Source organism: Bradyrhizobium sp. SZCCHNRI3052 (assembly GCF_032484895.1).
In the GTDB taxonomy this organism is placed as follows: domain Bacteria; phylum Pseudomonadota; class Alphaproteobacteria; order Rhizobiales; family Xanthobacteraceae; genus Bradyrhizobium.
In genome coordinates, this window is record NZ_JAUETW010000006.1 from 172,206 (window position 1) to 229,368 (window position 57,163).

Genomic DNA, 57,163 nt, shown 5'->3' on the forward strand with positions numbered 1-57,163 from the left:
CGCGGCCGCCATCTCCTCGATCGCGCGGCGCTGCGAGTGCGAGTTGGAGACCGCCGTGATCTTCGCACGCGGGAACTGCCGGGCCATGAACAGCGACAGCGAGCCCCAGCCGCAGCCGAGCTCCAGAATGGTCTGGCCATCCTGGAGATCGGCATTGGCGACGGTCTGGCGCAGCGCCTCCTCCTCCGCCTCCCGCAGGGTCGAGACCGGCTCCTTGTAGAAGCAGCAGGAGTATTTGCGGTTCGGCCCGAGCACGCGGGCGAAGAACGCCGCCGGCACCTCATAGTGCTGGCTGTTCGCCGCGTCGGTATGCTCGGCGATCGGCCGCGTCGTCAGCAGGCGGGCGAACTCCGCGTCACCCATCGCATCGGCCCCGCCGAGCCGCGCCGCCGTGCGCGCGCACAATTCGGAGATCGCGGAGCGGATGACGGCATCGGGCAGCGGCACGCGCTCGGCGGCGCCGATGATGGTCGAGATGAAGCTCATGCGGTGGCTCCGTTACTTCGTAAAAGGATTTGGCGGCAGGGGAAAGAATGCGCTGGTGCGCGCCTGATAGGCCCGGTAGCGATCGCCGCGCGAGCGCAGCATCTGCTGTTCCAGCGGCGGGATGCCCGTGACGTGGACCAGGATCCAGTACATGAACAATGGCGCGAGCAGGCTGGCGAGGCCCCACGGATGGTCGAACGACAGCGCGATGACCGGATAGGACAGCCAGCACACCCACTCGAAGAAATAGTTGGGATGGCGCGACCAGCGCCACAGGCCGACGTCGCACACCTTGCCCTTGTTGGCGGGATCGGCGCGAAACGCCTTGAGCTGAGCGTCGGCGACGCCCTCGCCGGCGATGCCTGCGAACAGCACGAGGATGCCGAGATAGTCCTGCAGCCGAAGCTCGGCGGCCGGCGCATGGGCGGCGACGAACATCGCGAACACCAGCGGGATCGAGCCCCAGGCCTGCTGCTGCAGGAACAGGAACATCTTTCGCGGTGCGGCCGCGCCCCATTGCCGGGCAAACTCCGCGTAGCGCGGGTCGTCGGAGATGCCGCGGCTGCGCGCTGCGACATGGCCGCCGAGCCGCAGCGACCAGACCGCCACCAGCACCGCGACCAGCCACTGCCGCGCGTTGGGGGCGACGCCGCCGGCGGGCCAGATCGCGCCGGCGGCGCCGACCAGCCCGACGGAAAATGTCCAGATCGTGTCGACCCAGCCGGAGTTGCCGGTGCGCTGCTGCACGACCCAGGCGAGCCCCATCAGCACCGACATCGCCACGGCCATCGCCAGCAGCGCCTGCAGATATTCAACGACGGTCATGACAAAGCCAGGGCGTTCCCGTTAGATATGAGCCACGGGACTAACTACGCCGCGGATGCCCGCCGGTTTCAGCCATAGTTCCGCGCAGGGACGGGATTGCGCTGATCGCGGCTTTTTTCCCGCCGCTGCTGTGCCATAGTGGATTTCAGGGACCGGTCCCCGCAACGGATGTCATCGACAATGCCTCAAGGCTCCCCTTCCCGCTCCGCGATGGATCTCGAACCGACCAAGCTGTCCACGCCCCGGATCTTCCTGGTGCGGATGCTGGTCTTCCTGGTGCTGTGCGCCCTGGTCGGTGTCGTGCTGTACAAGCAGATCATCCTGGCGTTCTTCGCCAATCCCGGCCTGAACGCGCTGATCGGGGCGGTACTGTTGATCGGCGTCATCCTGGCGTTCCGCCAGGTGGTCCGGCTCTATCCGGAAGTGTCCTGGGTCAACAATTTCCGCATCGCCGATCCCGGCCTGGCGGTGCCTCGCCACCCGGTCCTGCTGGCGCCGATGGCCGCGATCCTCGGCCGCGAGCGCTCGGGGCGAATGTCGATCTCGCAGCAGACCATGCGCCACCTGCTCGACTCGATCGCCACCCGGCTCGACGAGGCCCGCGACATCTCGCGCTACATGACCGGCCTCCTGGTGTTCCTGGGCCTGCTCGGCACGTTCTGGGGCCTGATCGAAACGGTCGGCTCGGTCGGCAAAGTGATCGAGGGGCTCAAGGTCGGTGGCGACGCCGGCGCGCTGTTCGATACGCTGAAGGGCGGCCTTGCCGCGCCGCTGGGCGGCATGGGCATCTCGTTCTCGTCCTCGCTGTTCGGCCTCGCCGGCTCGCTGATCCTCGGTTTCCTCGACCTGCAATCGAGCCAGGCGCAGAACCGCTTCTATACCGATCTGGAGGACTGGCTCGCCGGCACCGTGCGGGAATATGGCGGCAGCGGCGACACCGGTGCCGACCTCTCGGTTGCCATCGAGCGGCTGCGCACCGCGATGGAGGACGGCTCCAACCGCGGCGCCACCGCGGCGATGGCCAACCTCGCCGAGGCGATCCAGGGCCTGGTCGGGCACATGCGCACCGAGCAGCAGATGATCCGCGAATGGGCCGATGGCCAGGGCGAGCAGAACCGCGAGATCAAGCGGCTGCTGGAGCGGCTGGCGCGGCAGACCGAGAAGAGTTGAGCTGCTCGACCGGCCGGCCGAAGACGAACTAGGAGACGCTGAATGGCGCTTGCCCGTACCCGCCGTGGAGATTCCGGCCTCAACTACTGGCCGGGCTTCGTCGATGCGCTGTCGACGCTGGTGCTGTCGATCGTGTTCCTGCTGACCGTGTTCCTGGTGGTGCAGTTCTTCCTGTCGCAGGAGGTCACCGGCAAGGACAAGGCGCTGGAGCAGCTCAACGCCAAGATCGCGCAGCTCAACGAGATGCTGTCCCTGGAGAAGCTCGGCAAGCTCTCGCTGGACGACCAGGTTGCGCAACTGCGCGCCGGGCTCGCAAGTGCCGAAGCTGAGCGCGACCGCGTCAAGGGCCTCTATGACGGGCTCGCCAATGCCGGCAGCAATGCCGCCGGCCGCGCCAACGAGCTCAACCGGGCACTCGACTCCGAGAAGCAGGTCGCGGCGCGGGCGCTGGCCCAGATCGAGGTGCTCAACCAGCAGATCAGCGCACTGCGCCGCCAGCTCGCCGCGCTCGAAGATGCGCTCGATGCGTCGGAGAAGCGCGACAAGGAATCGCAGAGCCGCATCGCCGATCTCGGCTCGCGCCTCAACGTCGCGCTGGCACAGCGGGTCCAGGAGCTGACCCGGTACCGCTCGGAGTTCTTCGGCCGGCTGCGCGCCATCCTCGGCAACCGTCCCGACATTCGCGTCGTCGGCGACCGCTTCGTGTTCCAGTCCGAGGTGTTCTTCGACACGGGGCAAGCCACCCTGCTGCCCGAGGGCCAGCAGGAGCTGAACTCGGTGGCGACGGCGCTGGTCGATCTCGACAAGCAGATCCCCGCTGAGATCTCCTGGGTGCTGCGGGTCGACGGCCACACCGACGTTCGTCCGATCAACAGCCCGGTGTTCAAGTCGAACTGGGAGTTGTCCTCGGCGCGCGCCATCTCGGTGGTGCAGTATCTGATCTCGCTCGGCGTGCCGGCGCAGCGCCTGGTCGCGGCGGGCTTCGCCGAATTCCAGCCGCTCGACCCCGCGAACACAGAGGACGCCTTCCGCCGCAACCGGCGTATCGAGCTGAAGCTGACGGAGCGGTGACGTCGAGCTCCACCCTGCGCCCCTATCGCGCCGACGACGAGGACGCGGCAATCGCGCTGTGGCAGGAGACGTGGCAGCTCGCCTATCCCGCCATCGACTTCGCCGCGCGCGTTCCGTGGTGGCGCGAACGCTGGCGCAGCGAGCTGGTGCCGAAGGCCGATGTGATCGTGGCCGAGGCGGAGGGCGTGCTCGCCGGGTTCGTCACGATCGATGCGACGGGCTATCTCGATCAGCTGGTCGTCTCGCCCGAGCATTGGGGCTCGCCGCTCGCTACTCAGTTGGTCGATGCAGCGAAGGAGCGATCACCTCACGGCATCACGCTGCTTGTGAACAAAGACAACGCGCGCGCGATCCGCTTCTACAAGCGCAACGGCTTCATTGAAGCCGGCGAGGACGTCAACCCGACCTCGGGCCGTCCCGTGCTGCGGATGGTGTGGATGCCAACACAATCTGTTGAATCCGAGATGGTGCCGCAATGACGCTGCGCTCCCTCTCCCCGTTCTTACGGGGAGAGTGTTGGGGTGAGGGGCAGCCACGCGCACCGACCGTGCGGAGAGCCCCCCTCACCCGGATTGCATCTGACGATGCAATCCGACCTCTCCCCGCACGCGGGGCGAGGTGCACCGAGCGCGCCGCGATTTCTATTCACACAATTGCTGGCGCAGGGAGCTAACGACTTCTCTGCTCGACCCGTTTCGTATTGTCCTCAAACGCCGCGAAACAGCACACCGATCGTCAGCACCACGAACGCGATCGCCAGCGCGTCGAAGGCGTGGGCGGCCGACAGCAGCGGCACCGAGGCATGCATGTAGTGCGCGAGCATCGCGACGAGGGCGAGCACCAGCGCAATTGCGAAGATGACGAACGAGGGCGGCGTGAGGGCAAAACTGCCACGACGATAAGGCATGTCCGTTGCTCCTGTTGGGACCCGGCACGCCTGCTACGAGCGGCGCGCCATCTGTTCCGGCAGGGAACGTACAAGGCGGGAGAAAGGTTGCAGGGGCGGGAACGAGAATTCCGAGGGTGTTGCCGGCCGTCCACGGTGTTGCAGGAACTACACGCCCTCGAACTGCAGCCGGGCCAGCCGCGCATAGAGGCCGTTGGCCGCAACCAGCGACGTGTGGGTGCCCTGCTCGACGATGCGGCCGCGATCCATGACCAGGATGCGGTCGCAGGACAGCACCGTCGCGAGGCGATGCGCGATCACCAGCGTGGTACGGTCCTTCATCAGCCCCTCGAGCGCGGTCTGCACCAGCGTCTCGCTCTCGGCGTCGAGCGCCGAGGTCGCCTCGTCGAGCAGCAGCAGCGGCGCATCGCGCAGGATGGCGCGCGCGATGGCGATGCGCTGGCGCTGGCCGCCCGAGAGCGTGACGCCGCGCTCGCCGAGCGAGGTGTCGAAGCCGTCCGGCAAGCGGCGGATGAATTCGCTGGCATGAGCGAGATCGGCGGCGCGCTCGACCTCGGCGTCGGTCGCCTCCGGCCGGCCGAAGCGGATGTTCTCGCGCGCACTGGCGGCGAACACCACGGATTCCTGCGGCACCAGCGCGATGCGCTCGCGCATCCTGCGCGGGTCGGCCGCGCGCACCGGCACACCGTCGAACGAGATCGAGCCGGAGGCGGGATCGTAGAAGCGCAGCAGAAGATGGAACAGCGTGCTCTTGCCGGCGCCGGAGGGGCCGACGATCGCGACCTTCTCACCGGCGCGGATCGCAAACGAGACGTCATCGAGGACGCGGACATCGGGGCGACCCGGATAGGCGAAGCTGACCCGCTCGAAGCCGAGGTCGCCACGCGCCGGCTCCGGCATCGGGCGCGGCTGCGCCGGCGCCGTGATTTCCGGCTGCACGTGCAACAGCTCGAACAGCCGCTCGGCGGCGCCGGACGCCGCCGACACTTCGCCCCAGACCTCCGAGAGCTGGCCGAGCCCGGCGGCCGCGAAGGCCGCGTAGAGCACGAACTGACCGAGCCGTCCGGCGCTGATCGCACCGGTCAGCACGTCGTGGGAGCCGACCCAGAGGATCGCGACGACGCTGGAGAACACGATGAAGATGATGATCGCGGTGAGCACGCCGCGCGCCTGGGTCGAGATCCGCGCCGCCTCGTAGGCCTGCTCGACCTCGCCGCCGAAACGCGCCGCCGCGAGCCTCTCGCTGGTATAGGCCTGCACCGTCCTGATCGAGCCGATCAGCTCGGACGCATAGGCCGAGGCGTCGGCGAGCGTGTCCTGGGCGTTGCGCGACAGCCGCCGGACCCAGCGCCCGAACGCCACCAGCGGCAGCACGATCAGCGGGATCGCCAGCAGCACGAAGCCGGACAGCTTCGGGCTCGTGATCACCATCATCGCGGTGGCGCCGATGAACAGCAGCAGATTGCGCAGCGCGATCGAAACGGAGGCGCCCGCCGCCGATTTGATCTGGGTGGTGTCGGCGGTGAGCCGCGACACCAGCTCGCCGGAGCGCGCGGAATCGAAGAACGACGGCGACAGCGACATCAGATGCGCGAACACGTCGCGCCGGAGATCGGCGACGATGCGCTCGCCGATCGTCATGACGAGGTAGTAGCGGGCCGCGCTTGCCAGCGCGAGCACCGCCACGACGGCGATCATGACGCTGAAATAGCTGTTGATCAGCTCGATGCCTTTCGGCGTGAAGCCGAAATCGATCATGCGGCGGACCGCGATCGGCACCAGAAGCGTGGTCAGGGCCGCGACCGTGAGCGCGATCAGCGCCAGCAGGGCGCGGCCGCGATAGCGCAGGACATAGGGAGACAGCGCCAGCAGCGGGCGCAGCTTCGAGCGCCGCACAGGGCTTGCCGGCTCGGCCAATGCCTCGACGGCCGCAACGGCATCTCCAACCGGATCCTGCCCTGGGGCAGCGCCCTGCCGCTCGTCAAGCCGTTCCACTGCGCTCATGGGCCACCTGAGAATTCTTCCAAATACCGATCTGCCGTCCTGATAGGCCCGCCGGGCCGGGCTTGGCAAATCCGGAAACGTACCAAGGTGTTCATCCGCGACCTTGGCTTGTTTTGGGCAGAACCTTGGGCTATAGAGCCCGCCAATTGTCCCCCTTCAGTGACGACAGGATCAGGCGCGGCCGCGTCGCATCATGTCTTCGCATCGTGCCGTAGGATCAGCCATGAAAGCCGACATTCACCCGAATTATCATACGATTACGGTCGTGATGACCGATGGCACCGAGTACCAGACCCGCTCGACCTGGGGCAAAGAGGGCGACAAGCTCAACCTCGACATCGACCCCAAGTCGCACCCGGCCTGGACCGGTGGCACCCAGCAGATCATGGATCGCGGCGGCCGTGTCTCGCGCTTCCAGAAGAAGTTCCAGGGCTTCCTCAAGAAGGATTGATGCCTTCTTGCCCTCGGCACCGGCCTTCCTGGCCTGCGCCTGATCGAGAGCTCACAGCAAAACGCCCCCGGAAACGGGGGCGTTTTTGTTTCTGAGCTGGTCGCAACGAGACCTTCGGCTGGGGGAGCGGCCCCGGCGGGGGCCGCCCGATGCCGGGGCCTACTGCTCGAACGCGGCCTTCAGCCGGTTGAGATGCGGCACCAGCGGATTGCCGATCGCGCTCTGGTCCGGCGGCGGGGAATGAATTGTCGAGTCGAGCCGGCGGACCCGCACCTGCAGGCTCATCGAGCGCGAGATCAGGCTCTGCAGCTGCTGCGGCAGCTTCTCCAGCAGATCATCCGGCCCGGGATCTGCGGCGGTGAGCTTGACCTTGGTCTTCTCGCGGTTGGCCTGGCTCAGGGTCATCTCGCCCTCCTTCACCGCGCGGTGCAGGAGCAGCCAGGACGCCAGTTGCATCAGGCGGGTGGTGAGACGCATGCTCTCGGTCGCGTAGGTCAGGCTGACGGCGCGGTCGAGCGCCTTGGCCTCGTTGCGGCCGTCGCCATCGAGATAGGCGGCGGTCTCCTCGACCAGATCCATGCCTTCCCGGAACAGCGCGCCGAATGCAGCAGAATTGGTGAGCCGCTCGTTGAACTGAACCAGAGCGCCATCGCCCAGCAAACGGTCCGACATGGTTAACGCCTCTTAAACGCGACTGTTTACGCAACCCGGCAACGTCGCCGGTATGATGAACAAATCATTGCGCGGCCGGTTTCGAGAGTCCAGCAGCAACGCCTTTTATGGTTTCCACGGCGTGGGCCATGCCGTGCCCTCGTACCATTTGCGACTGCAACACGGCCGATCGCGGCCGAGTCGCACGATCAGCTCAACTAGCAACCATGATCACGGCAATAGTTTGCAGTCGTCGAACGAGGATCGTCACGCCTGCCGCGGCGCACAGGATTTTCGCGCCTGACCTGCTGGCGACCGAAGACCGGCACGGGCGCAATGAGCCGGCACGACGTTCGTTCCACGATCGCCGCCTGCGCATGGGGGAGCGCGCCACGGGCGACCGCCCGGTTCGCCCGGCTCGGCGCGGGCGCAAAAAAAGAGCCGCCGTTTCCGGCGGCTTTGAAGTTGATAACAGGGAGGCGTCAAACAGAGTGGACAGGAGCCACTCGGTGTCCAAACGAGGACGGTTCCGGTTGTAAACGCGAAAGCTTAATCAACCGTAAATGGCGAAAATTTTTCAATCTTCGTTAGCCATGTCGGCCACTGGCCGACCGCGTTTCTACGGCCGCGAGGTTCACGACTTGAAGATGCTGGCGGCGGCATCACGCGAGGCGCGCTTTTTCGCCACCGCCTGCTCGATGCGCTCGATCTCGGCCCGGAGCAGCGCCACCCGGCTGGTCAGCTCCTCGACCGACAGCATCGACAGATCCTGCCCGATTTCGTGCGAAACGGCCTTGCGCGGCCGATCGTCGTCCTCGTTCGCCATCTCACCCTCCTCCCGGTTGCCAGCCATGCCCCGGCTGGCTTAAGCACGCGGCAGCACCCGCTTTCAGCCCTCGCCGAAGGATTTCTCATGGAACAGCTGCCCGCGCAAATGACCGTGGTCGCCATCAGCCAGCCGGGCGGACCCGAGGTGCTCAAGCCGGAAACCCGGCCCGTGCCCAAGCCCGGCCCCGGCGAGATCCTGATCAAGGTGAAGGCCGCCGGCGTTAACCGTCCCGATGTCGCCCAGCGCTCCGGCAGCTATCCGCCGCCGCCCGGCGCCAGCGACCTGCCGGGGCTGGAAGTGGCCGGGGAGGTCGTGGCGCTCGGCGAGGGCGCCGTCCGGCACAAGCTCGGCGACACCGTGATGTCCCTGGTCGCCGGCGGCGGCTATGCGCAATATTGCATCGCACAAGACGCGCAGGCGATGGCGGTGCCGCCGGCGCTGTCCCTCCTGGAAGCCGGCGCCCTGCCCGAGACCCTGATGACGGTCTGGCACAACGTGTTCGAGCGCGGCGGCCTGAAGGCGGGCGAGACCCTGCTGGTGCATGGCGGCTCCTCCGGCATCGGCACCATGGCGATCCAGCTCGGCAAGGCATTCGGCGCCAAGGTGCTGGTCACCGTCGGCTCGCAGGACAAGGTCGACGCCTGCGTGAAGCTCGGCGCCGACCGCGCCATCAACTACAAGACGGAGGATTTCGTCGCCGCGGTCAAGGAAGCGACCGGCGGCAAGGGCGCCAACGTCATCCTCGACATGGTCGGCGGCGACTACATCGAGCGCAACTACGACGCCGCGGCCACCGATGGCCGCATCGTCCAGATCGCCTTCCTCGCCAGCCCCACGGCGTCAGTCAATTTCGTCAAGCTGATGGTGAAGCGCCTGACCCATACCGGATCTACGCTGCGCCCGCGCAGCAACGCCGACAAGGCGGCGATGGTGGCGGCGATCGAGGCCAAGGTGATGCCGTTCCTGCGCGAGGGCCGCATCAAGCCATTGATGGACTCGACCTTTCCCCTCGCAGATGCAGCCAAAGCGCATGCACGCATGGAGACGAGCCAACATATTGGCAAAATTGTGTTGGAAATCTAGGCGCAGTCTAAACACAGCGTGTTTGGAAACTCTTTGATTCTCCTCGCTTTCGTGCCAATGATCGCGCACAGCTGAACCGTGCCTGGAACGGCTCCAATTAGCCCGGCGACGACCTCTTTCGATTTGGCTTGTTTCGCTTTGGATTGGTGTCGAACGCGGAGATTTGACATTGCGTCTGATCAGGTGCCTCGCGTCGTTGGCGGCGCTGGGCCTCGTGATGTGTGGTGCCGCTGCCCCCGCTCAGGCCGTTGACGCCGTCAGCGTTCGCAGCGACGCGCCTGCGATCGACCTCACGGGCATCCTCGATCATCAGCGCAGCGAGAACGACCGCATCCAGGTCTCGACCGCGCCCGGCACCGACGGCATCGTCCGCCGCATCGAGGTGCGGGCCCGCGAGGGCGGCCAGAACTGGATCGTGTTCGCACTGGCCAACAACACCGACGACCAGCTCGACCGCCTGATCGTGGCACCGCACTACCGCGTGGTCGGCTCCGGCGTGTTGTGGCCCGATCTCGGCCTGTCGCGCATCGCCACCATCACGCCCTCGGTCGGCGACCTGCCGGAGCGGCAGGAGAGTCCGACCGCCGACGTCTTCCGCGTCACCCTCGATCCGGGCTCGGTCGTCACCTTCGTGGCCGAGCTGCGCACGGACAAGCTGCCGCAGCTCTATCTGTGGGAGCCCGAGGCCTACAAGGACAAGGTCAACTCGTTCACGCTGTACCAGGGCATCGTGATCGGCATCTCCGGTCTTCTCGCCCTCGTTCTCACGATCCTGTTCGTGGTCAAGGGCAGTATCATGTTTCCGGCGGCTGCGGCGCTGGCCTGGGCGGTGCTGGTCTATATCGGCGTCGATTTCGGCTTCTGGGGCAAGGTCCTGGACATGTCGAACAATGCCGAGCGCGTCTGGCGCGCGGCGGGCGAGGCGATCCTCGCCGCGACCCTGCTGGTGTTCCTGTTCGCCTATCTCAATTTGTCGCGCTGGCACGTTCGCTACTCGCACATCACGCTGGGCTGGCTGTTCTTCCTGGGCTCGCTGGTCGCGGTGGCGCTGTTCGACCCGGCGGTGGCCTCGGGCATCGCGCGCATGTCGTTGCTCTTGATCGCCGTGCTGGGCTTTGCGCTGATCGTCTATCTCTCCAGCCACGGCTTCGACCGCGCGGTGCTGCTGATCCCGACCTGGTTCCTGCTCACTGTGTGGGTCGCCGCCGCCGGCATGACGGTCGCGGGCCAGGTCACCAACGACATCGTCGGCCCGGCGCTGCTCGGCGGCCTCGTGCTGATCGTGATGCTGATCGGCTTTACGGTGATGCAGCACGCCTTCGCCGGCGGCGGCGCCACCACCGGCATCGTCTCCGACGTCGAGCGCCGCGCGCTGGCGCTCGCCGGCTCCGGCGACCTGATCTGGGACTGGGACGTCTCCGCCGACAAGGTGTTCACCAGCCCGGAGACCGAGAGCCTGCTCGGCCTCAAGCGCGGCACGCTCGAAGGTCCGGCCGCGAAATGGCTCGAGGTGCTGCATCCGCTCGATCAGGACCGCTTCCGCGCTGCGCTCGACAGTGTCCTCGACCAGCGCCGCGGCCGCCTGGTGCAGGACTTCCGGCTGCGCACGCCCGATGGCCATTTCATGTGGTTCGCGCTGAAGGCGCGCCCCGTGGTCGGCTCCGACGGCGAGGTCTCGCGCGTGGTCGGCACCTTGACGGACGTGACCGAGTTCAAGAATGCCGAGGAGCGCCTGCTCCACGACAGCGTGCACGACAATCTGACCGGCCTGCCCAACCGCAAGCTGTTCATCGACCGTCTTGCCGCCGTCGCCAATTTCGCCAAGTCGATGCCGGCCATGCGGCCGACCCTGATGGTGATCGATCTCGACCGCTTCAAGCAGGTCAACGACTCCGTCGGCATTGCGGTCGGCGATTCCATCCTGCTGACCCTGGCGCGGCGGCTGTCGCGCATCCTCAAGCCCCAGGACACGCTGGCGCGGCTGGCCGGCGATCAGTTCGGCCTGATCCTGCTGTCCGAGCAGGACCCCGCCCGCATCACCGCCTTCGCCGAGACCATCCGCAAGACCATCCGCGCGCCGATCGCCTTCAACGAGCGCGAGATCTTCCTGACCGCCTCGATCGGGCTCGCTTTGTCCGATCCGCAGACGCAACTGTCGGAGGACATCATCAAGGATGCCGAGCTTGCGATGTATCATTCCAAGCGCATCGGCGGCGACCGCATCGACGTCTACAAGCCGGCGATGCGCGCGCGCAAGAACGACCGCCTGACCCTGGAGAGCGAGCTGCGCCGCTCGATCGAGCGCCAGGAGATCACCATCCTTTACCAGCCGATCGTGCGGCTGGAGGATCGCTCGATCGCCGGCTTCGAGGCGTTGGCACGCTGGGACCATCCGAAGCTCGGCCGGATGTCGCCGATCGAGTTCATCACCATCGCGGAAGAGATCGGCCTGATCGTCGATCTCGGCACCTTCGTGCTCGACCAGACGGCGCGGCAGCTCTCGGTGTGGCAGCGCGCGACACGGCTGCGCGAGCCGATCTTCGCCAGCGTCAACGTCTCCTCCCGCCAGCTCCTGCGCCACGACCTGATCCACGACATCCGCTCGGTGCTGGCGCGCTCTTCGGTGGCGCGCGGCTCGCTCAAGATCGAGCTGACGGAATCGCTGGTGATGGAAAACCCCGAGCACGCCGCGCAGATGCTGGCGCGCATCCGCGAGCTCGGCGTCGGCCTGTCGATCGACGATTTCGGCACCGGCCATTCCTCGCTGGCCTATCTGCAGCGCTTCCCGTTCGACACCTTGAAGATCGACCAGTCGTTCGTGCGCACCACCGCGCGCGGCACCCGTCCCGTCATCCTCAAATCGATCATCGCGCTGGCGCACGACCTCGGCATGGACGTGGTGGCGGAAGGCGCGGAGACCGACTCCGATGCCGTCGAGCTCTATCAGCTCGGCTGCGAATACGCCCAGGGCTACGCCTTCGGCGAGCCGATGGACGCCGACGCCGCGATGCGGCTTCTCACGGAAGAGCGGCTGGAAGCGGCGAGCTGAGGCTGCAATGCATCCAGGACGGCAACAGCCTCAGGATGCATCTTTCATTTTGCTTCGTTTGAGGTAGATTTACCGCGGTACCGCGTAAAGGGTGCCGTGTGAGTGATGACCGATGCGTGCTTGCGGGGCAGAAGGCTCGCGACATGGCCCGTTCGCGACGAGCCTAGTCCGTCTCGAACTGCGACAGCGCCGTGAGCGCGCGGCGATAATTGTCGCCCCCGAGCCGGCGTGCCACCCGCTTCTCGTGCGCGGCGACCAGTGCATTGGCCTTCTTGAGCAGCAGGCGGCCACGCGGCGTCAGGCCGAGCGCATGGGCCCTGCGGTCGTGCTCGGAGCGCTCGCGCACGATCAGGCCGGCCTGCTGCAGGTCGTCGAGCAGCGCGACCATGCGCGCGCGCTCGATGCCCAGCGCGCCGGCGATCGCGATCTGCGCGGCGCCGGGATTGGCCGCGATCGTCTCCAGGATCGAATAGAGGATGACGTCGAGGTCGATCGTCGCGAGCGCGGCGTTGACGTCGCGGAAAATCCAGTGCTGCAGGCGGCGGACGAAATAGCCGAGATGGTTCTCGAGCTCACCGAGACCGATCCCGGAATCCTGGCTGGTTGCGTGTCGCTGCGCTCCGGTGCTCGCGCTCTTGGGCATGCTGGCTCGCTGACATGAGGCATCCCTGCCTAGACCGATGCCGTCACAGGGGCAAGCCGCTCCAATCGGTCACATCCACAATAATTGCAAAGTACAACCATTCTGTTAGTCTCGCGGTCAACGAATACAACATGGGAGGGAAACGCATGCCGTCATCGATGGCGATGGTTGCCTGCATTGCAACCGCAATGCGGCAGCGCATTACACCCGATCGCGGCGCCCGCCGCGCAGCGTGTTCCTCCCGCACTGCAGCTTCAGCGATCACCTCCCGCAGCCCGGAGACGCGCCATGGCTGATGCAGAACGCCGCGCCTCCGAGCCTGCGATGTTCGCCGAGCCGTCGATCGAGGCTGTCAGGCGCGACGACGGCGCGATCATCCTGCGCTCGCGCATGCCGCTGCAGCCGGCCGCGCGCTGCACCGGCGAATGGCTGGAGCATTGGGGCCGCCATTTCCCGGATCGCACGTTCCTGGCCGAACGTCGTGGCGACAACTGGACCTGGCTCACCTACGGCGAAACATTGATGCAGGTCCGCGCCGCCGCGGCCTGGATGCTCGCGCAGGGCCTCGGTCCCGAGCGTCCGCTGGCGATCCTGTCCGACAACAGCATCGCGCATGCCGTGCTGGCGCTCGCCGCGCAGCACGTCGGCATCCCCGTCTGCGCGATCTCCCCGGCCTATTCGCTGATGTCGACGGACCACGAGAAGCTGCGTGCGATGATCCGTCTGCTCGATCCCGGCGCCATCTTCGTCGCCCAGCGCGAGCCGTTCGCGCGCGCGCTCGCCGCCGTCAACGGCCTGCATCGGGCGACGGTCATCGCCGGCGACGGCGATGCAACGAGCGCGCTGTCGCTGCAGGCCCTGCTCGCGACAAAGCCCGGGCCGGAGGTCGACCGCGCCTTCGCCGCGGTCACGCCGGACACGGTGGCCAAGCTGCTGTTCACCTCCGGCTCGACCGGGCAGCCGAAAGCGGTGATCAACACGCACCGGATGCTGACGATGAGCCAGCAGGCCAAGGCGCAGTTGTGGACGTTCCTGCGCGAGGTCGAGGGCGGCCCCGTCATCGTCGACTGGCTGCCATGGAGCCACACCTTCGGCGCCAACCACAATTTCAACCTGGTGCTGAGCCACGGCGGGTCGATCTACATCGACGGCGGCAAGCCTGCGCCGGGCCTGTTCGAGACGTCGCTCGCCAATCTACGCAGCCTGGTGCCGACGATCTATTTCAACGTGCCGCGCGGCTTCGACATGCTGGTCGCGGCACTCAGGTCCGACGACGATCTGCGCCGCAGATTTTTCTCCGGCGTCAGGTGCATCCTCTATGCGGCCGCGGCCTTGCCGCAAAATCTGTGGGATGCGCTCAACGAGATGAGCCGGGCCACGATCGGCCGCCCTGCACCGCTGGTGTCGGCGTGGGGCGCCACCGAGACATCGCCGCTCGCGACCGACTGCCACTTCTTCGCCGAGCGCGCCGGCAACATCGGCGTGCCCATCCCCGGCACAGAGCTCAAGCTGGTGCCGACCGGCGAGAAGCTCGAGGTGCGCGTGCGCGGGCCGAACGTGATGCCGGGCTATTGGAAGGCGCCCGAACTCACGGCCGCGGCTTTCGACGAGGAGGGCTTCTACAAGATCGGCGACGCCGTGAAGCTTGCAGATCCCGAGCATCCGGAGCGCGGCCTGTTCTTCGACGGCCGCATCACCGAGGATTTCAAGCTCAGCTCCGGGACATGGGTGAACGTCGGCGCGCTGCGCGTCGCCGGCATCGCGGCGCTGGCGCCGTTGGCGCAGGACATCGTGATCGCCGGCCACGGCACCGACGAGGTGCACTTTCTCATCGTGCCCAACATCGCAGCGTGCCGCGGCGCTGCCGGGATGACCGAGGCCGTCCCGGCCGGCGACGTTCTGGCGCATCCATCGGTGCGCACCGCCATCGCGCGAGGATTGGCCAGGCTCCGCACCGAGGCGGTCGGCTCGTCGCGCTATGCGACCCGTGCGCTGTTGATGGCGGAGCCGCCCTTGCTCGATGCCGGCGAGATCACTGACAAGGGCTATATCAACCAGCGCGCAGTGCTCACCCGCCGCGCCGATCTGGTCGCACGACTGAAGGATGAAACCGCGACCGAGCTGATCAGGCCCGACATGTCCTGACCCAGAACTACGCAACTACTCAACTCACTCACAAGACGGCGCTCGTATTACTACGGGAATGCCTCGCGAGTGCGGCAATTGGTTACCATCCACACTTAACCGGGCATCAACTGCGAATCCTTAAAATCACTCGCATCTAGCTCCCTCATTTGCCCGGACCGCCCCATGGCTCAGCCGCGTTTCTCTCTCGCTTTCCGCATCTACGCGATCATCGGCCTGTCGTTCTGTGGACTGGTGGGGCTCGCCGCAACGCAGAGCCAGAACCTCGAGACCGCTCTCAAGGATCAGCGGCAGAGCGAGCTGAGCCATCTGGCGCAGACGGCAGTCAGCATCGCCCGCGAGGAATATGACGCGATCGCGCGCGACAAGGTGGCGCCCGAGGTCGCGCAGAAGAAGGCGGCCGAGCGGATCGGCAAGCTGCGCTACGGCAGCGGTGACTACTTCTGGATCAACGACATGGGTCCGAAGATGGTCATGCATCCGATCAAGCCGGAGCTGAATGGTCAGAACCTCGCTGACAACAAGGACCCGACCGGAAAGCGGCTGTTCGTCGAAATGGTCGACGTCGTCAAGCGCCAGGGCGCCGGCGTCGTCGACTACATGTGGCCGAAGCCCGGCAAGGATGCGCCACAGCCGAAGATGTCCTATGTCGCCGGCTTCGAGCCCTGGGGCTGGATCGTCGGCACCGGCGTCTATGTCGACGATCTCGAAGCCCAGATGTGGGAGAGCAAGCGCAGCGTGTTCATTGCCGCCATGCTGGTGATGCTGATCATCGGGTCGATCACGCTGATCATCGCGCGGCGGATGTCGTCGGCGCTGGCCGCGATGAGCGGCGCGCTGACCGAGCTCGGCAATGGAAACTTCGACATCAAACTGCCGGGCCAGAACCGCAGCGACGAGCTCGGCGACATGGCGCGCTCGATCGAGCAGTTCAGGCAGAAGACCGAGGAGAAGGCGCGGCAGACCGCGATGCTCGAAGACGAGCAGCGGCAGGTCGCAGAGCGCATCAAGACCAAGGCGCTGCAGGAGATGGCCGAAGCCGTCGAGCAGGCCGCCAGCAGCGCGGTCGGCGAGGTCGCGCAGGGAACCGGCCACATGGCCGACAATGCCAAGTCGATGACCGACAGTGCGCTGACGCTGGAGCGCAACTCGAGCAGCGTTGCGGCGGCGGCCGAGCAGGCCCTCGCCACCACCCAGACGGTCGCCAAGGCGTCGGCCCAGCTCGCCGCCTCGATCTCGCAGATCTCCAGCCAGGTCAGCTCGTCGCGCGAGCTCACGCGCAAGGCCGTCGCCGCGTCGTCCGACGCCCAGGCCACCATCGCGAAGCTGTCGGAAGCCGCCGACAAGGTCGGCGCCGTGACCAGCCTGATCAGCGAGATTGCCGGCCAGACCAACCTGCTGGCGCTGAACGCCACCATCGAGGCCGCCCGGGCCGGCGATGCAGGCCGCGGCTTTGCGGTCGTCGCCTCCGAGGTGAAATCGCTTGCCGAGCAGACCGCCAAGGCGACCAGCGAGATCGCGCAGCAGATTGCCGAGATTCAGGACTCGACCCGCGCCTCGGTCACCTCGATCGGGGCGATCGGCGAAGTCATCCGCAACGTCGAAGCCGTATCCTCCGGCATTGCCGATGCGATCCAGGCGCAGAACAGCGTGACCATCGAGATTTCGCGCACGGTCGAGGAGACGTCCGCCGCCGCGCGCGAGGTCGCCAGCCAGATCGCCGAGGTCTCTCGCGAAGCCAGCGAGGCCGGCCGGCGCTCGACCGACATCCGCGACGGCTCGACTGTTGTCGCCGACAAGGTGCAGCGGCTGCGCACCGAACTGGTGCGGGTGATCCGGACGTCGACTGCCGACGTCGATCGCCGGCTGTCGACGCGGCTCAACATCAACCGCCCGGGCACGCTGCAGGTGAACGGCGAAGCGATCCCTGTCACCGTGCGCAACCTCTCGCTCGGCGGCGCCCTGCTCGAAGCCGTTCCGGTTCGTCTGACGATGAACACGTCGGTGACGCTTGCCATCACCGGCATGGTGTCCGATCTGCCGGGGACCGTGACCCGCGTTGGCGACCGTACCGCGCTGGTCCAGTTCGCATTGAACCCGGAGCAATCGGCGCGGCTGACGGCGCTGGTCTCGGACCGTCAGGCGGCGTAACGCGCCGACCTCCGCCTCAACGGAAATGGCAGGCGACGAGATGCCCCTCGGCGCTTGCCTTCAATGGCGGCACTTCCTTGCTGCAGACGTCCTTGGCGATCGGGCAGCGGGTGTGAAAGTGACAGCCCGATGGTGGATTGATCGGGCTCGGCACCTCGCCCTTGAGCCGCACGCGCTTGCGCTTGACGCTCGGATCCGGGATCGGCACCGCCGACAGCAGCGCCTCGGTGTAGGGATGTTTCGGCGTCGAATAGAGCTGGCGTGACGGCGCGGTCTCGACGATGCGGCCAAGATACATCACCGCGACGCGGCGGCTGATGTGCTCGACGACCGAGAGGTCGTGGGCGACGAACAGATAGGCGATGCCGAACTTCTGCTGCAGATCCTCGAGCAGGTTGATGACCTGGGCCTGGATCGACACATCGAGCGCCGACACCGGCTCGTCGCAGATGATCAGCTTGGGCTCGACCGCGATCGCCCGCGCGATGCCGATGCGCTGGCGCTGGCCGCCCGAGAACTCGTGCGGATAGCGCGTCATGTGGTCGGCCTGCAGGCCGACGGTCTCCAGGAGATGAACGATGCGCGCCTCGTATTGCTGGCGTGAGGTCGCCAGCCCATGGATGGTCAGCGCCTCGCCAATGATGGCGCCGATGGTCATGCGCGGGTTGAGCGAGGCATAGGGGTCCTGGAAGATGATCTGAATGTCGCGGCGGAGCGCGCGCAGCCTGTCGCCGGACAGCGCGATGACGTCCTTGCCCTCGAAATTCAGTTCGCCCGAGCTCGGCTCGATCAGCCTGAGGACGCAGCGCCCGGTGGTCGACTTACCGCAGCCGGACTCGCCGACGAGGCCGAAGGTCTCGCTCGGCTCGATGTCGAAGTTGACGCCGTCCACGGCCCGCACGCTGCCGATCTGGCGCTTCAAGAGCCCGCCCCGGATCGGGAACGCCTTGGTCAGGTTGCGTACGCTGAGCAGCGGCGCGGGTACGACGGGGGTGGCAATGGCAGCTTCGGTCATCACAGCAACGTCTCTTCGGCGCGGATGCACGCCACCTTGTGGCCGGGCTCGATCTCGCGCAGCAGAGGCTGCGCGGTCCTGCAATCGGGAATGGCGAAGCGGCAGCGAGAGGCGAAGCGGCAGCCCTCCGGCGGATTGACCAGCTTCGGCACGCTGCCGGGGATGCTTTCCAGCCGGCTCTTCCTGACCGCGTCGAGATCGATCCGCGGTATCGAGCGGATCAGGCCCTGCGTATAGGGATGGCGCGGATTGGCAAACAGCCGCTCGACCGGCGCCTCCTCCGCGACCCGGCCGGCATACATCACCACGACACGCTGCGCGACCTCGGCCACGACGCCCATCGCGTGGGTGATCAGCATGATCGACATGCCGAGCCGCTCCTTCATGTCGAGCAGCAGATCGAGGATCTGCGCCTGGATCGTGACGTCGAGCGCCGTCGTCGGCTCGTCGGCGATCAGGAGCTTGGGATTGCATGACAGCGCCATCGCGATCATCACGCGCTGGCGCATGCCGCCGGAGAAATGGTGCGGATAGTCGTGCACGCGGGCTTTCGGATTGGGGATCTGCACCAGCGCCAGCATCTCGGCCGCCCGATCCATCGCCGCCTTGTTGGACAGGCCCTGATGCAGCCGGATCACCTCGGCGATCTGATCGCCGACGGTGTAGACCGGGTTGAGCGAGGTCATCGGCTCCTGGAACACGATCGCGATCTCGCTGGCGCGGATCTTGTTCATCTCGGACGAGCCGAGCGGCACCAGGTCACGGCCCTGCCACAGGATCTGGCCCCCGGCGATGCGGCCGGGCGGCATCGCGATCAGCTTCAGCACCGACATCGCGGTGACGGTCTTGCCGGAGCCGGACTCGCCGACCACGCACAGGGTCTCGCCGCTGCCGATCGAGATGTCGACGCCGTCGACGGCCTGGACCTCGCCCTCGTCGGTGTTGAAATAGGTCTTCAGCCCCTTGATCTCGAGCAGCGGAGCTACGCGCGCGTCCATCACATCACCTTCCGCGGATCGAGCGCATCGCGCAGGCCATCGCCGATGAAGTTGATCGCGATGACCGTGAGGAAGATCGCGCCGCCGGCGAACAGCGCCCAATGCGGCGCGATGTCGAGATAGTCCTTGGCGTCGAACAGCAGCCGGCCCCAGGTCGGAATGTCCGGAGGGAAGCCGAGACCGAGGAACGACAACGTCGATTCCGCGATGATCGCGGCCGCGACGTCGATGGTGCCGGCGACGATCACCGGCCCCAGCGCGTTCGGCAGGATGTGGCGGACGACGAGACGGGTGTTGGAGGCGCCGAGCGCGCGCGCCGCCTCGACGAATTCCTTCTCGCGCAGCGACAGGAACTGGGCGCGGACCAGACGCGCCACATGCATCCAGCGAAAGCCGCCGATCACGAGCACGATGAGAACGAACACGCCGCCCTCCGGGCCGAGCCAGCCCTTGAGGAAATCGCGGAACAAATAGATGATCAGGAGCAGCAGCGGCAGTTGCGGCAGCGACAGAAACAGATCGGTCAGCCACATCAGCGCGGCATCCACCGGTCCCTTGGCCGAGCCGGCGATCGCACCGACGAGAATGCCGGCGAACAGCGCCACGCCCATCGCGGCAAAGCCGACCGCAAGCGAGATGCGGCCGCCATAGATCATGCGCGCCAGCAGATCCTGGCCGAGATCGTCCGTGCCGAACGGGTGCTCCCAGGACGGCGGCGCGAGGCGTGCCGTGAAGTCGATCTCGTTGATCGGAATCCGCCACAGCCACGGGCCGAGCAGGATCGAGAGCGCGAGCAGCAGCAGCACGACGATGCTGGCCGCCGCAAGGCGGTGACGGAGGAAGCGGCGGAGCGCGTCGCGGCCCGGCGAGAAACGCCGTTTGGGCGATGCGACGACCGGCACCGTCTCAACGGAAGGAGATGCGTGGGTCAAGCCAGCCATACAGAATGTCTGCGATGAGGTTGAAGAGGACGACGAGGCAGGCGAACACGAAGGTCACCGCCATGATGACCGGCGTATCGTTGGCGAGGATCGCGCTGATCAGGAGCGAGCCGATGCCGGGAATGCGGAAGATCTGCTCGGTGACGATGGCGCCGCCGAACACCGTCGGCATCTGCAGCGCGACCAGCGTCACCACCGGGATCAGCGCATTGCGCACGACGTGCTTGACGATCACCTTGCGCTCGTCGAGGCCCTTGGAACGCGCGGTCGTGACGTAGTCGAGCTTGATGACGTCGAGCACGGCGGAGCGAACATAGCGCGTATAGGACGCCGCCTGGTAGAGGCCGAGCACCATGACCGGCATGATCGCCTGCTTGATGCTCTCCCACCACCATTGCCAGCCGGTCGCCTGCAGGTCGGCGCGATAGACGAACGGCAGCCAGCCGAGATTGACGCTGAAGATCAGGATCAGCAACAGGCCGGTGAAGAAGGTCGGCAGCGAGAAGCCGATGAAGGCGAAGGTGTTGGCGATCTGGTCGAAGATCGAATACGGCCGCCGCGCCGCGAGCACGCCCACCGGCAGCGCCACCGCCAGCGCCAGGATCTGCGCGGTGCCGACCACGTAGAGCGTGGTCGGTATCCGCTGCAGGATCAGCGTGTCGACGTTGACGCGGCTGGCGAAGGAGAAGCCCCAGTCGCCCTGGAACATGGCGACCAGCCAGTGGACATAGCGCAACAGCACGGGATCGTTCATCCCGAACTTGATGCGCAGCGCCTCGCGCACCTCGGGCGGCACGTTCGGGTTGCTCGCGAGCTCGCCGAACGGATCGCCCGGTGCCAGCGCGAGCAGCACGAACAGAATGAGACTGATGCCGAGCAGGCTCGGCACAGCGACGATGAGGCGCCTGAGAAGATAGTTTCCCATCGCTCCACCCCTACGATGTCTGGCTGGTCATGCTGGCCGCGCGTCAGCTCGCCCGATACCAGGTGGCGATGAACGCCAGATCGTTGTCCCAGCCGCTCTTGTACAGCACCATGCCGTTCTTCACGCCGATCGCATTGAGCCGGTTGATCTCCGGCAGGACGTAGTTGTCACGCACGACGAGATCGTTGAGCTTGATGAACAGCGCGGCGCGCTTGACCGGATCGAGCTCGCTCTGGGCCAGCATGTAGGTCTCGTCATACTCCTTGTTCTGCCAGCGGCAGATGTTGCGGCCCTGCCACTTGTTCTCCTTGGTCGCGGCCTCGGTGGACACGAACTGGTTCATGAAGAACTGCGGATCCGCCTGCGGCATCGTGGTCTGATACATCTGCATATCGCAGTAGAAATGCGAGTAGGTGTCGGGGTTCGCGACGTCCGAGGAGAAGAACACCGACGCGACCACCGACTTCAGCTCGACCTCGATGCCGGCCTTCTGGAACGCCTGCTTGATGATCGCCTGATTCTTCTGGCGCGGGCCGTTGATCGAGGTCTGGAACACGAATTTGAGCGGCTTGCCGTCCTTCTCGCGGATGCCGGAGGCGCCCTTCTTCCAGCCGGCGGCGTCGAGGATCTGGTTGGCCTTCTCGATCGAGAACTCGAAAGTATTGTTCTTGGAGCGGAAGCGCTCGGGGTTGTTGAGAAAGTTGGGCGTCGCGACGCCGGCGCGTCCATAGATGAACTTCTGCACCGACGCACGGTCGATCAGGAGATTGATCGCCTTGCGCACCTCGGGATCGGAGAACAGCGGGTGCTTGGTCTTCAGGCTGGCGCGCTCGCCGTCGACCTCGACATTGGGATCGGTGACGTTGAGGCCGATATACTCGATGTTGCCGGTCAGCGTCAGCTCGGTCTTGCCCTGGCCGCCCGCCTCGAGCTTGGTCAGGATCTCGTCCTCGACCTGCAGATTGTAGGCGTAATCGTATTCACCGGTCTGCAGCACTGCGCGCGCAGCGGAGACCGCGTCGCCGCCGCCCTTGATCTCGACCGTGTCGAAATAGGGCTGCGTCGGCACGTGATAGTCCGGAAAGCGCTTGCCGGCGACGGTGTCGCCCGGCTTGAAGTCCACGAACATGTAGGGACCGGTACCGACCGGCTTCAGGTTCGCCGGCGCCTCGCGCGACTTCGCCCCGATATAATCCGCAAAGTGATGCTTGGGGATGATGCAGCCGAACGAGGCGACGAAGGCATCGGCCCAGAACGGCGTCGGCTGCGGAAAGACCAGCTTCACGGTCAGATCGTCGATCTTCTCGATCGACTTGACGTTCTTGTAGCTGCCGATCGAGACCGCCGAGGTCTCGGGGTTGTTGGCGTATTCCCAGTTGAAGATGACGTCGTCGGCGGTGAACGGCTTGCCGTCGTGCCATTTGACGCCCTTCTTCAGCTTCCAGGTCACCGACATGCCGTCGGCGGCAAGACCGCCATTCTCCTTGCTCGGAATCTCGGCCGCGAGAATCGGCACCAGATTGCCGTCCTTGTCCCATCCGGCCAGCGGTTCGTAGAACAGGCGGCTGGCCTCCTGGTCCTTGGTGCCGATGGCGAAATGCGGATTGAGCAGCGTCGGCGCCTGCCAGAGCAGCAGCTTGAGCGGACCGCCGCCACCGGCCTTGGTCGGCTTGTAGGGGATGGCATCAGCAGCGACCGCGGCGCCTGAGTAGGAGAGCATCGCGCCAGCCATCGGCGCGGTCAGCCCCACGGCAATCATCCGCTGCACAAATTCGCGCCGTGACAGGCGTCCTGCTTTGACATCAGCGATCTGGCTACGGAGGTCACGCTCGTTCATCCATCGACTCCAAAGGTGGTGCTGAATGCCAAAAACGCGTCCCCGTCCTGGATCGATCGGGAACTGCATAAAATTGGATCAGCCTTCGAAGCGACTGTCAAAGCAGAATCCGGGCCAATTCCGCAATAAAGAACGGATCGATTGTCGCACTTCGCAGATGCGGAAAGATTGACTGCGAGTCACATCCCGGAAAATGGAACTACGTCGCTCGCGACGGTCGCTCGCGCCGGGAGGTACTGCCTCGGCGCGAACGCCGCGATCAGCGCTCAGCTCTCTCGATACCAGTTCGGCAACTGCCAGAGATCGTTGTCCCATCCCGAGGAATGGGTCTGCAAACCCTTGCGGATGCCGCTGACGCGCGGACGGTTGAGCTCCGGCAGCACATGGCGGCCGGCGCAGACCGTGTCGTTGAGCTTGATATAGAGCGCTGCGCGCTTCACCGGATCGAGCTCGCGCGTGAGTTCGTTGTAGAGATCGTCATATTCCTTGCTCTGCCAGCGCGAGACGTTGCGGCCCTGCCATTTATTGGCCTTGCTGGCCGCTTCCCACGACACGTACTGGGTCATGAAGGCCTGCGGCTCCGGCGACGCCATCGTGATCATCAGCATTTCCATGTCGCAATAGAAGTGCGTGTAGGTGTCGGGATTGGCGACGTCGCTGGAGAAGAACACCGAACCCACCACCGACTTCAGCTCGAGCTCGATGCCGGCCTTCTGGCAGGCCTGTTTGACGATCGCCTGGTTCTTCTGCCGCGGCCCGTTGGTGGAGGTCTGGAAGACGAGCTTCAGCGGCTTGCCGTCCTTCTCCCGAATTCCGCTCGCCCCCTTCTTCCAGCCGGCGTTCTCCAGGATCTCGTTCGCCTTGTCGATGTTGAACTCGAAGCGCGTGTTGGGCGAGCGATAGCGCGCGGGATTGTTGACGCAGTTCGCCGTGGCGATGCCGCCGCGGCCATAGACGAATTTCTGGATCGAGGTGCGATCGATCAGGAGGTTGATGGCCTCGCGCACCGCCGGGTCCGAGAACAGCGGGTGCTTGGTCTTGAGGCTCGAGCGCTCGCCGTCGACCTCGACATTGGGATCGGTGGCATTGAGCAGGATGAATTCGAGATTACCGGTCGGCACGATCTCGGCGACCCCGGTCCCGCCGGTCTCCAGCTTGACCAGGATCTCGTCCTCGACCTGCAGATTCCAGGCGTAGTCATATTCGCCGGTCTGCAGCACCGCGCGTGCCGCCGATACCGCGTCGCCGCCGCCCTTGATCTCGAGCGTGTCGAAATACGGCCGGTTCGGAACGTGGTAGTCGGGATTGAGCTTGCCGGTCAGTATGTCGCCCGGCTTGAAGTCGACGAACAGATAGGCGCCGGTTCCGACCGGCTTGAGATTGTTCGGCGCCTCGCGCGACTTGGCGCCGATGTAGTCGCCGAACAGATGCTTCGGAATGATGGCACCGCGGCCGCCGACGAACGGCGTGAACCATTGCGGCGTCGGCTGGCTGAACACGAGGCGAACGGTGTGGTCGTCGATCTTCTCGATCGTCTTGATGTCCTTGTAGTCGCCGATGGTGACTGCGGACGTCTCGGTATTGGTGGCATATTGCCAGTTGAAGATCACATCGTCGGCAGTGAACGGCTGGCCGTCGTGCCACTTCACGCCCTGCTTGAGCTTCCAGATGACCCAGGTGCCGTCGGCCGCGACGGTGCCGTTGGCCACGCTGGGAATCTCGCTCGCCAGCACCGGGACGAGATTGCCGTCGGCGTCCCAGCCGGCCAGCGGCTCGTAGAAGGCGCGCGCGGATTCCTGGTCCTTGGAGCCGATGGCGAAATGCGGATTGAGCAGGGTTGGCGCCTGCCAGAACAGGAGCTTCAGCGCGCCGCCGCCGCCCGCCTTGGTCGGCTTGTAGGGGAATTCCTGCGCAGCCATTGCCACTCCCGAATGCGCCAGCATCATGCCGACCAGCGGCGCCGTCAGTCCGGCCGCCAGCATCCGCTGCACGAAGTCGCGGCGCGACAGCCGCCCGTCCTTGACCGCGGCGATCTCGTGGCGCAGGTCCTGCTCGTTCATGTCCGCCTCCCATATCCTCAGTCACAATGCGGGCTCGATCGCGCCCTGAAAGCTCAACCACACTGCCGCACCGCCGGAAAATCAGGACACAGCTCCAGTGCCGCGGACACGGATACAGCTCAGCGCTCCGGCTTCAGCTTGCGGAAGCGGACGCCCTTGCCATCGGGCAGCCGGGTCGCGACATAGCCCGCCGCCAGGCAGGCCTCGCGCTGCGGCATCTTCTCCTGCGGACTTCGCAGGCTGTCCCACCACGAGGCGCGCTGCGCGGCGCGCGGCAGGCCGTCGCCGATCAGCTCCTCGATCTCGTCGAGGCTGAGCACCAGCTCGGGGCGGGTCTGCCGCTTGAGATAGTCTCGAAGCGCATCATAGTCCGGCAAGTCTCGACTCCATCGTACCAGCGCGTGTGCGGCCGCCTTGACGACAGGCGCGGCGAACGCAACGACTCGTTAACCTAACATGCGTTACTTCGGCTTTATCCGTCAGTCTACGGACGGGACTCCACGGGGGACGGGACGATCCGATGCGCTGGACACGCCGAACGGGCCGGGCGACGCAGCCTTGGCGGCTTTCGGCGCGCACGCTGATCACCTGCTCCATCTCGACCATCATCGGTTTCTCCGCCATCTGCGCCAGCGTCATGATCGACCTGCGCCGGAGCGAGGAAGTCCGCGCCCGGCAGGCGCTGGAGAACATGGCCGCCAGCATCGGCGCCGACATCAGCCGCACCGTCGAGCTCTACGATCTCTCGCTGCGGGCGGTGGCCAGCAACATGTTGCTGCCCGAAATCAACGAGGTCAGCAAGCACGTCCGCCAATTGATCCTGTTCGACCGTTCGTCCACCGCGAAGAATTTCGGCACCATCCAAGTCTTTGATGCCCGCGGGCGGCTGTCGCTCGAGTCGTCGACGCTCGACCCGCTGCCGGAGGACCGCAGCGACGCCGATTTCTTCCAGGTGCATCGCGACCGGCCCGACACCGGGCTCTATGTCGGGCGGCCCGCTCAGCATCATGGCCAATATTCCATCGTTCTCAGCCGCCGCATCTCGACGCCGGACGGACGCTTCGCCGGCGTCGTCGCCGGCTCGATCCGCATCGGCTATTTCCGCGACCTGTTCGCAAGGCTCACGCTCGGGGCGGGCGACAACATCACCGTGCTCCGGCGCGACGGCACCGTCATCGTCAGCGCGCCGTTCGATACCGGCGCGATCGGGCGCAACCTGGCGCGGGCGCCGGCCGTGACCCGCGCGCTCACCGAGCCGGCCGGCTGGTCGAGCAGCTATGGCGCGCTGGACGATCTGCCGCGGCTGCTGGTCTGGCGCAATGCCAATGAGCCGCTGGTCGTGATCGCCAGCAAGTCGTGGGACAGCGTCTATGCATACTGGCGCCATGAGGCTGCAGAGATCGGGGCGATGATGCTGGCGCTGATCGTGTTCGTCCTGGCCGCGACGCAGGTCGCCGCGCGCGAGATCCAGCTCCGGGCGAAGGTCGAATCCAGACTGGAGCAGCTCGCGACCACGGATCCGCTGACGGGCCTGAAGAATCGGCGCAAGTTCGACGAGACCATCGAACTCGAATGGCGGCGGGCGCAGCGCGCCGGCGCGCCGCTGGGGCTGCTGATGATCGATGCCGATCACTTCAAGAGCTACAACGACACCCATGGGCACCAGGCCGGCGATCAGGTGCTGGTCGGCATCGCCGTGTGCATCTCCGATTCGGTGCGGCGCGCCGGCGACTGCGCCGCGCGTTATGGCGGCGAGGAGTTCGCGGTGCTGCTGCCGGGGACCTCGGAAGCGGATGCGCTGCGCGTCGCGGAGACGATCCGCAGCAAGGTCAAGCTGTGGGCGGGAGAAGCGTGCACCACCTCGATCAGCATCGGCGCCGCCAGCGTCACGCCGTCGCGCGACACGGACTGGACCGGCCTGCTCAATGCCGCCGACCGCGCCCTGTACATGGCCAAGGCCGCGGGCCGTAACCGCTGCGCCAGCGCAGCGGTGCGTCATCCGTCACCCGCGGCTTCGCTGGCGGCGTGATGCCGCCAACCGCCTCGAAGGCGCGGCATTTCGCGCCGGCTTGGCCTCAGCCCTTGCCTTCGAGATAGCGCTTCATGTCCGCGCGCAGGCCATCGCGCAGGTCGGCTCGCGCCATGGCGAAGGCGATGTTGGCCCTCAGGAAGCCGGACTTCGAGCCGCAATCATGCCGCTCGCCGTCGAAGTCCACGCCGTAGAATTTCTGCGTCTTCGACAGACCGATCATCGCGTCGGTGAGCTGGATCTCGCCGCCGGCGCCGCGCTCCTGCGTCGCGAGGATCTGGAAGATCTCCGGCTGCAGGATGTAGCGCCCGGTGATCGAGAAGTTCGACGGCGCGGTGCCCTTGGCCGGCTTCTCGACCATGCCGTCGACCTCGAACATCTTGCCGTCGCGCTTGCCGACGCCGCAGATGCCGTATTGATGGGTCTGATCGGCCGGCACCTCCTGCACGGCGAGCACGTTGCTCTTTTCCGGCAGCTTGCTGGCGGCAGCAATCATCTGCGCCAGGCACCCCGGCGCGTTCAGCACCAGCTCGTCGGGCAGCACCACCGCGAACGGCTCGTCACCGACGATGTCGCGCGCGCACCACACGGCATGGCCGAGCCCGAGCGGCGCCTGCTGGCGGGTGAAGCTGACCGCGCCGGCCTCCGGCTGGTCGCGCGCGAGGATTTCCATCTCGGTCTTCTTGCCGCGCGCCGCGAGCGTCGCGTCGAGCTCGTACATGCGGTCGAAATGATCCTCGATCGCGGTCTTGTTTCGCCCGGTCACGAACACGAAATGCTCGATGCCCGCCTCCTTGGCTTCGTCGAAGACGTATTGGATGAGCGGCTTGTCGACGATCGTCAGCATTTCCTTCGGCATCGCCTTGGTGGCGGGCAGGACGCGGGTGCCGAGACCGGCGACCGGAAAAACGGCTTTGCGGATCTTCATGGGGATGACTAGACCTTGTGGCGATATGAATGCGAAATCGATCGCATTTTAGGTAGCTCGTTTGCAGCCGAGAACAAAGGCGGATGTTGGTCCAGTGTTCCGCTCGACACGGACCGAACGGCTAAATTTCGCTGCGGAAATCGTTAACCTTGTTAATCTCCCGTTAAGCAGGACCGGGCCTCGTGGAGGCCGATCTTCCATGCGATCTGGATCGAGACATGATGCGACGGAACGTGATGCTGACAGCTCTGAAGGCCGGTGCTGGCGCGGCGGTTCTGGTCACGGCGTTGACGGTGGTGTCTGGTTCCGCTGTCGCGCAATCCTCAGGCGGGCCGCTGAACTTTCTCGACGGCCTGTTCACGGGCACCCTGACGAAGGGCGACCCCGCCCCCAACCAGCCCCCTGCCGCCGGCGGGCCGCAGCCGTGGAGCGGCCAGGACGGCGCCTCCGGCCATCCGCTGATGACGGCGGCGGCGATCCGCGAAGCCGCCGGCAATTTCGACAATTGCGTCGCCGGCATGTGGCCAGATGCCGCACGACGCAACATCACGCAGGACAATTTCCAGCGCTTTACCGCCGGCCTGTCGCCGGACCTGCGCATCATGGACCTGCTCGACGCGCAGCCCGAATTCACCAAATCGATCTGGGACTATCTCGACATCCTGGTGAACGACAACCGGCTGGCGAAGGGCCGCGAGGTGCTGGCGAAGTACAAGCCGCAGTTCGATGCGGCCGAGCGTACCTATGGCGTCGACCGCTACATCGTCGCTTCGATCTGGGGCATCGAGTCCAACTACTCGACCCAGATCGGCGACCGTAGCGTGCTGCAGTCGACCGCGACGCTCGCCTGCATCGGCCGCCGCCAGGCCTATTTCAAGGATGAGTTCCTCTCCGCCCTGGAAATCCTCAATCGCGGCGATTTGCGCCCCGAGCAGTTGCGCGGCTCCTGGGCAGGCGCCTTCGGCCCGACCCAGTTCATGCCGACCGCGTTCAAGCGCTTCGCCGTCGATGCCGATGGTGACGGCCGCCGCGACGTCGTCGACAATCCGGCCGACCTGATCGCCTCCACCGCCAACAATCTGAAGAAGGACGGCTGGCAGAGCGGCCAGAGCTGGGGCTACGAGGTCGTGGTGCCCCAGGGCTTCAACTACATGCTCGCCGACCGCGCCAAGAGCATGAGCTTCGCCCAGTGGGAACAGCTCGGCCTGCGGCGGGCCAACGGTCAGCCGTTCCCGACTGGCGCCGAAAAGGCCTATCTGCTGGCGCCGGCCGGCGCCCAGGGCCCCGGCTTCCTGATGCTGCAGAACTTCCGCGTCATCATGAAATACAACCCTGCGGAAGCCTATGCGCTGGCGATCGGACACTTCGCCGACCGCCTCCGCGGCGCACCGCCGTTCGTTCAGGCCTGGCCGCGCGAGGAGCGAACGCTGTCGCGCGGCGAGCGGCTCGAGCTGCAGCAATTGCTCGCCGAGCGCGGATTTTACCGCGGAACGCCGGACGGCCAGTTCGGCGGCCAGACGCGCGAGGCGCTGCGGAACTTCCAGGCCTCGATCGGGGCGCCGGCGGACGGATTTGCCACCTCGGATGTGCTCGAACGGCTGCGGACGCGCTGATCGCAGCCCCAATCTGCCCTGCCGGTAACCTTCTGGGGCGATTACCGGCGCCGTCAACACCATCCGGTGAATGCCCGTTTGCGGCCTGATTCGCGTCCTATTATATGAATCGTCACGATCACGCCGCGCGACGGGTGCGCATGTCAAAGCTGAAGTCCATCCTCAAGCTGTTGAACGAGCCCGGCCCGCTGGTCGTGCTGGCGGTCGTCATCGCCATGCTCGTCGGCATCGCCGGTCCCGCCTCGGCCCAGTTCTTCAACTTCAACCCGTTCGCTTCGCCCCGCCCGGCACCGCGCGGCGGTGGAGGTGGCGGAGGTTGGTTCGGCGGCGAATTCTTCGCTCCGTTCCCGCAGCAACAGCCGAAGAGGGTGATCCAAGACTATTCCAAGGCGCCGCCGCCGGAGAAGCGTGATGGCGCGCCGGACCGCTACGTGCTGGTGCTCGGCGACGCCATGGCCGACTGGCTCGCCTATGGCCTGGAAGAGGCCTATGCCGAGCAGCCCGACATGGGCGTGACCCGCAGGATCCGGACCACGTCGGGCCTCATCAAGTATCAGCCCAGGGGCGAGCCGGCCGACTGGGCCGCCGCCGCCAAGGGTATCCTGGCGACCGAACGCGCCGACGCCATCGTCATCATGCTCGGCCTCAACGACCGCATCTCGCTGCGCGAGCCCGCGATCGAGAAGACCGACGACAAGAAGGGCGACAAGGCCAAGAAGGATGCCAAGGCCAAGCCTGGTGAGACAAAGCCTGGTGAGACAAAGCCCGGTGAGGCCAAGCCGGGCGAAGCCAAGCCGGATGGCAAGGCCGACACGGCGGCCAAGCCCGACGACAAGGCTGCCGATACCGATCTGCCGCAGGACGAGGCCGACAACGACACGCCTGCGGTCGCGGCACCGGAGAAGGCCGCCCGCTCGCCGGGCGGCCTCTACGAGTTCCGGGACGAGCGCTGGGTCGAGCTGTATACGAAGAAGATCGAGGAGATGATCGCGATCGCCAAGAGCAAGGGCGTGCCCGTGCTCTGGGTCGGCCTGCCCGCGGTTCGCGGTCCCAAGGGGACGGCGGACACGCTGTTCCTCGACTCGCTGTATCGCGATGCCGCCGGCAAGGCCGGCATCACCTATGTCGATGTCTGGGACGGCTTCGTCGACGAGGCCGGCCGCTTCCTGCAGAAAGGCCCGGACTTCGAGGGCCAGATCCGCCAGCTGCGCTCCTATGACGGCGTCTATTTCACCAAGCCGGGCGCGCGCAAGCTCGCCCATTATGCCGAGCGTGAGATCAACCGGCTGCTCGCGGCCCGTTCCGCGCCGCTCGAGCTGCCGAACGAGCCGGCCACGCCGGACGCCAATGCCGTACCGGGCCAGCCGGCGCCGCGGCCAGTCGCCGGCCCGATCCTGCCGCTGGTGGCGTCATCCGTCGGCACCGATCAGTTGCTGGGCGGCCCCGGCTCCCGACCTGCGGCGATCGACGCGCTGGCGGCCCGAACCCTGGTCAAGGGCGAGGCGCTGAGCCCGCCGGCCGGCCGCGCCGACGATTTCGTCTGGCCTCGCCGCGAGGTCGGCCGTGAGCAGGCCAAGGAGCCGCCGAAGGAGCCGACCCGGCCCGAAGCGCCGATGGCAGCGACTTCGCCGGCGGAAGCGACGCCGGCAGCACCTGGGCCGGTGTCGCCGCAGCCGCGGCAAAGGCGGCTGACCACGCCGGGGGCGCCCACCCAGCAGCCGCCAGCCCAAACGCCGCAGCCGAATCAGGGCGTTCGTGAGTTTTTCGGCTTCGGCGCGCCTCAGCAGCAACAGCAGCCGGCGCGGCCGCCCGCCGCGCGCAATCCGAACGCGCCGCCGCGGCCGCCAGGATTGGTCGGCCGCTCGGCAGCATCGCTGGAGACCCAGGGCCGCTGATCGTGACCACATTTCGGCGCTGAGGGCGATCGACGCGGATCATTCCGGACCAAGGTGCCAATGACAAATCGGCCCGCATTCGAGAGCGAATGCGGGCTGATTGTCATCTGATCGTCAGCGGGTCTTTGCAGGCTCAGTAGCGCCAGCGCTGCGGCGGCTGCGGCCGGCTCGGCGAGCGCATCAGCATCGCCAGCAGGAAGCCGATGCCGCCGGCGACCAGCAGCGCGCCCATCGGATTGTCCTGAACCCGCTTGGTCAGCGCCTGCGTGCCGTCACGCAGCGTCTCGGAGCCGTTGCCGAACGTATCCTTGGCGAAATCCATCGCCGCATCGCCGGCCTCGCGCGCCGCGTCCTTGGCCTGGCCATACATGTTCTGCACGACGCCCGAGGCCTCGCGCGCACGCCCCGACGCCTGCGTGCTCTTGTCGCCCAACATCTCGCCGACGCCGCCTTCGATCTTGCCTGCGACATCCTTGGCCGTACCGGTCAGCCGATCCTGATCCATTGCCGCTCTCCTTCTCTGCATTGTGCGGGATTGCTGGCCTGCTAACCGGCCAGCACGGCGCAGGTTCCGGACGACTACAAAATCAGGCCGCCGTCGACGACGAGGGTCTGGCCGATGATGTAGGACGACAGCGGCGAGGCCAGGAACAGCGCCGCACCGGCCATGTCCTGCGGCGTCCCCAGCCGCCGCAGCGGAATGCGCTGCAGCGCGCCCTCGAGGCGCTTCGGATTGGCGGTCGTCACCTTGGTCATCTTGGTGTCGACGAGCCCGGGCGCGATCCCGTTGACGCGGATGCCGTCTTCCGCCCACGCCTCGGCCAGGGTTCGCGTCAATCCCATCGCGCCGGTTTTCGAGGCGTTGTAGGCCGGATTGCCCATGGTCGAATGATAGGCCGCGGTCGACGAGACGATGATGAGCGCGCCCCTGGCATCGCGCAGCAGGCCGTGAAATTTCGTCGCACAGGCCATCAGGCTGATGAGGTTGACCTCGACCACCTTGCGAAAGCCCTCCATGGCGAATTCGCCGCGCCGGTACAATACCGCGCCCTGCGCCAGCACCAGCACATCGAGCCGATCGAGCCGCGGCGCGAAGCTCTCGATCGCGCCGGGATCGCTCACATCGAGCTGATGGTAGTTCACCCCTGCGAGATCGGAGCCCTCACCTTCGGCATAATCGGCGGCGCTCGCCCGCGTGCCGCTGACGTCGACGCGCGCGCCCTGCGCGCGAAACGCCTGCGCGATGCCGTTGCCGATGCCGCTCGATCCGCCGATCACCAGCACCGAGCGTCCCGTGAAATCGAGCGCGTTCATCTCCCCACTCCTTCTCTTGTTGTTTGTCGGATGGTGTGGGGATCGGCGCAGGCCCTGTCAACGGCATCGCGGGCTGTGGCGACCCCGGCATCGGCGCCTTCGCATCAATGCTGCTGCGCAGCTACTTCATCGGTGTCAGCCGCAGCAGGCGGCCGGGCGAGTCGTCCTCGATGACCCAGACGGCGCCGTCCGGCGCCACGGCGACGTCGCGGATGCGCTCGCCCATGTCCCAGCGCTCGGCCTCGTCAGGCTGACCATCGGTCCGGAAGGCAACGCGGACCAGCGCGTGCACCCGCAAGCCTCCGATCAGCGCCGATCCCTTCCATTGCGGAAACATCGGACCATCATAGAAGACCAGGCCGGCCGGCGCGATCACAGGATCCCAATAGAGCGGCGGCGGCGCGAGGTCGGGCCGCGTCGCATGCCGCGGGATCGGCGTGCCGTTGTAATTGTCGCCGTTCGACACCAGCGGCCAGCCGTAGTTCTTGCCCGGCTCGATCAGGTTCAGTTCGTCGCCGCCGCGTGGTCCCATCTCGTGCAGCCAGAGCTTGCCATCTGATGCGAAGGCGAGCCCGTAGGGATTGCGGTGGCCGGTGGTCCACGTCTGGGCCGGCACGCCCTTGTCCTCGGCCATGGGATTGTCCGACGGAGTCGCGCCGTCGAGATCGAGCCTGAGCACCTTGCCGCGCGCCTGACGTGGATCCTGGGCGCTGTTCGGCTGCATGCGGTCGCCGACCGTCAGGAACAGATGCGTTCCCGACGGATCGAACGCGATGATGCCGCCGGGCTGCCCGCCGCCGCCGGCGGGCGTCTGGCGCCAGATGACGGTGGGGTCGGTCAGCGTGGCGTTGTCATTCGAAACCGACAACACGGCACGGGTCAGGACGAGCCGGCTGCCTTCGCTGCTCGGCTCGGTGTAGGTGAGATAGATCTGCGACGTCGTCGCGAAGCTCGGCGACACCGCAATGTCCAGGAGGCCGTTCTGTCCGCGCGCCGCGACGGCAGGCACGTTGCCGATCTGGATCTTCTGCCCACCTTGCGTGACGAGAAAGATCCGGCCTGGCTTCTCCGTGACCAGCATCCGCCCATCCGGCAGGAAGGCGATGGCCCAGGGCGTATCGAATTCGGCAACGCTCCGCGCCTCGAACGGGCGCACGGCGCTTGCCTTGCGATCGCCGGCATTGATGCTCTCGGCTCGCGCGGCCGTGGTCGCAACGAGTCCCATCACCAATGCCAGGCGCAGGAAGGTCGTGGAGAGCACCATGATCACTCCGGTTTGTTGATCCGTGTTGTCGGCAACGAGAATTCGGCCATGCCGGATCGGTGCCTACCGAATACGTCCGATCAGTGATAATCCCGACGGCGAGCATGCGATCCGCATTTTTCCGTGAGCCGCAAATATGCACCAGCACAGGCAACTCAGCCGCTCGGTCAAGGGATTGACCGTCCTGATCACCGGCGCCGCGTCGGGGATGGGGCGCGCGACCGCGCGCGTGTTCGCCGATGAAGGCGCCAGGGTCGCAGTCACCGATGTCGATGAGAACGCGGCCCGCGCGGTGGCGGCAGACATCGAGGCCAGCGGCGGAACGGCGCGCGCCTGGCGGCTCGACCTCGTCGACCGCAACGCCATCGCGGCCGTCGTCGGCGATGCTGCGACGCATTTCGGCGGGCTCGACGTCATCGTCAACAATGCCGGCATCTCGGTGCATGTCGCGATCGACGACGAATCCTACGACGAGGCCTGGGCAAGAGGGCTTGCCATCATGCTGACGGCGCAGCAGCGCGTCATCCGTGCCGCGCTGCCGCATCTGCGCCGCTCGAACAGCCCGCGCATCGTCAACATCGCTTCGACCGAGGCGCTCGGCGCAACCGCGCGGCACAGCGCCTATTCGGCTGCAAAGGCCGGGGTGACCGGATTGACGCGCTCGCTCGCGGTCGAGCTCGGCCGCGATCGCATCACCGTCAACTGCATCTGTCCGGGCCCGATCACCACGGCGATGACCGCGCGCATTCCAGATGAGCAGAAGGCGGTCTACGCACGGCGCCGCACCGCGCTTGGCCGCTACGGCGATCCCGAAGAAGTCGCGCACATGACCTTGAGCCTGTGCCTGCCGGCGGCCTCGTTCCTCACCGGAGCGGTGATCCCCGTGGACGGCGGGCTGATGGCCCGCAATGCATGACGTCTGACGCGCCGGCATGACAGCCGTGCGGTCGGCGATCCGCGCCTTGCGTTGACTTCGCGCATCGCCGGCGTAGCCTCTTCCATCAGAAGAAGCGGACAGGAGTCCGCCCTGATGAGGACGCGAGGAGGAGACCATGGCGATCGCCATCCGGCAGTTGCATCGGCATTTCGTCGGCGAAGTATCCGGTGTCGATCTGCGAAAGCCTCTCGCTCGGGACGAGGTCGCGCAGTTGCAGGCCGCGATCGATCACTACGCCGTTCTCGTATTTCACGATCAGGACGTCACCGACGAGCAGCAGCTCGCCTTCGCGCTCAGCTTCGGCGACCGCGAGCAGGCGCGCGGCGGCACCGTCACCAAGAAGGAGGATTACCGCCTCACCACCGGCCTCAACGACGTCTCCAATCTCGGCAAGGATGGCAAGCCGCTGCCATCAGACCATCGCACGCATCTGTTCAATCTCGGCAACTGCCTGTGGCACTCCGACAGCTCGTTCCGGCCGATCCCGGCGAAATACTCGATCCTCTCGGCGCGGATCGTGAACCCGAAGGGCGGCAACACCGAATTCGCCGACATGCGCGCCGCCTATGACGCGCTCGACCGGGAGACCAAGGCCGAGATCGAGGATCTCGTCTGCGAACATTCGCTGATGTATTCGCGCGGCGCGCTCGGCTTCCTCGACTACACCGACGAGGAGAAGGAGATGTTCAAACCGGTCAGGCAGCGGCTGGTCCGCATTCATCCTGCCCATGGCCGCAAGTCGCTCTATCTGTCATCGCATGCCGGCGCCATCATCGGTATGAGCATGCCGGAAGGCCGGCTGCTGCTGCGCGACCTCACCGAGCATGCCACGCAGCCCGAGTTCGTCTACGTCCACAAATGGACGCTGCACGACCTGATCATGTGGGACAACAGGCAGACCATGCATCGCGTGCGCCGCTACGATCAGTCGCAACCGCGCGACATGCGCCGCGCCACGGTGGCCGGCACCGAACCGACGGTCGCGCAGCAGGCGGCGGAATAGTTCTGCCTTCAGCAGAGATGCGCGGCCTCATCCCTCTCCATGTCGTCATTGCGAGGAGCGAAGCGACGAAGCAATCCAGACTGCATCCGCGGGGGACATTCTGGATGGCTTCCGCCTACGCTCTCAAAGCTTCGGCGGACAAGTCGCTGCGCTCGCAATGACGGCGGAGAGGCAGAGCGCCCCATTAAGCCTTCTCTGATCCCAGCGAGCGCGGGAGCTCCAACCGGACGATAAGGCCTATGCGTGCCCGGCGGCGTTGGACAGCATGCCGGGATCGATGCCGATCTTGCGCAGCGCGAGATCGTATTTGGCGTCGACATTGTCGCCGAAGATCAGCTCCGGATCGGCGTCGCAGTGCAGCCAGCCATTGTCCTGGATCTCTTCCTCCAACTGGCCGGCGCGCCAGCCGGCATAGCCGAGGGCGAGGATCGCGTGCTTCGGACCGTCGCCCTTGGCGATCGCCTTGAGGATGTCGATCGTCGTCGTCAGGCAGACGCCGTCGTTGATCTTCAAGGTCGCGTTGGCGATGAAGTAGTCGCTCGAATGCAGCACGAAGCCGCGCCCGGTATCGACCGGGCCGCCGCTCAGCACCTTCATCGTCTCGGCGCTGTCGGGCAGGCTGATCTGATCGCTCTTCTCGATGATATTCAGTTGCATCAGGAGCTGAGGGAAGTCGATGCTGCCCGCCGGCCGGTTCACCATGATACCCATGGCGCCCTCGGCCGAATGCGCGCAGAGATAGATCACCGAGCGCTCGAAACGGGAATCGCCCATCACGGGCATCGCAACCAGCAGCTGACCGTCGAGGTAACCACCGTGAGAGGTGTGATCCCCGATCCCCGTCACTTTGCGGCGAATGTCGCCCAGCCTTTTTGCCTCAGGATTCATCCGCAAGGACTCTCATGATCATCGATATCCTGATATTGGGATGCGCATCTGTCAATCAAGGTTCAGGTCCTCGCGAGGAAATCTGCTCACAAGCATTTCAATGGTTTGCGCCCGAACCGCACTCTAAAGACGTCTCATGTCCGCCTTGGTTCCTCACCACTCTGCCACACTGCTCGTCGCGACCGTCGTATCATCCTGCCTTGCGTTCGGCGCGCAGGCGCAGGATTCCTCGCCCTGGCAGCGCGACAGCCACTCCGCGGTGCGCCTGCTCGCGGGCTCGCGCAGCGGTCCGGTCATGCTGGGCGGCATCGCCTTCGCGCTGCAGCCGGGATGGAAGACCTATTGGCGAACGCCCGGCGATTCTGGCGTGCCGCCGCGGTTCGACTTTTCCAAGTCGGAGAACGTCGAAGCGGTGACGGTTCTGTGGCCTGCGCCAACAAAGTTCGACGACGGCGCCGGCGGACACTCGCTCGGCTATCATGATCAGGTCGTGCTGCCGCTGCGCATCGTCGCCAAGAACCCCGACAAGCCGATGACCCTGCGCGCCGACGTCAGCTACGCGGTCTGCGAGAAGATCTGCATTCCCGTCGAGGCAAAGGCCGAGCTCGCCTTCACCAGCGTCGCCAGCACCGAGGATACGGCGCTCTCGGCGGCCCTCGACACGGTGCCGAAGCCGGCCACTGTCGGCGACGCCATTCCCTTGACGATCCGCGACGTCAAGCGCGACGGCCCGAAGGACGTCGTCGTCGACGTCGCCGTCGCTGATCCGCGCGGCGTCCAGCTCTATGTCGAGGGGCCGACGCCTGACTGGGCACTGCCGATCCCGACCGTGCGCGACAGCGGCATGCCGGGCATCAAGCGCTTCGCCTTCGAGCTCGACGGCGTTCCGCCGGGCGTGAAGCCGGACGGCGCGGCCCTGAAATTCACGCTGGTCGGCCCCGACAAGTCTTACGAGTTCAACTTCACTCTGCCGTGACGGCTGTAGCGCCGCGCGACCGACGCGGCGCCGGCCCAACTCAATCTTAACGTTGCGTTGATAGGGAAGCACCATCGCCGCCATCCGTGCGGCCGTGGAGCCGGACCCCGCCGTGGCTGTGATGGATGCCCGCAACGCCCCCCCATCGAGCGGCCTCGCGGCCCGCCTGAAGGCGCGCTTGGCCGCGCTCGGCGGCAGCGGCGAGGCATCGCTGACGCGCCGCCTGGCCGGCACCATCTTCCTGATCCGCGTGCTCAGCGCGGGCCTCGCCTATCTCAGCCAGATCCTGCTCGCGCGCTGGATGGGCGGCTCGGACTACGGCACCTATGTCTATGTCTGGACCTGGGTGCTGCTGCTCGGCAGCATGCTGGATGTCGGCATCGCCTCCTCGGCGCAGAAGATCATTCCGGACTACCGCACCGCGGGCCAGCAGGCGCTGCTGCGCGGCTTCCTCTCCGGCGGACGCTGGCTGACGCTGGCGACGTCCACCGCTGCGGCGCTGCTGCTCGCCGGCCTGATCGCGCTGCTGTCGCCCTGGATCGACGCCGGCGAGCGCATGCCGCTCTACATCGGCTGCCTCACCTTGCCGGCCTTCGTCGTCGCCAACACCCAGGACGGCATCGCCCGCTCGCACGACTGGATGACGCTCGGCCTGATGCCGCAATTCATCATCCGCCAGACGCTGATCATCGGCTTCACGGCAGGCGCCTTCGTGCTCGGCCTCGATCTCGGCGCCACCGCTGCGATGGCCGCGAGCGCGGCCGCGGTGTGGCTCGCGATGCTCGGCCAGATGCTGGTGCTGAACAACCGGCTCCGCGGCCACGTCGAGCCAGGTCCCAAACAATATGATCTCCGCGGCTGGCTCGCGATCTCGCTGCCGATCCTCTTGGTCGAGAGCTTCTATCTGCTGCTGTCCTACACCGACGTTCTGGTGCTGCAGCAATTCCGCTCTTCCGAGGAGGTCGGCATCTATTTCGCGGTGGTGAAGACGCTCGCGCTGGTGTCGTTCATCCACTACGCGATGTCGGCGACGACGGCGCATCGCTTCGCCGAATACCACGCGCTAGGCGACAAGGCGCGGCTGTCGGCCTATGTCGCGCATGCGATCAAGTGGACGTTCTGGCCGTCGCTCGCGGCGACGCTGGTGCTGCTCGCGTTCGGCAAGCCGCTGCTGTTTCTGTTCGGCGCGCAGTTCACCGCCGGCTACGACATCATGTTCATCGCCGCAATCGGGCTCGTCGTACGCGCCGCGATCGGACCGGTGGAGCGGCTGCTCAACATGCTGGGCCAGCAGCGCGCCTGCGCCATGGCCTATGCGGCGGCCTTCGTCATGAACCTCGTGCTCTGCATCCTGCTGGTGCCGCAGTTCGGCGGCCACGGCGCCGCGGCGGCGACCTCGCTGTCGCTGGCCTTCGAGACCGTGCTGCTGTTCCGGATCGTCAAGCAGCGGCTCGGGCTGCATGTCCTCGCCTTCGGCAAGGCATCTTGAGGAAACCATATTGACGCATCTGTTGCGTCATCTTGGCCTCGCCTTGGCGGAACTGCGAGCGTCGTGCCGCCACGCCTCGTCTCGCCCGGCGATCACGCAAGTGTTGGGTGCAACGCCTTGATATTGGCGCGATCCTCCGGGCACATGATTTGAATGCGCGCTGGGGGAGAATGAGATGTCGAGACTGGGGGTCGCACTATCGCTGGCCGGAACCGTGATGCTGGCCGGCTGCATGGAAGCGACGCTGTCGCCGACGTCAGACGCGGCGTTGACGCCCCGCGACCGTCAGTTGCTGGCGCACGCGCCCTATGCCGAGGCGCAGATCCCGCAACAGTTCCAGCGCCACATCGTCGACTACACCCGGCAGGAACAGCCGGGCACCATCGTCGTCGATACCGATGCGCGCTTCCTGTACTACGTGCTGCCCGACCGCAAGGCGATCCGCTACGGCGTCGCCGTCGGCGAAGAGGCGATGGCCTTCTCCGGCGTCGCCACCGTCGGCAAGCTCGCGGAATGGCCGGACTGGGTTCCCACCGCGGACATCCAGGCGCGCCTCGGGCCGTATCCGAAGCGCGTCGCCGGCGGCCCGGCAAATCCGCTCGGCGCCCGCGCGATCTATCTGTACGAGGGCAACAAGGACACCCTGTACCGCATCCACGGCACCAACCAGCCCGAATATATCGGCCAGGCGATCTCGTCGGGCTGCATCCGCATGACCAATACCGACGTCGCCGACCTCTACAACCACGTCCAGCTCGGATCGACCGTGGTCGTGCTGCCGCCGGGCCAGAGCGTCGCGTCCACCACTGCGAACGTGTTCGCCCGCCGCAGCTGACCGGCTGCGGTTTCCTAGCCGTAGCGCAGCTTCAGGCCGAGGATCGCGGCCACCAGGCCGAGCGTGATCGCGTTGGCGACGACCAGCGGCAGGTCGCTGATCAGCGCGCCGTAGAGCAGCCACATCGAGTTGCCGGTGGTCTGCAGCACGAACATGCCCATCGAGATGTCATGGGTCGAGCGCGACCGCCAGGCCTTGATGACCTGCGGCAGGAACGAGCTCGTGGTGCAGATGGCGGCGCCGAGGCCGATGATGGTGGTGAGCAAGGTCGAGGGTCCGTGCGCTGGTCGTGGAAACGCACGCTTGTAGAATGGACCGCGCCGAAGCGAAACCCGCCCCGGCGCGAAACTGGTGCCTTGTTCAGCGCTCCCTGCGATCGTTACGCCGCCGTCCAACCGCCGTCGATCGAGAGGTTGGTGCCGGTGATCTGCGCCGCATCGTCGCCGCACAGGAACAGCGCCAGCGCCGCGACCTGCTCGGAGGTCACGAACTCCTTGGTCGGCTGCGCCGCGAGCAGCACGTCGTTGATGACCTGTTCCTTGGTGAGGTTGCGCGCCTTCATCGTGTCGGGGATCTGCTTCTCGACCAGCGGCGTCCAGACATAGCCCGGCGAGATGCAGTTGCAGGTGATCTTGAAGGTCGCGAGTTCGAGCGCCACGGTCTTGGTGAGGCCGGCGATGCCGTGCTTGGCCGAGACATAGGCCGACTTGAACGGCGAGGCGACCAGCGAATGCGCGGACGCCGTGTTGATGATGCGGCCCCAGCCGCGCTTCTTCATGCCGGGCACGGCGGCACGGATGCCGTAGAACGCGGACGACAGGTTGATCGCGATGATCTGCTCCCACTTCTCCGGCGGGAAGTCTTCGACCGGCGAGACGAACTGGATGCCGGCATTGTTGACGAGGATGTCGACCGAGCCGAACGTGGTCTCGCCGAGCGCGATCATGCCGGCGATCTCGGCCGGCTTGCTCATGTCGGCCGGCGAGTGCACGGCCTTGACCTTGAAGTCGCTCTCGATCGCCGCACGCTCCTTCTCGATGTCGGCTGGCGCGCCGAAACCGTTGAGCACGATGTTCGCGCCGGCGGACGCGAAGGCGCGCGCATAGGCCAGCCCGATGCCGCTGGTCGAGCCGGTCACGACCGCGGTCTTGCCCTTCAGATTCGTCGTCATTGCTTCACTCCTTCTTGGCGGCAGCGAGACTGCCGTCCTGCGTGAGATCGTAGGTGACCATGGTCTCGCCGGACTGCGGCCGCTCCAGCCAGTCCTTGTGGCGCATCGACTGGTGGACATCGCGCACGCCCGCTTCCCAATGCTCGACCATCGCGACATGGGAAAAATCGTAGTCCTTGGAGGACGTCTCGTAGTTCTTGCTGCGATAGATCAGGTGCACCACCGTGACGGTGTTTTCCTGCGCCGCCTTGCACAGGATCTCGAGCGAGGGATCGTTGCGCAGCTCGTCGGGCAGCTTGGCATAGAGCTCGCGCAGCGCCTTGCGCGTGTTGTGGATCATGCGGTTCTTGTCGGTGTTCATCCGCGTCCGGCTGGAATAGCGGATGTCCTTCTCGCGCTCGGCGGCCTCCAGCAGCGTCCGCGGCAGATCGCCGCGCGCGGAGAACAGATCGACCTGGAAGATCAGCAGATCACGATCGGTCTCGGTATCGAGCACGTAGTCCAGCGGCGTGTTGGAGGCGATGCCGCCGTCCCAATAGTGCTCGCCGTCGATCTCGACCGGCGGGAAGCCGGGCGGCAGCGCGCCCGACGCCATGATGTGCTCGGGCCCGATCCGCTTGCCCTGCTTCCTGAATTCGACATTGTCGAAATAGGTGAAGTTGCCGGTGGTGACGCCGACGGCTCCGACGGAGAGCCGCGTCTTCAGATCGTTGATGCGGTCGAAATCGACCAGCCGTTCCAGGGTCCGCTTGAGCGGCGCGGTGTCGTAATAGCTGACCGATTGCAGCGTGCCTGACGGCCACAGCGGCGCCGGTGGGAAGCGCGGCGTGAAGAAGCCGGGCACGCCGAACGCCGCGATCAGCCCGGCGCTGACTTCGTTGAAGGCCGAGCGGTGATGATCGCCATTGAGCAGCGGCTTCCACGGCACCGGCGACGACACCATCTCCCAAAATTCCTTGAGACGGCCAATGCGTTTCTCCCGGTCGTTGCCGGCGATGATCGCGGCATTGATGGCGCCGATCGAGATACCGGCGACCCATTCCGGTTCGAAATCGAAATGGCACAGTGCCTGATAGGCGCCGGCCTGATAGGAGCCGAGCGCGCCGCCGCCCTGCAGGACGAGCACGCGTTGCGATTCGGCGGGGGTTGCAGGCAGCGGGGGAAATGGATGTTGCGTCATTACCGCGGTCATTAGCAAAGCAAGGCGCCACCGTGGCGTCACTTCGCGGTGACGTCAATCCACCCCAAGGGCTAGGCCGGCCTGACTCGCGCGCGAGCCATGCGCACGCGGCCTGCGCAGGGCGGCGGCAGCCCAGCCTGTCAGGAGGGCTTCTTGCCGTCCGGCGCGGCCAGGATCATGGTCCAGAACACTTTGTACTTGGTGTTCGGAGCATAGCTCGCTGCGATGCCTATTTTTGTGACACCGCTCTTGAGCATGTTGGCGCGATGCGGCGGCGAGTCACGCCAGCCGGAAAACGCCTCCGCCAGCGTGTGATAACCGGCCGACACGTTCTCGACCGCGACGACAGCGTCATAGCCGGCACCCGTCAGGCGCTTCGCCAGCGGGGCGCGCACGTCATGATCGAGCTTGTTCTTGTCGGCCATCGCCTGCGACTGCGATTCCGCCAGCCGCATCAGCTCGGGGTCGACCTCGACCGTGCCGAGCCCGTTGTTCTGGCGGTATTGCGAGATCATCGTCGCCGCAGCCACCGCATCGAGCTTGGCGCCCGCGACCGCCATATCGGCATACATGGTCGGCGCCTGCACGACCGGCGTCTCGGCCGCACAGCCGGCGAGCAGGAATGCAATGGAGAGAGCGAGAGCCAGACGCTTCAATGAACCAATCCCTATGCCGATGCGAGAGGCGGGTTGTTGCACATCAACCGTGGCTGAAAGGTGAATCGGCGGTAAGTTCCGTCGCGACAATTGCGGCCATTCCTGCCGGCAACCGTTCGTCAACCATAGGAGCAGTTCGGTCAAGCCAGGAACGGCACGACGCCCTCGGTGTCGTCCTGGCCTTGAGCCGGGACCTTACTCCGCAGCGGTCGTGGTGAGACCCGATGCCGCTCCGGCGTGCCTCAAGCAAGCTTCACGGCGTATGGTTCCCGGATCAGCGCCCGCCAACGCTTTCGCGTTGCCGGGCTTGTCCGGGACGACACCGCATGTTTGGCAGCGATCCGGGACGAGCCCGAACAGCCCCTACCCGGCCGCGAAAATCCGATAATGCCGCGGCTTCAGGCCGATGCGGTCGCCGATGCGGAGCTCGCGGTCGCGGGGGGCGTCGATCTCGATGGTCGAGCCTTCAGTCAGCGCGATCTCGGCGCGCTGCACTGGGCCGAAGCTGCGGACGTGGGTGACGGCGCCGTGCAGCGTGCCGCTGTCCGCGGAGCCGATCAGCATGTCGTGCCGGCGCACGAACAAGGTCGAGGCGCCCGCGGCCACGCCCTCTGCAGCCAGGTCCAGCGGCCGCCCGTTCAGATGCACGGCGCCGCCGGAGATCTCCACCGGCAGCATGATCGATTCGCCGATGAAGCCGTGCACGAAGGCCGTCGCCGGACTGTCGTAAACGTCGCTCGGCGAGCCGACCTGCTCGATGCGGCCCTTGTCCATCACCACGACGCGGTGCGCGACCTCGAGTGCCTCCTCCTGATCATGCGTCACGAAGATCGAGGTGACGTTGATCGAGTGATGCAGGGTGCGCAGCCATTGCCGCAGCTCCTTGCGCACCTTGGCGTCGAGCGCGCCGAACGGCTCGTCGAGCAGGAGGATGCGCGGCTGGATGGCGAGCGCGCGCGCCAGCGCGATGCGCTGGCGCTGGCCGCCGGAGAGCTGGCTCGGATAGCGATCGGCGAGCCAGTCGAGCTGGACGAGGTCGAGCAGCTCCTTCACGCGCGCGCGGATCTCAGCCTCGCTCTTGCGGATGCGGCGCGGCTGCACGCGCAGGCCAAAGGCGACGTTCTCGAACACGTTCATGTGCCGGAACAGCGCGTAGTGCTGAAACACGAAGCCGACGTGACGCTCGCGCGCGCCGCGATCGAGCGCGCTCTCGCCGTCGAACAGGATCTCGCCGGAATCGGGCCACTCCAGCCCGGCGATGATCCGCAGCAAGGTCGTCTTGCCCGACCCGGACGGGCCCAGCAGCGCCAGCAATTCGCCGTCGGCGACCTTGAGATCGACGCCGTCGAGGGCCTTGAACGTGCCGAACGTCTTGACGACACCCCTGACTTCAATGGTCACGCGGACCTCCCTCATCGAGTTGCCGTTCGAGGACGGTTTTGACGACCAGCGTGATCAGCGCGAGCATCGCCAAGAGCGAGGCGATCGCGAATGAGGCGACCATCTGGTATTCGTTGTAGAGGATCTCGACCAGCAGCGGCATCGTATTGGTCTCGCCGCGGATATGGCCGGACACGACCGAGACGGCGCCGAACTCGCCCATCGCGCGCGCGTTGCAGAGCAGCACGCCATACAGCACGCCCCATTTGATGTTCGGCAGGGTGACGCGGAAGAACGTCTGCAGGCCGGACGCGCCGAGCGAGATCGCCGCCTCCTCCTCCTGCGTGCCCTGCTCCTGCATCAGCGGGATCAGTGCGCGCGCCACGAACGGGAAGGTCACGAACACGGTCGCCAACGCGATGCCGGGAAAGGCGAACAGTATCTGCAGGCCATGGCTCTGCATCCACGGACCGAAGAACCCCTGCGCGCCGAACAGCAGCACGAACACGAGGCCCGATATCACCGGGCTCACCGAGAACGGCAGATCGATCAGGGTGATCAGGAACGTCTTGCCCGGAAAGTCGAACTTGGCGATCGCCCAGGCGGCGCACAGGCCGAACACGAGATTGGTCCCGACCGAGACCAGCGCCACCAGCAGCGTCAGGCGGATCGCGGCCCACGCCTCGGCGTCGGCAAGCGCGGTGAAATAGGCCGCGATGCCCTTGCCGAACGCTTCCACGAACACGACGATCAGCGGCAGCACCACGAACACCGACAGGAACGCCAACGCCAGCGTAGTGATGACGATGCGGACCAGGCGCGGCTCGGTGCGCGGATCGGGGCGGCCGGCCTGCGCGACGTGCGGGCTGGCCGCGGACGATGCCACGGATGGCGCCTGCAGGGTCATCTCCACGCTCATGTCGGGTCCTAGTTCAAGGGCGCCCGGCTCTGCGCCCAGCGCTGCAACCGGTTCACGGCAAAGATGATCAGGAACGCCACGACCAGCATCACCACCGCGATCGCGGTGGCATCGGCGTAGCGGAATTCGGACAGCCGGATCACGATCAGCAGCGGCGCGATCTCGGAGACGTTCGGCAGATTGCCGGCGATGAAGATCACCGATCCGTACTCGCCGACAGCGCGCGCAAAGGCGAGTGCGAAGCCAGTGAGCAGCGCCGGCGTCAGGCTCGGCAGGATCACGCGGGCCACGATCTGCCAGCGCCCGGCGCCGAGGCTCGCCGCCGCCTCCTCGATCTCCGGATCGAGATCGATCAGCACCGGCTGCACGGTGCGGACGACAAAGGGGATGCCGATGAAGATCATCGCAACGAAGATGCCGAGCGGCGTGAACGCCACCTTGATGCCCATTGCGGCGAGCGGCGCGCCGAGCCAGCCCTTCTGTGCGAACAGCGCCGTCAGCGCCACGCCCGCCACCGCCGTCGGCAGCGCGAACGGCACGTCGACGATGGCGTCGAACAGGCGGCGCCCGGGAAAGCGGTAGCGCACCAGCGCCCAGACGACGATGGTGCCCATCACCAGATTGACGCAGGCGGCGGCGAAGGCGAGCCCGAACGAGATCTTCAGCGCGCTCAAGGTGCGACGGCTGGTGACGATGCCCCAGAACTGCTCCAGGCTGAGATCGGTCGAGCGGACGAACAGTCCCGCCAGTGGAATCAGGACGATCAGCGACAGCCAGGTCAGCGTCAGCCCCATGGTGAGACCAAAGCCCGGCAAGGTGCTGCGACGTGGTGCAAGTACGTTCAAAAAAAGGCCTGGTCCGTTGATGATCGGTGTCGATGGGCTTGAATCGATTGTGGTGTCCGGCCGCCGCCCCCAGCCTCGTCTCGGCAATCGAGACCGGGGACCGCGTCTCATGCGCGATATCGCAGATCGCCGCAACGCCAGCTTCTTGCCTTGTTGTCTCGAAGCCGTATCAGATCGGCGGTCACCAACTTGTTCCTTCTGATTCGATCAATTCTTGTAGATTTGATCGAAGATTCCGCCTTCCGCAAAATGGTCCTTCTGGGCCTTGGTCCAGCCGCCGAACACCTCGTCGATGGTGAACAACTCGACCTTGGCGAAGGCAGCCTCGTACTTCTTGGCCACCTCGGGATCACGCGGACGGTAGGAGTTGCGTGCGGCAATTTCCTGACCTTCCTTTGTATACCAGTATTTCAGGTAGGATTCAGCCACACTTCGCGTGCCCTTTTTGTCGGCCACCGAGTCGACCACCGCAACTGGCGGTTCGGCCAGGATCGACAGCTGCGGCGCGACGATCTCGAACTTGTCCTTGCCGAACTCACGCAGGGCCAGATGCGCCTCGTTCTCCCAGGCGAGCAGGACGTCGCCGACACCGCGCTCCACAAAGGTCACGGTGGCGCCGCGGGCGCCGGTGTCGAGCACAGGGACGTGCTGATAGAGGTCGCCGACGAACTGCTTGGCCTTGTCGGCCGAGCCGAACTTCTTCAGCGCATAGCCCCAGGCGGCCAGATAGTTCCAGCGCGCGCCGCCGGATGTCTTCGGATTGGGCGTGATGACGTCGACGCCCTTCTTGAGCAGGTCGTCCCAGTCCTTGATGCCCTTGGGATTGCCTTTGCGCACCAGGAAAACGATGGTCGAGGTGTAGGGCGAGGCATTCTGCGGCAGTCGCTTTTGCCATTCCTTGTCGAGCAGACCCTTGCCCGCGATCGCGTCGATGTCATAGGCGAGCGCCAGGGTCACGACGTCGGCCTGCAGCCCGTCGATGACGCTGCGGGCCTGCGCACCGGAGCCGCCATGCGACTGCTTGACCTCGACGCTCTTGCCGGTCTCCTTCTGATAGGCGGCTGAAAACGCCTTATTGAACTCGACGTAGAGCTCGCGGGTCGGGTCATATGAGACGTTGAGCAGACTGATGTCCGCGGCATAGGCCGATCCTGCCCATGCCAGGCCTGCGACCGCAGCCAGAAGACGTCGCATCATCATCCAAGCTCTCCGTTCCATTCACCGCCCGCAATGTTGCAGGCGCGCACTGCAGATCGCCAAATGTTCACGTCGGAGTCAACGGAACCGGATTTTCTTGTTTCCGGCCGGACATAGGCATTTTGCTACGAAGCGCTCGGCGTTGGGATAGCTGTTCTTGCCGCGGCACAATGTCGTCATGGGCTGCCAGGTCAGCCGGCCGGTGAGTTTCGAACTACACCTTCGAGGTCGCGATCGTGTGGATGCCGCATTCGGTCTTGTCACGGCCGCGCCAACGGCCGGCCCGCTCGTCCTCGCCGGAGTCGGCGCGGCTTGTGCAGGGCATGCATCCGATCGAGCGGAAGCCGGCGGCGACCAGCGGATGCTGCGGCAGATTGGCAGAGCGGTAGATCGCCGCGATCTCCTCGCGGGTCACATTGGCGAACGGATTGAATTTCACCCGCACGCCGTCCTGCTCGACGACCGGGATCGCCGCCCGCAAGCCGCCCTGGAAACGCTTGCGGCCGTTGATCCAGGCGGCGAACGGCGCCAGCGCGCGTGCCAGCGGCTCGACTTTGCGGATGCGGCAGCAGGCGTCGGGATCGGAGAACCACAGATCGTTGTCGGCGTCCTCGCGCTCGAGCGCGGCGGCGTCCGGCTTCATCGAGCGGACGTCTTGCAGGCCGAGGATCTCGATGAGCCGGTCGCGATAGGCCAGCGTCTCCGCGAACATGTGCCCGGTGTCGAGGAAGATCACCGGGATCGCCGGATCGACGTCGGACGTCACCTTCAGGAGCGCAGCCGACTCCGTTCCAAACGACGACACCACCGCCAGCCGCTCGCGACCGATCGCCGCGAGAGCAGCGGCAATGACCTCATGCGGCGCGGCGGTGCGCAGCGCGGCGTCGAGCGCCGCGACCGGGATCTCCGCAACGGAAGGCGATGCAGCCAGCGTGCTCACAGCCCGGCACTCTCCGAATGGCGCAGTTGCAGGCGCTGATGCAGCGCCGAGATCCGGCCGTCGCCGGTCGGCTGGTAGAACACCGAATAGCGCTTCACGGTCTCGGTGAACGCCTCGGCATCGGCCTGCTTCTTGACGTCGAAGGCATCGAAGCCGGCGCGCAGCATGAACACGAACTGATCGCGCAGCACCTGCCCCGTCGCGCGCAGCTCGCCGCGGAAGCCATGGCGCTCACGCAGCAGACGCGCCTGGGTATAGGCGCGGCCGTCGCGAAAACTCGGAAACACCAGCGCGACCAGCGCGAGCCGGTCGAGATACGGCACGAGATCGTCGACGTCGCGATTGTTCGGCCAGATCACGCCGAGCTTGCCACTGGAGCGGCTGACCAGCGCGTCGGGGCCGGCGAGAAAACGCGTCTCGGAGACGAGGATCGCGCCCTGCGCCGGCAGTTCGGCATCGTCGGTGAGGCGGACGAACGCGTCCGCGATGATGTGTCCGCCCTTAACGAGTGGCATAGACCCGCTCCCTGAATGGTTCGACCCCGAGCCGCTTCACCGTGTCGACGAACAGCTCCTCGGGGCTCGCGCGCAGCGCAAGATAGGCTTCGACGATGTCCTCGACGACATCGGCCACTTCGGCATAGGGCACCGCGGGTCCGATCAGGGTGCCGAGCACGGCGCCCTCGTCGGCACGGCCGCCGATCGTGATCTGATAGAATTCCTCGTTGTTCTTCTCGACGCCGAGGATGCCGATATGGCCGACATGATGGTGGCCGCAGGCATTGATGCAGCCGGAGATGTTGATGTGCAGCCGGCCGATCAGGTTCGCCGTGTCGTGATTGGCGAAGCGGCGCGTGATCTCCTGCGCGATCGGGATCGAGCGCGCGTTCGCCAGCGAGCAGTAGTCCAGGCCCGGACAGGCGATGATGTCGGACACGAGGTTGACGTTGGGGATCGCGAGGCCAATGGCCTCGAGCGCCTTCCACACCGCCGGCAGGTCGCGCTTGCGGACGTGCGGCAGCGCCAGGTTCTGCTCATGCCCGACCCGGATCTCGCCGAACGAGTATTTGTCGGCGATGTCGGCCAGCGCATCCATCTGGTCGGCGGTCGCATCGCCAGGCGGCTTGCCTATGGGCTTCAGCGACACGGTCACGATGGCATAGCCCTGCACCTTGTGCGGGAAGACCGAGTTCTTGCGCCATGCCTCGAACTTCGGATCGTGCGCCGCCTGCTTCAGCTCCTCCGGCATGTGCGGCAGCGTCTCGTAGGCCGGATAGAAGAAGCGCGAGCGGATGTCCTCGATGATCCCCTGATCGAGCTTGAGCACGCCGTCGCGGATCTGCTGCCACTCCTCCTCGACCTCGGCGGCGAACTTCTCGATGCCGAGCTCATGCACCAGGATCTTGATGCGCGCCTTGTAGATGTTGTCGCGGCGGCCGTACTGGTTGTAGACGCGCAGGATCGCCTCGACATAGCTGAGAATGTCGTGGCCGTGGACGAACGGCTTGATGGTCTTGGCGATGAACGGCGTGCGGCCGAGGCCGCCGCCGACCAGCACCTCGAAGCCGGTTTCGCCCTGCTCGTTCTTCTTGAGACGCAGGCCGATGTCGTGGATCTTGATCGCGGCACGGTCGTGGTCGGACGCCGTGATCGCGATCTTGAACTTGCGCGGCAGGAACGAGAATTCCGGGTGAAGCGTGGTGAACTGGCGCAGCAGCTCCGCCCAGATCCTGGGATCCTCGACCTCGCCCGGCGCGACGCCCGCCCACTGATCCGAGGTGACGTTGCGCATGTTGTTGCCGGAGGTCTGCATCGACTGGATGCCGACCTCGGCGAGGTCGGCCATCGCATCCGGCAGCTCGGCGAGCTTGATCCAGTTGAACTGGATGTTCTGCCGCGTCGTGAAGTGACCGTAGCCGCGGTCGTAGCGGCGCGCGACATGGGCCAGCCGGCGAAGCTGGTTCGACGCCAGCGTGCCGTAGGGGATGGCGATGCGATACATGTAGGCGTGGAGCTGCAGATAGACGCCGTTCTGCAGCCGCAGCATCTTGAACTCGTCCTCGGACAATTCGCCCGACAGGCGCCGCTTCACCTGGTCGCGGAATTCGGCGACGCGCTCGTTGACCAAGGTGCGGTCGATTTCGTCATAAGCGTACATGACAGGCCTTCAGACTTGAGCCGGGAGCGCGATGGAGGCGCCCGTGAGCCGGATGTGTTCGCGCATATTGCCGGGCTTGACCGCACCGTCGGCGCCCACCTCGACCGGCGCGATGTAGGGACCGATCGCACCGAGATCGTCGGCCACCGCTTCCGACAGCAGGGCGCGCGCCTCGTCGGCGGTGCGGACGATCGCCGCATCGGAGAGCTCATCCGACCAGCTCTTGGTGCCGGTGCGGTAGATCACCGCGCCATCCCAGGTCCGGTTCGCGGTGATGATCGAGGGACCGGTGATCTTGATCTTCTGTTGCAGCGGGGAGGTCATTCAGACGGGTTCCAGGAGTTGTGCGATCACGCCACTGATAGTCTGCTGACGCCACGGCGCGGAGTGCGCCACGACGTCACCGATGATGAGGATGGCCGGACCGCCATCGATTTGGCCGACGAGATCCGGCAACTGATCGAGCGTGCCGACCGCCGCCTGCGCATCGGGGCGCGTCACCTTCGCGAACACACCGACCGGCGTCTGCGGTGAGCGGCCCGCCGCGAGGAGCCCTGCGCGCACCGCCGGCGCCGCGGTCATGCCCATGTAGACGACGACGGTCATCTTGGTGTCAGTCAGCGCCGACCAGTCGACCGCCTCGGCATCGCGCTCCTTGTGCGCGGTGAGGAAGGTGATGCGCAGCGCCTTGCTGCGGAAGGTCAGCGGCACCTCGAACTGCGCGGCGGCGCCGAGGCCGGCGGTGATGCCGGGCACGATCGTGTAGGACACGCCCGCCTTGCGCAGCGCATCGACCTCCTCGCCGCCACGGCCGAACACGTAGGAGTCGCCGCCTTTCAGCCTGACCGCGCGCTTGCCCTCGCGTGCCGCTTCGATCAGCAGCCTGTTCACAGCATCCTGGCCAATGCCGGGCTTGCCGACGCGGCGGCCGACCGGCACGCGCGAGGCATCGCGGCGGATGCGGTCGAGAATCTCAGGCGTGACCAGCTCGTCGTAGAACACGACATCCGCGTCCTGCAGCGCGCGCAGCGCCTTGATCGTCAGCAGGTCGGGATCGCCGGGACCGGCGCCGACCAAGGTCACATGGCCGTTGCTGCGGCCGGCATGATCGGCGCCCGCAAACGCCGTGGGATCGGCAATGCCATGCAGCGCCGCCTCCGCTTCCTGCTTGCGGCCCGCCAGCACCAGTGCACCGATCGGGCCGTCGACGATGCGCTCCCAGAAGCGGCGGCGCAGCGTCATCTCGGCGATCTGCGGGTTGATGGTCTTGCGGAAGTCGCCGATGAAGCTCGCGAGCTCGCCGATCCGCGCCGGCAGCAGCGCCTCGATGCGCTCGCGCACGCGGCGTGCCACGACGGGCGAGGAGCCGCCGGTGCCGATCGCCACCACCACGTCGCCGCGATCGACGATCGCCGGAAAGATGAAGCTGGAATGCGCGAGGTCGTCCATCACGTTGACGGGCAGACCAACGCTGCGCGCCCGCGCCGACATCGCAACGCCGATGTCGCCAGCGCCCGCGCACAGCACGGCGATGACGCCAGTGAGATCGGCGCTCAGCGGGTCGCCTTCGGCGCGCTCGATCTGGCCGTGCTGATCGCGCAGACCCGCGAGATCGAAGTCGCCGTCGGTGGCGAACCAGCGGATCCGTGCGCCCGCGGACAGCAACACGCGAAGCTTGGCGCGCACGAGCTCGCCCGCGCCGATCAGCAGCACGGGGCCGGTCTTCAGATCGAGAAACACCGGCAGATATTGCATTGCGTTCTTCAGCTTCGGCACTTGGGGGTTGACTGGAATTATTTTCTATATAAGTGTCCCGCCTACGACGTAAAGAGAAAATTATTCCTTGGCTCCGCCATAGAATTTTCTCCCAGGCAGGCGATGGCTGATAGCATGCACATTCTCACCAACGACGTTTCCAGAGATCGGTTACCCTCCTCCGAGATCGAGCAAGCATCTTCCATGCCGCGCGTCCTCAACGCCGCACCGACGATGGACCATCTCGACGAGCTGGAGGCGCAGAGCATCTACATCCTTCGCGAGGCCTTTGCACGGCTGAAGAAGCTGGCGCTGCTGTGGTCGCTGGGAAAAGATTCCAACGTGATGATCTGGCTGGCGCGCAAGGCGTTCTTCGGCCGGGTGCCGTTCCCCGCCATGCATGTCGATACGGCCAAGAAGTTTCCCGAGATGTACGCCTTCCGCGACACCTACGCGAAGGAATGGGGCCTCGATCTCAAGATCGAGCCGTGCCCGCCGATCGATGCCGTCGATCCCACCCTGCCGCCCGCCGCACGCTCGGCTGCGCGCAAGACCGAAGGCTTGAAGATGGCGCTCGCCAAGCATGGCTTCGACGGCCTGATCGCGGGCATCCGCCGCGACGAGGAGGCGACGCGCGCCAAGGAGCGCGTGTTCTCGCCGCGCGGGGCCGAGGGCCATTGGGATGTGCGCGACCAGCCGCCGGAATTCTGGGATCACTTCAACGCCTCGCCGCCGCAGGGCGCTCACTTGCGCATCCATCCGATCCTGCATTGGACCGAGGCCGACATCTGGGCCTACACGGCGCGCGAGAACATTCCGATCATCCCGCTGTATCTGTCCAGGAACGGCAAGCGTTATCGCTCGCTCGGCGATCAGGACATCACCTTCCCGGTCGCATCGAACGCCTCGAACATCCCCGAGATTCTCGCCGAACTCGAAAGCACCAAGGTGCCGGAGCGTGCCGGCCGCGCGCTCGACCACGAGACCGAGGACGCCTTCGAGCGGCTTCGCGTCGCCGGCTATCTGTGAGGGGGGATAAGGCGATGAACATGCGAGTCCCGTCAGCCGCCCCCGCCACGCCGAACGGCACCACCCGTCCGCAGGTCCGCATCGTGATCGTCGGCCATGTCGACCACGGCAAGTCGACCTTGGTCGGCCGCCTGCTGCATGAGACCGGAAGCCTGCCCGAGGGCAAGCTGGAGATGCTGCAGGCCGTCTCCGCCCGCCGCGGCATGCCGTTCGAATGGTCGTTCCTGCTCGACGCGCTGCAGACCGAGCGCGACCAGGGCATCACCATCGACACCACGCAGATCCGCTTCCGCACCAATGCACGCGAGGTCGTGCTGATCGACGCGCCCGGCCACGCCGAATTCCTGCGCAACATGATCACCGGCGCCTCGCAGGCCGATGGCGCTGTGCTGATCATCGACGCGCTCGAAGGCGTGCGCGACCAGACCCGCCGCCACGGCTATCTCCTACATCTGCTCGGCGTGAAGCAGGTCGCAGTCGTCGTCAACAAGATGGACCGCGTCGATTTCGGCGAAGACCGCTTCGACGCGATCAAGGCCGAGATCTCGGCCCATCTCGAAGGCCTCGGCGTCAAGCCGGTCGCCGTCATCCCGATCTCCGCGCGAGACGGCGACGGCGTCGCCGAGCTGACCTCGCGGATCGGCTGGTACGACGGCCCGACCGTGGTCGAGGCGCTCGACGGGCTGGAGCCGGCCAAGCCGCTGTCGAGCCTGCCGCTGCGCCTACCGGTGCAGGCGATCTACAAGTTCGACGACCGCCGCATCGTCGCCGGCCGCGTCGAGGCCGGCGAGTTGCGCGCCGGCGACGAGATCGTGATCATGCCCGCCGGCAAGATCGCCAAGATCAGGACCGTCGAGGGCTGGCCGCAGACCCCGGTGACCACGGCGCAGGGCGCGGGCCGCTCGGTCGGCATCACGCTCGATCGCGAGCTGTTCATCGAGCGCGGCGACGTCATCGCCCATGTCGGCCGCGAGCCGCAGGCGGCGCGCCGGCTGCATGCCCGCATCTTCTGGCTGCACGACCAGCCGCTGTCGAAAGGCGACAGCATCCTGGTCCGGCTCGGCACCCGCGAGGCGCGCGGCAGCGTCGTCGCGATCGCGAAGGCGGTCGACCCGGGCTCGCTGTCCAACGAAGAGAACGCTTCGATCGCGCGCAACCATGTCGGCGAGATCGAGATCGCACTGACCCAGCCGGTCGCCGTCGATCCCTACACCGAGAATGCGCGCACCGGCCGTCTCGTCATCGAGGTGCAGGGCCGCATCGCCGGCGGCGGGCTGGTGCTGTCGATCGCCGCTGGCAAGCGCGCCGCACCGGTCGACATCATGCCGGTGGAATCGGCGCTGCAGCCGCAGGAGCGCGCCGATCGCTATCGCCACAAGGGCGCCGTCGTGTGGATGACCGGCCTGCCCGGCGCCGGCAAGTCGACCCTGGCGCGCGCGCTGGAGCGGCGGCTGTTCAGCCGCGGCGGCGCTCCGGTGCTGCTCGACGGCGACACCGTCCGCGCCGGCCTCAACAAGGATCTCGGCTTCACGCCGGAGGACCGCGCCGAGAACATCCGTCGCCTCGCCGAGGTCGCGACCCATCTCGCCCGCAACGGCCACATCGCGATCGTCGCCGCGGTGTCGCCCGCGCGCGAGGACCGCGCGGCTGCGCGCCGCGTCGCCGGCGACCTGTTCCGTGAGGTCTACGTCGCGACGGCCGCCGAGATCTGCGAGAGCCGCGACCCCAAGGGCCACTACGCCAAGGCCCGCGCCGGCAATCTGCAGAACTTCACCGGCATCGGCACCGACTACGAGCCGCCGCTCGATGCGGAACTGGTGATCGACACCGCGACGCGCGGGATTGCGGACGCCACCGACGAGCTCGAGGCGCTGCTGTCGCGGACATCCGTGCTGTTCGACGACATCGCCGATCTCGGCGCGAATATCTGACGTCTGCTTCCAGACTTGTCATGCACCCCGTCATTCCGGGGCAAGGCCGCAGGCCTTGAACCCGGAATCTCGACATTGCCTTGCGCTCAATCCCCAATCACTTCGAGATTCCGGGTTCGATCGTCGACGCACAGCCGCTTCACGGCTGCGCATTGCCGATCGCCCCGGAATGACGGTGAAGCGCGACCCAGCTCAGCCGGACGCTACAGCGCGCCGACATAGGCGGTGAGATCGTCGAGCTCGGCCTCGGTCGGCAGTCGCGTCTCCATCTTCTTGGCATAGAACTCCCACATCAGCTTGACGGCGTCGCGCAGCGACGCCGTGCGGCCGTCGTGGAAATACGGCGCGGTCGACGCGGCCGCATGCAGGGTCGGCACCTTGAACTTGCCGCCGGTGCCGATGTCGTCTTTGCTCTTCTTGTCGAAGCTCGGCAATTGATGGCAGGTGCCGCAACCGCCGTCGCCGATATAGAGCTCATAGCCGCGCCTGACGGCCGCGCTGGCATCCTCCCTCGGCGTGCCGTCCCCCTTGACCTGCCAGTTCGCCGGATAGTTCAGCGTGCGCACATAGGCGACCAGCGCCGCCAGGGTCTCCGGCGACGGCTCCGGCCCCTTCATGCGGTTGACGATGATGCCGCGGATGCTGTCCTCCAGGGTCGGCGCCTGGCCGGCCCAGCCGAACACCGCGCGCTCGCCGACGCCCCACAGCGTCGGCGTATTCCGGCCATTGGGATCGCCGTCGGCGACCACGTCGAGGCCGACATAGGTCTTGTTGTTGGTATGCCCGGTCGAGAAGTGGCAGGTCGCGCAGGACGCCTTGCCGCCGCCGGAGAGGCTCGCGTCGTTGAACAGCTCCAGCCCCTTGGCGGCGAGCTCGGCTTCGGAGAGCTGGGCCGGTGGCGCCACGGCGGCGCCGACCGTGGTGGGCTCGGCCACCGGCGCCTCGGTCACGGCAGGTGCTGACGGCGCCTTCGGCTGCTTCCTCACCGCCGCGGTGGCGTGGCGGATTCTCGGCCTGTGCTCGGACGACGCCGCGTGCGCCGATTTCGGCTTCAACGCTGAAGCCAGCATTTGCAGCAAGGTCGGCTTCTGCGGAGCTGCCGCGAGATAGGGCGCTACAGATTTGTCCGCCGCAAGCGCGGGCAGGGCGAGCAGGCCAAGACACAAGACGACCGACCGCAGCCCCGTGAACGACATCGCCCGTCTCCCCCGACATCCCCTTGATGCAAATCGTTATCGATAGCTTTTACGTCCGAAGTGGGACTGTGCGGGGGCAATGAATCGGCGCAGGCGGGATTGAGCGGCGTCAGTGCACGGCCTGACCGCCATCGGCGGACGCGATGCCGGCGTGCGTCGAGAACAGCCGGCGCGGCGAATGTGAGAACCTGTCGCCTCCATCGACGACGGCGCGCCGGCGCGTCAGGCGATGCGCGCATCCTGGCCGGAGAACTACGGAGGAGTGCGCCGGCTCGTGCCTGGACAGCAGTTTGCCCACGGCGCGGCCGCCGCATCGGCAAGCAGAAATTAGCACTTGATCCGCACAGTTCACGCCACCCGCAGCAACGCGGTCGAGGCGCATGATGGAGCATCTG

General features: G+C 66.2%; 52 protein-coding genes (2 of these 52 only partly in view). 19 read left to right on the forward strand and 33 right to left on the reverse strand.

Annotated features, from left to right (window positions below):
- On the reverse strand, positions 1-486 hold the start of the coding sequence (locus QW887_RS18515) for a cyclopropane-fatty-acyl-phospholipid synthase family protein (RefSeq protein WP_316194802.1). It extends 543 nt beyond the left edge of the window; 486 of the gene's 1,029 nt are visible here — the first part of the coding sequence; it begins with the start codon at positions 484-486; its stop codon lies off the left edge, out of view.
- A gap of 12 nt (positions 487-498) precedes the next feature.
- Positions 499-1,311 carry a DUF1295 domain-containing protein gene (locus tag QW887_RS18520; RefSeq protein WP_316194803.1) on the reverse strand — a complete coding sequence of 271 codons (813 nt, stop codon included), beginning with the start codon at positions 1,309-1,311 and terminating at the stop codon, positions 499-501.
- Between the two features lie 180 nt (positions 1,312-1,491).
- Between QW887_RS18520 and QW887_RS18525 the strand changes: the two genes are divergently transcribed.
- The 3 genes from QW887_RS18525 to QW887_RS18535 are packed head-to-tail and all read left to right on the forward strand — an operon-like array spanning position 1,492 to position 4,031.
- Positions 1,492-2,481 carry a flagellar motor protein MotA gene (locus QW887_RS18525; protein WP_315826018.1) on the forward strand — a complete coding sequence of 330 codons (990 nt, stop codon included), beginning with the start codon at positions 1,492-1,494 and terminating at the stop codon, positions 2,479-2,481.
- A gap of 42 nt (positions 2,482-2,523) precedes the next feature.
- Positions 2,524-3,552 (forward strand): peptidoglycan -binding protein, encoded by a 1,029-nt coding sequence (locus tag QW887_RS18530; RefSeq protein WP_316194804.1) that lies wholly within the window; start codon positions 2,524-2,526, stop codon positions 3,550-3,552.
- Positions 3,549-4,031, forward strand: a complete 483-nt coding sequence (locus QW887_RS18535; RefSeq protein WP_315713895.1) for a GNAT family N-acetyltransferase — start codon at positions 3,549-3,551, stop codon at positions 4,029-4,031. The genes QW887_RS18530 and QW887_RS18535 overlap by 4 nt, the downstream gene beginning before the upstream one ends.
- A 227-nt stretch (positions 4,032-4,258) precedes the next feature.
- Here the strand turns inward: QW887_RS18535 and QW887_RS18540 are convergent, their stop codons facing one another.
- A complete protein-coding gene (locus tag QW887_RS18540; RefSeq protein ID WP_006614616.1) occupies positions 4,259-4,459 on the reverse strand; it encodes a hypothetical protein in 201 nt (66 codons plus the stop codon).
- A gap of 147 nt (positions 4,460-4,606) precedes the next feature.
- Complete coding sequence (locus QW887_RS18545) at positions 4,607-6,463, reverse strand: ABC transporter ATP-binding protein/permease (protein ID WP_315713894.1); 1,857 nt, start codon at positions 6,461-6,463, stop codon at positions 4,607-4,609.
- 223 nt (positions 6,464-6,686) lie between these two features.
- Between QW887_RS18545 and rpmE the strand changes: the two genes are divergently transcribed.
- Positions 6,687-6,914, forward strand: a complete 228-nt coding sequence (gene rpmE, locus QW887_RS18550; protein WP_012046762.1) for a 50S ribosomal protein L31 — start codon at positions 6,687-6,689, stop codon at positions 6,912-6,914.
- 159 nt (positions 6,915-7,073) lie between these two features.
- Here the strand turns inward: rpmE and QW887_RS18555 are convergent, their stop codons facing one another.
- Both QW887_RS18555 and QW887_RS18560 read right to left on the reverse strand, forming a co-directional pair.
- The gene (locus QW887_RS18555) at positions 7,074-7,586 is read right to left on the reverse strand and encodes a DUF1465 family protein (protein ID WP_315713893.1); all 513 of its coding nucleotides are present in this window, start codon (positions 7,584-7,586) and stop codon (positions 7,074-7,076) included.
- 613 nt (positions 7,587-8,199) lie between these two features.
- A complete protein-coding gene (locus QW887_RS18560; protein ID WP_315713892.1) occupies positions 8,200-8,391 on the reverse strand; it encodes a DUF1192 domain-containing protein in 192 nt (63 codons plus the stop codon).
- Between the two features lie 87 nt (positions 8,392-8,478).
- Between QW887_RS18560 and QW887_RS18565 the strand changes: the two genes are divergently transcribed.
- Together QW887_RS18565 and QW887_RS18570 are read left to right on the forward strand one after the other, a co-directional pair.
- The gene (locus QW887_RS18565; RefSeq protein ID WP_316194805.1) at positions 8,479-9,477 is read left to right on the forward strand and encodes an NAD(P)H-quinone oxidoreductase; all 999 of its coding nucleotides are present in this window, start codon (positions 8,479-8,481) and stop codon (positions 9,475-9,477) included.
- A gap of 169 nt (positions 9,478-9,646) precedes the next feature.
- Positions 9,647-12,526, forward strand: a complete 2,880-nt coding sequence (locus QW887_RS18570) for an EAL domain-containing protein (protein WP_315713890.1) — start codon at positions 9,647-9,649, stop codon at positions 12,524-12,526.
- Between the two features lie 163 nt (positions 12,527-12,689).
- On the opposite strand, the gene QW887_RS18575 is transcribed toward QW887_RS18570, so the two are convergent.
- On the reverse strand, positions 12,690-13,169 hold the full coding sequence (locus QW887_RS18575) for a MarR family winged helix-turn-helix transcriptional regulator (RefSeq protein WP_316172632.1): 480 nt from the start codon (positions 13,167-13,169) through the stop codon (positions 12,690-12,692).
- A 288-nt stretch (positions 13,170-13,457) separates the two neighbouring features.
- On the opposite strand from QW887_RS18575, the gene QW887_RS18580 reads away from it, so the two are divergent.
- Both QW887_RS18580 and QW887_RS18585 read left to right on the forward strand, forming a co-directional pair.
- Positions 13,458-15,314 (forward strand): feruloyl-CoA synthase, encoded by a 1,857-nt coding sequence (locus QW887_RS18580; RefSeq protein WP_316194806.1) that lies wholly within the window; start codon positions 13,458-13,460, stop codon positions 15,312-15,314.
- Between the two features lie 165 nt (positions 15,315-15,479).
- Positions 15,480-17,465, forward strand: a complete 1,986-nt coding sequence (locus QW887_RS18585) for a cache domain-containing protein (protein ID WP_316191668.1) — start codon at positions 15,480-15,482, stop codon at positions 17,463-17,465.
- A gap of 16 nt (positions 17,466-17,481) precedes the next feature.
- Here the strand turns inward: QW887_RS18585 and QW887_RS18590 are convergent, their stop codons facing one another.
- The 7 genes from QW887_RS18590 to QW887_RS18620 form a co-directional block, all read right to left on the reverse strand.
- The gene (locus tag QW887_RS18590; protein WP_316169482.1) at positions 17,482-18,480 is read right to left on the reverse strand and encodes a dipeptide ABC transporter ATP-binding protein; all 999 of its coding nucleotides are present in this window, start codon (positions 18,478-18,480) and stop codon (positions 17,482-17,484) included.
- The gene (locus tag QW887_RS18595; protein ID WP_315826015.1) at positions 18,480-19,478 is read right to left on the reverse strand and encodes an ABC transporter ATP-binding protein; all 999 of its coding nucleotides are present in this window, start codon (positions 19,476-19,478) and stop codon (positions 18,480-18,482) included. Before QW887_RS18595 ends, QW887_RS18590 begins: the two co-directional genes overlap by 1 nt.
- Positions 19,478-20,419: an ABC transporter permease gene (locus QW887_RS18600; protein ID WP_315713884.1), complete on the reverse strand. Its 942-nt coding sequence runs from the start codon at positions 20,417-20,419 to the stop codon at positions 19,478-19,480. The genes QW887_RS18595 and QW887_RS18600 overlap by 1 nt, the downstream gene beginning before the upstream one ends.
- Positions 20,385-21,344: an ABC transporter permease gene (locus tag QW887_RS18605; protein ID WP_315713883.1), complete on the reverse strand. Its 960-nt coding sequence runs from the start codon at positions 21,342-21,344 to the stop codon at positions 20,385-20,387. Before QW887_RS18605 ends, QW887_RS18600 begins: the two co-directional genes overlap by 35 nt.
- Positions 21,345-21,387: 43 nt before the next feature.
- On the reverse strand, positions 21,388-23,181 hold the full coding sequence (locus QW887_RS18610) for a peptide ABC transporter substrate-binding protein (RefSeq protein WP_315713882.1): 1,794 nt from the start codon (positions 23,179-23,181) through the stop codon (positions 21,388-21,390).
- Positions 23,182-23,447: 266 nt separating this feature from the next.
- On the reverse strand, positions 23,448-25,241 hold the full coding sequence (locus QW887_RS18615; RefSeq protein WP_315713881.1) for a peptide ABC transporter substrate-binding protein: 1,794 nt from the start codon (positions 25,239-25,241) through the stop codon (positions 23,448-23,450).
- Between the two features lie 119 nt (positions 25,242-25,360).
- Positions 25,361-25,618, reverse strand: a complete 258-nt coding sequence (locus QW887_RS18620; protein WP_315713880.1) for a hypothetical protein — start codon at positions 25,616-25,618, stop codon at positions 25,361-25,363.
- 143 nt (positions 25,619-25,761) lie between these two features.
- Between QW887_RS18620 and QW887_RS18625 the strand changes: the two genes are divergently transcribed.
- Entirely contained in the window at positions 25,762-27,270 is a 1,509-nt protein-coding gene (locus QW887_RS18625) for a sensor domain-containing diguanylate cyclase (RefSeq protein WP_315713879.1), read from the forward strand.
- Positions 27,271-27,316: 46 nt separating this feature from the next.
- Here QW887_RS18625 and galU read toward each other — a convergent pair whose 3' ends face one another.
- Positions 27,317-28,198, reverse strand: coding sequence for a UTP--glucose-1-phosphate uridylyltransferase GalU (gene galU / locus QW887_RS18630; protein ID WP_315713878.1), 882 nt, complete (start codon positions 28,196-28,198; stop codon positions 27,317-27,319).
- 218 nt (positions 28,199-28,416) lie between these two features.
- Here galU and QW887_RS18635 point away from each other — a divergent pair, with 218 nt between their 5' ends.
- Together QW887_RS18635 and QW887_RS18640 are read left to right on the forward strand one after the other, a co-directional pair.
- Positions 28,417-29,811 carry a lytic murein transglycosylase gene (locus QW887_RS18635; RefSeq protein WP_315713877.1) on the forward strand — a complete coding sequence of 465 codons (1,395 nt, stop codon included), beginning with the start codon at positions 28,417-28,419 and terminating at the stop codon, positions 29,809-29,811.
- 140 nt (positions 29,812-29,951) lie between these two features.
- Entirely contained in the window at positions 29,952-31,706 is a 1,755-nt protein-coding gene (locus QW887_RS18640; protein ID WP_315713876.1) for a DUF459 domain-containing protein, read from the forward strand.
- A gap of 133 nt (positions 31,707-31,839) precedes the next feature.
- Here QW887_RS18640 and QW887_RS18645 read toward each other — a convergent pair whose 3' ends face one another.
- The 3 genes from QW887_RS18645 to QW887_RS18655 all read right to left on the reverse strand — a co-directional run bounded on the left by QW887_RS18645 (position 31,840) and on the right by QW887_RS18655 (position 34,284).
- Positions 31,840-32,211, reverse strand: a complete 372-nt coding sequence (locus tag QW887_RS18645; RefSeq protein WP_315713875.1) for a CsbD family protein — start codon at positions 32,209-32,211, stop codon at positions 31,840-31,842.
- Between the two features lie 74 nt (positions 32,212-32,285).
- Complete coding sequence (locus QW887_RS18650) at positions 32,286-33,020, reverse strand: SDR family oxidoreductase (RefSeq protein WP_315713874.1); 735 nt, start codon at positions 33,018-33,020, stop codon at positions 32,286-32,288.
- 121 nt (positions 33,021-33,141) lie between these two features.
- Positions 33,142-34,284, reverse strand: a complete 1,143-nt coding sequence (locus QW887_RS18655) for a PQQ-dependent sugar dehydrogenase (RefSeq protein ID WP_315713873.1) — start codon at positions 34,282-34,284, stop codon at positions 33,142-33,144.
- Between the two features lie 136 nt (positions 34,285-34,420).
- On the opposite strand from QW887_RS18655, the gene QW887_RS18660 reads away from it, so the two are divergent.
- Both QW887_RS18660 and QW887_RS18665 read left to right on the forward strand, forming a co-directional pair.
- Complete coding sequence (locus tag QW887_RS18660) at positions 34,421-35,200, forward strand: SDR family NAD(P)-dependent oxidoreductase (RefSeq protein ID WP_316172638.1); 780 nt, start codon at positions 34,421-34,423, stop codon at positions 35,198-35,200.
- Between the two features lie 136 nt (positions 35,201-35,336).
- Positions 35,337-36,224 carry a TauD/TfdA family dioxygenase gene (locus QW887_RS18665; protein ID WP_316172639.1) on the forward strand — a complete coding sequence of 296 codons (888 nt, stop codon included), beginning with the start codon at positions 35,337-35,339 and terminating at the stop codon, positions 36,222-36,224.
- A 237-nt stretch (positions 36,225-36,461) separates the two neighbouring features.
- Here the strand turns inward: QW887_RS18665 and QW887_RS18670 are convergent, their stop codons facing one another.
- The gene (locus QW887_RS18670) at positions 36,462-37,112 is read right to left on the reverse strand and encodes a YqgE/AlgH family protein (protein ID WP_315713870.1); all 651 of its coding nucleotides are present in this window, start codon (positions 37,110-37,112) and stop codon (positions 36,462-36,464) included.
- A gap of 136 nt (positions 37,113-37,248) precedes the next feature.
- Here QW887_RS18670 and QW887_RS18675 point away from each other — a divergent pair, with 136 nt between their 5' ends.
- The 3 genes from QW887_RS18675 (at position 37,249) to QW887_RS18685 (ending at position 40,412) form a co-directional block, all read left to right on the forward strand.
- Positions 37,249-38,088, forward strand: coding sequence for a protein-disulfide reductase DsbD domain-containing protein (locus QW887_RS18675; RefSeq protein ID WP_315713869.1), 840 nt, complete (start codon positions 37,249-37,251; stop codon positions 38,086-38,088).
- 112 nt (positions 38,089-38,200) lie between these two features.
- On the forward strand, positions 38,201-39,577 hold the full coding sequence (locus QW887_RS18680) for a lipopolysaccharide biosynthesis protein (protein ID WP_316194807.1): 1,377 nt from the start codon (positions 38,201-38,203) through the stop codon (positions 39,575-39,577).
- A gap of 175 nt (positions 39,578-39,752) precedes the next feature.
- Positions 39,753-40,412, forward strand: a complete 660-nt coding sequence (locus tag QW887_RS18685; protein ID WP_316188039.1) for a L,D-transpeptidase — start codon at positions 39,753-39,755, stop codon at positions 40,410-40,412.
- Between the two features lie 14 nt (positions 40,413-40,426).
- Here QW887_RS18685 and QW887_RS18690 read toward each other — a convergent pair whose 3' ends face one another.
- The 13 genes from QW887_RS18690 to cysG form a co-directional block, all read right to left on the reverse strand.
- On the reverse strand, positions 40,427-40,678 hold the full coding sequence (locus tag QW887_RS18690; protein WP_315713865.1) for a SemiSWEET transporter: 252 nt from the start codon (positions 40,676-40,678) through the stop codon (positions 40,427-40,429).
- Positions 40,679-40,791: 113 nt separating this feature from the next.
- Complete coding sequence (locus QW887_RS18695; RefSeq protein ID WP_172134430.1) at positions 40,792-41,583, reverse strand: 3-hydroxybutyrate dehydrogenase; 792 nt, start codon at positions 41,581-41,583, stop codon at positions 40,792-40,794.
- Positions 41,584-41,587: 4 nt separating this feature from the next.
- On the reverse strand, positions 41,588-42,763 hold the full coding sequence (locus tag QW887_RS18700) for a patatin-like phospholipase family protein (RefSeq protein WP_316159343.1): 1,176 nt from the start codon (positions 42,761-42,763) through the stop codon (positions 41,588-41,590).
- A 140-nt stretch (positions 42,764-42,903) separates the two neighbouring features.
- Positions 42,904-43,419: a CAP domain-containing protein gene (locus QW887_RS18705; RefSeq protein WP_315714371.1), complete on the reverse strand. Its 516-nt coding sequence runs from the start codon at positions 43,417-43,419 to the stop codon at positions 42,904-42,906.
- A 363-nt stretch (positions 43,420-43,782) separates the two neighbouring features.
- Positions 43,783-44,820 (reverse strand): sulfate ABC transporter ATP-binding protein, encoded by a 1,038-nt coding sequence (locus QW887_RS18710; RefSeq protein ID WP_315713863.1) that lies wholly within the window; start codon positions 44,818-44,820, stop codon positions 43,783-43,785.
- Entirely contained in the window at positions 44,810-45,718 is a 909-nt protein-coding gene (gene cysW / locus QW887_RS18715; RefSeq protein ID WP_316165794.1) for a sulfate ABC transporter permease subunit CysW, read from the reverse strand. The genes QW887_RS18710 and cysW overlap by 11 nt, the downstream gene beginning before the upstream one ends.
- A gap of 8 nt (positions 45,719-45,726) precedes the next feature.
- Positions 45,727-46,563: a sulfate ABC transporter permease subunit CysT gene (cysT, locus tag QW887_RS18720; RefSeq protein ID WP_315713861.1), complete on the reverse strand. Its 837-nt coding sequence runs from the start codon at positions 46,561-46,563 to the stop codon at positions 45,727-45,729.
- A gap of 207 nt (positions 46,564-46,770) precedes the next feature.
- Positions 46,771-47,760 (reverse strand): sulfate ABC transporter substrate-binding protein, encoded by a 990-nt coding sequence (locus tag QW887_RS18725; RefSeq protein WP_315714369.1) that lies wholly within the window; start codon positions 47,758-47,760, stop codon positions 46,771-46,773.
- A 214-nt stretch (positions 47,761-47,974) separates the two neighbouring features.
- A complete protein-coding gene (locus QW887_RS18730; RefSeq protein WP_315713860.1) occupies positions 47,975-48,700 on the reverse strand; it encodes a phosphoadenylyl-sulfate reductase in 726 nt (241 codons plus the stop codon).
- On the reverse strand, positions 48,697-49,215 hold the full coding sequence (locus QW887_RS18735; protein ID WP_316194808.1) for a DUF934 domain-containing protein: 519 nt from the start codon (positions 49,213-49,215) through the stop codon (positions 48,697-48,699). The genes QW887_RS18730 and QW887_RS18735 overlap by 4 nt, the downstream gene beginning before the upstream one ends.
- A complete protein-coding gene (locus QW887_RS18740) occupies positions 49,202-50,857 on the reverse strand; it encodes a nitrite/sulfite reductase (RefSeq protein WP_315826004.1) in 1,656 nt (551 codons plus the stop codon). Before QW887_RS18740 ends, QW887_RS18735 begins: the two co-directional genes overlap by 14 nt.
- A 9-nt stretch (positions 50,858-50,866) precedes the next feature.
- Positions 50,867-51,181: a DUF2849 domain-containing protein gene (locus tag QW887_RS18745; RefSeq protein ID WP_315713857.1), complete on the reverse strand. Its 315-nt coding sequence runs from the start codon at positions 51,179-51,181 to the stop codon at positions 50,867-50,869.
- Positions 51,182-52,612, reverse strand: coding sequence for a siroheme synthase CysG (gene cysG, locus QW887_RS18750; RefSeq protein WP_315826003.1), 1,431 nt, complete (start codon positions 52,610-52,612; stop codon positions 51,182-51,184).
- A 204-nt stretch (positions 52,613-52,816) separates the two neighbouring features.
- Between cysG and cysD the strand changes: the two genes are divergently transcribed.
- Together cysD and cysC are read left to right on the forward strand one after the other, a co-directional pair.
- Positions 52,817-53,641, forward strand: a complete 825-nt coding sequence (cysD, locus tag QW887_RS18755; RefSeq protein ID WP_316194809.1) for a sulfate adenylyltransferase subunit CysD — start codon at positions 52,817-52,819, stop codon at positions 53,639-53,641.
- Positions 53,642-53,655: 14 nt separating this feature from the next.
- Complete coding sequence (cysC, locus tag QW887_RS18760; protein WP_315826001.1) at positions 53,656-55,572, forward strand: adenylyl-sulfate kinase; 1,917 nt, start codon at positions 53,656-53,658, stop codon at positions 55,570-55,572.
- Positions 55,573-55,775: 203 nt separating this feature from the next.
- Here the strand turns inward: cysC and QW887_RS18765 are convergent, their stop codons facing one another.
- The gene (locus QW887_RS18765) at positions 55,776-56,768 is read right to left on the reverse strand and encodes a cytochrome-c peroxidase (protein WP_316169495.1); all 993 of its coding nucleotides are present in this window, start codon (positions 56,766-56,768) and stop codon (positions 55,776-55,778) included.
- Positions 56,769-57,148: 380 nt separating this feature from the next.
- Between QW887_RS18765 and QW887_RS18770 the strand changes: the two genes are divergently transcribed.
- Positions 57,149-57,163, forward strand: partial view of an MgtC/SapB family protein gene (locus tag QW887_RS18770; RefSeq protein WP_316169496.1) — the 5' end (the start) only. Its footprint extends 714 nt past the window's final position; the window shows 15 of its 729 coding nt (coding positions 1-15); its start codon is at positions 57,149-57,151; the stop codon falls past the right edge of the window.

Bases quoted from the DNA above. Each gene is read 5' to 3' on its own strand.
- QW887_RS18520 (WP_316194803.1), bottom strand. From the start codon at position 1,311: ATGACCGTCGTTGAATATCTGCAGGCGCTGCTGGCGATGGCCGTGGCG.
- QW887_RS18525 (WP_315826018.1), top strand. From the start codon at position 1,492: ATGCCTCAAGGCTCCCCTTCCCGCTCCGCGATGGATCTCGAACCGACC.
- QW887_RS18530 (WP_316194804.1), top strand. From the start codon at position 2,524: ATGGCGCTTGCCCGTACCCGCCGTGGAGATTCCGGCCTCAACTACTGG.
- QW887_RS18540 (WP_006614616.1), bottom strand. From the start codon at position 4,459: ATGCCTTATCGTCGTGGCAGTTTTGCCCTCACGCCGCCCTCGTTCGTC.
- QW887_RS18545 (WP_315713894.1), bottom strand. From the start codon at position 6,463: ATGAGCGCAGTGGAACGGCTTGACGAGCGGCAGGGCGCTGCCCCAGGG.
- rpmE (WP_012046762.1), top strand. From the start codon at position 6,687: ATGAAAGCCGACATTCACCCGAATTATCATACGATTACGGTCGTGATG.
- QW887_RS18555 (WP_315713893.1), bottom strand. From the start codon at position 7,586: ATGTCGGACCGTTTGCTGGGCGATGGCGCTCTGGTTCAGTTCAACGAG.
- QW887_RS18560 (WP_315713892.1), bottom strand. From the start codon at position 8,391: ATGGCGAACGAGGACGACGATCGGCCGCGCAAGGCCGTTTCGCACGAA.
- QW887_RS18565 (WP_316194805.1), top strand. From the start codon at position 8,479: ATGGAACAGCTGCCCGCGCAAATGACCGTGGTCGCCATCAGCCAGCCG.
- QW887_RS18575 (WP_316172632.1), bottom strand. From the start codon at position 13,169: ATGCCCAAGAGCGCGAGCACCGGAGCGCAGCGACACGCAACCAGCCAG.
- QW887_RS18580 (WP_316194806.1), top strand. From the start codon at position 13,458: ATGGCTGATGCAGAACGCCGCGCCTCCGAGCCTGCGATGTTCGCCGAG.
- QW887_RS18585 (WP_316191668.1), top strand. From the start codon at position 15,480: ATGGCTCAGCCGCGTTTCTCTCTCGCTTTCCGCATCTACGCGATCATC.
- QW887_RS18590 (WP_316169482.1), bottom strand. From the start codon at position 18,480: ATGACCGAAGCTGCCATTGCCACCCCCGTCGTACCCGCGCCGCTGCTC.
- QW887_RS18595 (WP_315826015.1), bottom strand. From the start codon at position 19,478: ATGGACGCGCGCGTAGCTCCGCTGCTCGAGATCAAGGGGCTGAAGACC.
- QW887_RS18600 (WP_315713884.1), bottom strand. From the start codon at position 20,419: ATGGCTGGCTTGACCCACGCATCTCCTTCCGTTGAGACGGTGCCGGTC.
- QW887_RS18605 (WP_315713883.1), bottom strand. From the start codon at position 21,344: ATGGGAAACTATCTTCTCAGGCGCCTCATCGTCGCTGTGCCGAGCCTG.
- QW887_RS18610 (WP_315713882.1), bottom strand. From the start codon at position 23,181: ATGAACGAGCGTGACCTCCGTAGCCAGATCGCTGATGTCAAAGCAGGA.
- QW887_RS18615 (WP_315713881.1), bottom strand. From the start codon at position 25,241: ATGAACGAGCAGGACCTGCGCCACGAGATCGCCGCGGTCAAGGACGGG.
- QW887_RS18625 (WP_315713879.1), top strand. From the start codon at position 25,762: ATGCGCTGGACACGCCGAACGGGCCGGGCGACGCAGCCTTGGCGGCTT.
- galU (WP_315713878.1), bottom strand. From the start codon at position 28,198: ATGAAGATCCGCAAAGCCGTTTTTCCGGTCGCCGGTCTCGGCACCCGC.
- QW887_RS18635 (WP_315713877.1), top strand. From the start codon at position 28,417: ATGATGCGACGGAACGTGATGCTGACAGCTCTGAAGGCCGGTGCTGGC.
- QW887_RS18640 (WP_315713876.1), top strand. From the start codon at position 29,952: ATGTCAAAGCTGAAGTCCATCCTCAAGCTGTTGAACGAGCCCGGCCCG.
- QW887_RS18645 (WP_315713875.1), bottom strand. From the start codon at position 32,211: ATGGATCAGGATCGGCTGACCGGTACGGCCAAGGATGTCGCAGGCAAG.
- QW887_RS18650 (WP_315713874.1), bottom strand. From the start codon at position 33,020: ATGAACGCGCTCGATTTCACGGGACGCTCGGTGCTGGTGATCGGCGGA.
- QW887_RS18655 (WP_315713873.1), bottom strand. From the start codon at position 34,284: ATGGTGCTCTCCACGACCTTCCTGCGCCTGGCATTGGTGATGGGACTC.
- QW887_RS18660 (WP_316172638.1), top strand. From the start codon at position 34,421: ATGCACCAGCACAGGCAACTCAGCCGCTCGGTCAAGGGATTGACCGTC.
- QW887_RS18665 (WP_316172639.1), top strand. From the start codon at position 35,337: ATGGCGATCGCCATCCGGCAGTTGCATCGGCATTTCGTCGGCGAAGTA.
- QW887_RS18670 (WP_315713870.1), bottom strand. From the start codon at position 37,112: ATGAATCCTGAGGCAAAAAGGCTGGGCGACATTCGCCGCAAAGTGACG.
- QW887_RS18675 (WP_315713869.1), top strand. From the start codon at position 37,249: ATGTCCGCCTTGGTTCCTCACCACTCTGCCACACTGCTCGTCGCGACC.
- QW887_RS18685 (WP_316188039.1), top strand. From the start codon at position 39,753: ATGTCGAGACTGGGGGTCGCACTATCGCTGGCCGGAACCGTGATGCTG.
- QW887_RS18695 (WP_172134430.1), bottom strand. From the start codon at position 41,583: ATGACGACGAATCTGAAGGGCAAGACCGCGGTCGTGACCGGCTCGACC.
- QW887_RS18700 (WP_316159343.1), bottom strand. From the start codon at position 42,763: ATGACGCAACATCCATTTCCCCCGCTGCCTGCAACCCCCGCCGAATCG.
- cysW (WP_316165794.1), bottom strand. From the start codon at position 45,718: ATGAGCGTGGAGATGACCCTGCAGGCGCCATCCGTGGCATCGTCCGCG.
- QW887_RS18725 (WP_315714369.1), bottom strand. From the start codon at position 47,760: ATGATGCGACGTCTTCTGGCTGCGGTCGCAGGCCTGGCATGGGCAGGA.
- QW887_RS18735 (WP_316194808.1), bottom strand. From the start codon at position 49,215: ATGCCACTCGTTAAGGGCGGACACATCATCGCGGACGCGTTCGTCCGC.
- QW887_RS18740 (WP_315826004.1), bottom strand. From the start codon at position 50,857: ATGTACGCTTATGACGAAATCGACCGCACCTTGGTCAACGAGCGCGTC.
- QW887_RS18745 (WP_315713857.1), bottom strand. From the start codon at position 51,181: ATGACCTCCCCGCTGCAACAGAAGATCAAGATCACCGGTCCCTCGATC.
- cysG (WP_315826003.1), bottom strand. From the start codon at position 52,612: ATGCAATATCTGCCGGTGTTTCTCGATCTGAAGACCGGCCCCGTGCTG.
- cysD (WP_316194809.1), top strand. From the start codon at position 52,817: ATGCCGCGCGTCCTCAACGCCGCACCGACGATGGACCATCTCGACGAG.
- cysC (WP_315826001.1), top strand. From the start codon at position 53,656: ATGAACATGCGAGTCCCGTCAGCCGCCCCCGCCACGCCGAACGGCACC.
- QW887_RS18765 (WP_316169495.1), bottom strand. From the start codon at position 56,768: ATGTCGTTCACGGGGCTGCGGTCGGTCGTCTTGTGTCTTGGCCTGCTC.